General features: G+C 73.6%; 49 protein-coding genes and 1 tRNA gene. 35 read left to right on the top strand and 15 right to left on the bottom strand.

Going from position 1 to position 57113, the window contains the following annotated elements; translation table 11 throughout:
• Positions 1–241: 241 nt before the first annotated feature.
• Positions 242–2635, top strand: coding sequence for an endopeptidase La (gene lon, locus ACIOHG_RS05205; protein ID WP_400945453.1), 2394 nt, complete (start codon positions 242–244; stop codon positions 2633–2635).
• Positions 2636–2723: 88 nt separating this feature from the next.
• A complete protein-coding gene (locus ACIOHG_RS05210; RefSeq protein ID WP_400945454.1) occupies positions 2724–3260 on the top strand; it encodes a GtrA family protein in 537 nt (178 codons plus the stop codon).
• A 36-nt stretch (positions 3261–3296) separates the two neighbouring features.
• Here the strand turns inward: ACIOHG_RS05210 and ACIOHG_RS05215 are convergent, their stop codons facing one another.
• Positions 3297–4340: a DUF3533 domain-containing protein gene (locus ACIOHG_RS05215; protein WP_400945456.1), complete on the bottom strand. Its 1044-nt coding sequence runs from the start codon at positions 4338–4340 to the stop codon at positions 3297–3299.
• 135 nt (positions 4341–4475) lie between these two features.
• Here ACIOHG_RS05215 and ACIOHG_RS05220 point away from each other — a divergent pair, with 135 nt between their 5' ends.
• Together ACIOHG_RS05220 and ACIOHG_RS05225 are read left to right on the top strand one after the other, a co-directional pair.
• Positions 4476–4940 (top strand): MarR family winged helix-turn-helix transcriptional regulator, encoded by a 465-nt coding sequence (locus tag ACIOHG_RS05220; protein ID WP_400945458.1) that lies wholly within the window; start codon positions 4476–4478, stop codon positions 4938–4940.
• A 138-nt stretch (positions 4941–5078) separates the two neighbouring features.
• Positions 5079–6653, top strand: coding sequence for an MDR family MFS transporter (locus ACIOHG_RS05225; protein WP_400945460.1), 1575 nt, complete (start codon positions 5079–5081; stop codon positions 6651–6653).
• Positions 6654–6736: 83 nt separating this feature from the next.
• Here the strand turns inward: ACIOHG_RS05225 and ACIOHG_RS05230 are convergent, their stop codons facing one another.
• Positions 6737–6967: a hypothetical protein gene (locus tag ACIOHG_RS05230; protein ID WP_400945463.1), complete on the bottom strand. Its 231-nt coding sequence runs from the start codon at positions 6965–6967 to the stop codon at positions 6737–6739.
• Between the two features lie 13 nt (positions 6968–6980).
• Complete coding sequence (locus ACIOHG_RS05235; protein ID WP_400945464.1) at positions 6981–8144, bottom strand: anion permease; 1164 nt, start codon at positions 8142–8144, stop codon at positions 6981–6983.
• Positions 8145–8429: 285 nt separating this feature from the next.
• On the opposite strand from ACIOHG_RS05235, the gene ACIOHG_RS05240 reads away from it, so the two are divergent.
• Positions 8430–9917, top strand: a complete 1488-nt coding sequence (locus tag ACIOHG_RS05240; RefSeq protein ID WP_400945467.1) for an NlpC/P60 family protein — start codon at positions 8430–8432, stop codon at positions 9915–9917.
• Between the two features lie 91 nt (positions 9918–10008).
• Here the strand turns inward: ACIOHG_RS05240 and ACIOHG_RS05245 are convergent, their stop codons facing one another.
• The 3 genes from ACIOHG_RS05245 to ACIOHG_RS05255 form a co-directional block, all read right to left on the bottom strand.
• On the bottom strand, positions 10009–12291 hold the full coding sequence (locus ACIOHG_RS05245; protein WP_400945469.1) for an FdhF/YdeP family oxidoreductase: 2283 nt from the start codon (positions 12289–12291) through the stop codon (positions 10009–10011).
• Positions 12292–12417: 126 nt separating this feature from the next.
• Positions 12418–14304 carry an FAD/NAD(P)-binding protein gene (locus ACIOHG_RS05250; RefSeq protein ID WP_400945472.1) on the bottom strand — a complete coding sequence of 629 codons (1887 nt, stop codon included), beginning with the start codon at positions 14302–14304 and terminating at the stop codon, positions 12418–12420.
• A gap of 5 nt (positions 14305–14309) precedes the next feature.
• Positions 14310–15317, bottom strand: a complete 1008-nt coding sequence (locus ACIOHG_RS05255) for an amino acid ABC transporter permease (RefSeq protein ID WP_400945474.1) — start codon at positions 15315–15317, stop codon at positions 14310–14312.
• A 586-nt stretch (positions 15318–15903) separates the two neighbouring features.
• Between ACIOHG_RS05255 and ACIOHG_RS05260 the strand changes: the two genes are divergently transcribed.
• From ACIOHG_RS05260 to ACIOHG_RS05285, 6 genes are read left to right on the top strand one after another with little or no spacing between them, the layout of a single operon-like run.
• Complete coding sequence (locus ACIOHG_RS05260) at positions 15904–17064, top strand: LLM class flavin-dependent oxidoreductase (protein WP_400945477.1); 1161 nt, start codon at positions 15904–15906, stop codon at positions 17062–17064.
• Positions 17061–17579 carry a GNAT family N-acetyltransferase gene (locus tag ACIOHG_RS05265; protein WP_400945480.1) on the top strand — a complete coding sequence of 173 codons (519 nt, stop codon included), beginning with the start codon at positions 17061–17063 and terminating at the stop codon, positions 17577–17579. The genes ACIOHG_RS05260 and ACIOHG_RS05265 overlap by 4 nt, the downstream gene beginning before the upstream one ends.
• A complete protein-coding gene (locus ACIOHG_RS05270) occupies positions 17576–18499 on the top strand; it encodes an ABC transporter substrate-binding protein (protein ID WP_400945482.1) in 924 nt (307 codons plus the stop codon). Before ACIOHG_RS05265 ends, ACIOHG_RS05270 begins: the two co-directional genes overlap by 4 nt.
• 28 nt (positions 18500–18527) lie before the next feature.
• Entirely contained in the window at positions 18528–19478 is a 951-nt protein-coding gene (locus ACIOHG_RS05275) for an amino acid ABC transporter permease (RefSeq protein WP_400945484.1), read from the top strand.
• On the top strand, positions 19475–20248 hold the full coding sequence (locus tag ACIOHG_RS05280; protein WP_400945486.1) for an amino acid ABC transporter ATP-binding protein: 774 nt from the start codon (positions 19475–19477) through the stop codon (positions 20246–20248). Before ACIOHG_RS05275 ends, ACIOHG_RS05280 begins: the two co-directional genes overlap by 4 nt.
• Positions 20249–20281: 33 nt before the next feature.
• A complete protein-coding gene (locus tag ACIOHG_RS05285) occupies positions 20282–21268 on the top strand; it encodes an ABC transporter substrate-binding protein (protein ID WP_400945489.1) in 987 nt (328 codons plus the stop codon).
• Positions 21269–21299: 31 nt separating this feature from the next.
• Here ACIOHG_RS05285 and ACIOHG_RS05290 read toward each other — a convergent pair whose 3' ends face one another.
• From ACIOHG_RS05290 to ACIOHG_RS05310, 5 genes are all read right to left on the bottom strand, one after another.
• Positions 21300–22148 carry an STM4011 family radical SAM protein gene (locus tag ACIOHG_RS05290; RefSeq protein WP_400945491.1) on the bottom strand — a complete coding sequence of 283 codons (849 nt, stop codon included), beginning with the start codon at positions 22146–22148 and terminating at the stop codon, positions 21300–21302.
• On the bottom strand, positions 22145–23509 hold the full coding sequence (locus ACIOHG_RS05295) for an STM4012 family radical SAM protein (RefSeq protein ID WP_400945494.1): 1365 nt from the start codon (positions 23507–23509) through the stop codon (positions 22145–22147). Before ACIOHG_RS05295 ends, ACIOHG_RS05290 begins: the two co-directional genes overlap by 4 nt.
• Positions 23506–24345 carry an STM4013/SEN3800 family hydrolase gene (locus tag ACIOHG_RS05300; protein WP_400945765.1) on the bottom strand — a complete coding sequence of 280 codons (840 nt, stop codon included), beginning with the start codon at positions 24343–24345 and terminating at the stop codon, positions 23506–23508. Before ACIOHG_RS05300 ends, ACIOHG_RS05295 begins: the two co-directional genes overlap by 4 nt.
• Before the next feature lie 121 nt (positions 24346–24466).
• Positions 24467–25666, bottom strand: coding sequence for an STM4014 family protein (locus ACIOHG_RS05305; RefSeq protein ID WP_400945497.1), 1200 nt, complete (start codon positions 25664–25666; stop codon positions 24467–24469).
• 11 nt (positions 25667–25677) lie between these two features.
• A complete protein-coding gene (locus tag ACIOHG_RS05310; protein WP_400945499.1) occupies positions 25678–26628 on the bottom strand; it encodes an STM4015 family protein in 951 nt (316 codons plus the stop codon).
• Positions 26629–26804: 176 nt separating this feature from the next.
• Here ACIOHG_RS05310 and ACIOHG_RS05315 point away from each other — a divergent pair, with 176 nt between their 5' ends.
• The 3 genes from ACIOHG_RS05315 (at position 26805) to ACIOHG_RS05325 (ending at position 29333) form a co-directional block, all read left to right on the top strand.
• Positions 26805–27131, top strand: a complete 327-nt coding sequence (locus ACIOHG_RS05315) for a hypothetical protein (protein ID WP_400945502.1) — start codon at positions 26805–26807, stop codon at positions 27129–27131.
• Between the two features lie 71 nt (positions 27132–27202).
• Positions 27203–28312, top strand: coding sequence for a DUF6745 domain-containing protein (locus ACIOHG_RS05320; RefSeq protein WP_400945504.1), 1110 nt, complete (start codon positions 27203–27205; stop codon positions 28310–28312).
• Between the two features lie 181 nt (positions 28313–28493).
• Positions 28494–29333 carry a fumarylacetoacetate hydrolase family protein gene (locus ACIOHG_RS05325; RefSeq protein ID WP_400945508.1) on the top strand — a complete coding sequence of 280 codons (840 nt, stop codon included), beginning with the start codon at positions 28494–28496 and terminating at the stop codon, positions 29331–29333.
• Between the two features lie 233 nt (positions 29334–29566).
• On the opposite strand, the gene ACIOHG_RS05330 is transcribed toward ACIOHG_RS05325, so the two are convergent.
• Entirely contained in the window at positions 29567–30334 is a 768-nt protein-coding gene (locus ACIOHG_RS05330) for a TetR/AcrR family transcriptional regulator (RefSeq protein ID WP_400945510.1), read from the bottom strand.
• Between the two features lie 137 nt (positions 30335–30471).
• Between ACIOHG_RS05330 and ACIOHG_RS05335 the strand changes: the two genes are divergently transcribed.
• The 5 genes from ACIOHG_RS05335 to ACIOHG_RS05355 all read left to right on the top strand — a co-directional run bounded on the left by ACIOHG_RS05335 (position 30472) and on the right by ACIOHG_RS05355 (position 36727).
• A complete protein-coding gene (locus ACIOHG_RS05335) occupies positions 30472–31122 on the top strand; it encodes a rhomboid-like protein (protein WP_400945513.1) in 651 nt (216 codons plus the stop codon).
• Positions 31123–31178: 56 nt separating this feature from the next.
• Positions 31179–32891: a DUF885 domain-containing protein gene (locus tag ACIOHG_RS05340; protein WP_400945515.1), complete on the top strand. Its 1713-nt coding sequence runs from the start codon at positions 31179–31181 to the stop codon at positions 32889–32891.
• Positions 32892–33014: 123 nt separating this feature from the next.
• Complete coding sequence (locus ACIOHG_RS05345; RefSeq protein WP_400945518.1) at positions 33015–34622, top strand: MFS transporter; 1608 nt, start codon at positions 33015–33017, stop codon at positions 34620–34622.
• A gap of 241 nt (positions 34623–34863) precedes the next feature.
• Positions 34864–35889 carry a trypsin-like serine peptidase gene (locus ACIOHG_RS05350; protein WP_400945521.1) on the top strand — a complete coding sequence of 342 codons (1026 nt, stop codon included), beginning with the start codon at positions 34864–34866 and terminating at the stop codon, positions 35887–35889.
• A gap of 91 nt (positions 35890–35980) precedes the next feature.
• Entirely contained in the window at positions 35981–36727 is a 747-nt protein-coding gene (locus ACIOHG_RS05355; RefSeq protein WP_400945523.1) for a hypothetical protein, read from the top strand.
• Positions 36728–36749: 22 nt separating this feature from the next.
• Here ACIOHG_RS05355 and ACIOHG_RS05360 read toward each other — a convergent pair whose 3' ends face one another.
• From ACIOHG_RS05360 to ACIOHG_RS05370, 3 genes are all read right to left on the bottom strand, one after another.
• Entirely contained in the window at positions 36750–37130 is a 381-nt protein-coding gene (locus tag ACIOHG_RS05360) for a hypothetical protein (protein ID WP_400945526.1), read from the bottom strand.
• Positions 37127–37798: a hypothetical protein gene (locus ACIOHG_RS05365; RefSeq protein WP_400945528.1), complete on the bottom strand. Its 672-nt coding sequence runs from the start codon at positions 37796–37798 to the stop codon at positions 37127–37129. Before ACIOHG_RS05365 ends, ACIOHG_RS05360 begins: the two co-directional genes overlap by 4 nt.
• Before the next feature lie 90 nt (positions 37799–37888).
• Positions 37889–37960: transfer RNA gene (locus tag ACIOHG_RS05370), tRNA-Arg, on the bottom strand.
• A 168-nt stretch (positions 37961–38128) separates the two neighbouring features.
• Between ACIOHG_RS05370 and ACIOHG_RS05375 the strand changes: the two genes are divergently transcribed.
• The 16 genes from ACIOHG_RS05375 to ACIOHG_RS05450 all read left to right on the top strand — a co-directional run bounded on the left by ACIOHG_RS05375 (position 38129) and on the right by ACIOHG_RS05450 (position 57043).
• Positions 38129–38641, top strand: a complete 513-nt coding sequence (locus ACIOHG_RS05375; protein WP_400945530.1) for a response regulator — start codon at positions 38129–38131, stop codon at positions 38639–38641.
• A 118-nt stretch (positions 38642–38759) separates the two neighbouring features.
• Positions 38760–40415, top strand: a complete 1656-nt coding sequence (gene argS / locus ACIOHG_RS05380) for an arginine--tRNA ligase (protein WP_400945533.1) — start codon at positions 38760–38762, stop codon at positions 40413–40415.
• 91 nt (positions 40416–40506) lie between these two features.
• Complete coding sequence (gene lysA / locus ACIOHG_RS05385; RefSeq protein ID WP_400945535.1) at positions 40507–41898, top strand: diaminopimelate decarboxylase; 1392 nt, start codon at positions 40507–40509, stop codon at positions 41896–41898.
• 132 nt (positions 41899–42030) lie between these two features.
• Positions 42031–43323 (top strand): homoserine dehydrogenase, encoded by a 1293-nt coding sequence (locus ACIOHG_RS05390; protein ID WP_400945538.1) that lies wholly within the window; start codon positions 42031–42033, stop codon positions 43321–43323.
• 6 nt (positions 43324–43329) lie between these two features.
• Positions 43330–44427 (top strand): threonine synthase, encoded by a 1098-nt coding sequence (thrC, locus tag ACIOHG_RS05395; protein WP_400945540.1) that lies wholly within the window; start codon positions 43330–43332, stop codon positions 44425–44427.
• 282 nt (positions 44428–44709) lie between these two features.
• Positions 44710–45651 carry a homoserine kinase gene (thrB, locus tag ACIOHG_RS05400; RefSeq protein WP_400945542.1) on the top strand — a complete coding sequence of 314 codons (942 nt, stop codon included), beginning with the start codon at positions 44710–44712 and terminating at the stop codon, positions 45649–45651.
• 510 nt (positions 45652–46161) lie between these two features.
• A complete protein-coding gene (gene rho, locus ACIOHG_RS05405) occupies positions 46162–48276 on the top strand; it encodes a transcription termination factor Rho (RefSeq protein WP_400945544.1) in 2115 nt (704 codons plus the stop codon).
• Positions 48277–48408: 132 nt separating this feature from the next.
• The gene (locus tag ACIOHG_RS05410) at positions 48409–49509 is read left to right on the top strand and encodes an LCP family protein (RefSeq protein WP_400945547.1); all 1101 of its coding nucleotides are present in this window, start codon (positions 48409–48411) and stop codon (positions 49507–49509) included.
• 125 nt (positions 49510–49634) lie between these two features.
• Positions 49635–49859 carry a 50S ribosomal protein L31 gene (rpmE, locus tag ACIOHG_RS05415; RefSeq protein ID WP_033214688.1) on the top strand — a complete coding sequence of 75 codons (225 nt, stop codon included), beginning with the start codon at positions 49635–49637 and terminating at the stop codon, positions 49857–49859.
• 130 nt (positions 49860–49989) lie between these two features.
• Positions 49990–51066 carry a peptide chain release factor 1 gene (gene prfA / locus ACIOHG_RS05420; RefSeq protein WP_400945549.1) on the top strand — a complete coding sequence of 359 codons (1077 nt, stop codon included), beginning with the start codon at positions 49990–49992 and terminating at the stop codon, positions 51064–51066.
• Between the two features lie 18 nt (positions 51067–51084).
• On the top strand, positions 51085–51951 hold the full coding sequence (gene prmC / locus ACIOHG_RS05425; protein WP_400715805.1) for a peptide chain release factor N(5)-glutamine methyltransferase: 867 nt from the start codon (positions 51085–51087) through the stop codon (positions 51949–51951).
• 113 nt (positions 51952–52064) lie between these two features.
• A complete protein-coding gene (locus ACIOHG_RS05430; protein ID WP_400945552.1) occupies positions 52065–52712 on the top strand; it encodes an L-threonylcarbamoyladenylate synthase in 648 nt (215 codons plus the stop codon).
• A 14-nt stretch (positions 52713–52726) separates the two neighbouring features.
• The gene (locus ACIOHG_RS05435; protein ID WP_400945768.1) at positions 52727–53383 is read left to right on the top strand and encodes a protein-tyrosine-phosphatase; all 657 of its coding nucleotides are present in this window, start codon (positions 52727–52729) and stop codon (positions 53381–53383) included.
• Between the two features lie 191 nt (positions 53384–53574).
• Positions 53575–54864, top strand: coding sequence for a serine hydroxymethyltransferase (gene glyA / locus ACIOHG_RS05440; RefSeq protein WP_400945554.1), 1290 nt, complete (start codon positions 53575–53577; stop codon positions 54862–54864).
• A 151-nt stretch (positions 54865–55015) separates the two neighbouring features.
• Positions 55016–56335, top strand: coding sequence for an MraY family glycosyltransferase (locus ACIOHG_RS05445; RefSeq protein WP_400945556.1), 1320 nt, complete (start codon positions 55016–55018; stop codon positions 56333–56335).
• Between the two features lie 354 nt (positions 56336–56689).
• Positions 56690–57043, top strand: a complete 354-nt coding sequence (locus tag ACIOHG_RS05450) for a hypothetical protein (RefSeq protein ID WP_400945559.1) — start codon at positions 56690–56692, stop codon at positions 57041–57043.
• Positions 57044–57113 lie beyond the last annotated feature (70 nt).

The following is a 57113-nucleotide window of genomic DNA, read 5'->3' on the forward strand; positions in this document are numbered from 1 at the left end:
GCGGGGCGGGGGGGCCCCCCCCGGGGGGGGGGGGGGCCGCCCGGGGGGGGGCCCCCGGGGGGGCGCCCCCGCCCCCCCCCCCCCCCCGCCCCGCCCCCCCGCGCCCCCCCCGGCCCCCGCGGCTCCGGTGCGTTCCCAGCCGTTTCCCGGTGTTCTCCCAGAGTGAACGCGGGCCGGGGAACAATCCCCGCGCGCCGAACCTTAGTCAGGTCAACTCAACTTCACTGACTGGGGAGAGATCATGGCATCGACGTCCGTTCCGCTCACTCTGCCGGTGCTCCCGCTCGACGACGAGGTGGTGCTCCCCGGCATGGTGGTGCCGCTGGAGCTCTCCGACCCCGAGGTGCGGGCCGCCGTGGAGGCGGCCCGGGCGGGCAGCGGCGGCGGCAAGCCGCAGGTGCTGCTGGTGCCCCGGCTGGACGGCTCCTACGCGGCGGTCGGCGCGCTGGCGACGGTCGAGCAGGTCGGCCGGCTGGCCGACGGCGACCCGGCGGCGCTGGTCCGGGCCGTCCGACGGGTCCGGATCGGGGCCGGGACGACCGGCCCCGGCGCGGCGCTCTGGGTGGAGACCACGCCGTTCAAGGAGTCCGACCAGGGCCTGCCGGTGGCCGGCCGGGCCGCCGAGCTGGTCAAGGAGTACAAGGCGCTCTCCACCAAGTGGCTGCGCCGGCGCGGGGCCTGGCAGATCGTCGACCGGGTGGCCGCGATCGAGGACATCGGCGAGCTGGCCGACAACATCGGCTACGCGCCGTTCGCCACCGCCGAGCAGAAGCTCAAGGTGCTGCTGGAGGCCGACCGCCCGGCCCGGCTGGAGTACGCGCTCGGCCTGCTCCGCGACCACCTCGCCGAGGAGGAGGTCAACGACACCATCCGCAAGGACGTCGAGGAGGGCGTGGCCAAGCAGCAGAAGGAGTTCCTGCTGCGCCGCCAGCTGGAGGCCGTCCGCAAGGAGCTGGCCGAGCTGAACGGCGAGACGGGCACCGAGGAGGAGGACTACCGGGCGCGGGTGGAGGCCGCCGCGCTGCCGGAGAAGGTGCGCGAGGCGGCGCTCAAGGAGGTCGACAAGCTGGAGCGGTCCAGCGACCAGTCGCCCGAGGGCTCCTGGATCCGCACCTGGCTGGACACCGTCCTCGAACTGCCGTGGAACGAGCGCTCCGAGGACGCGTACGACATCGCCGCCGCCCGCGCCGTGCTGGACGCCGACCACACCGGGCTGGCGGACGTGAAGGACCGGATCGTCGAGTACCTGGCGGTGCGCAAGCGCCGGGCCGAGCAGGGGCTCGGGCAGATCGGCGGCCGGCGAGGGGGAGCGGTGCTGGCGCTGGTCGGGCCGCCCGGGGTGGGCAAGACCTCGCTGGGCGAGTCGGTGGCGAAGGCGATGGGCCGGTCCTTCGTCCGGGTCGCGCTGGGCGGCGTCCGGGACGAGGCGGAGATCCGCGGCCACCGGCGGACGTACGTCGGCTCGATCCCGGGCCGGATCGTCCGCGCGATCAAGGAGGCCGGGACGATGAACCCGGTGGTGCTGCTGGACGAGATCGACAAGGTCGGCTCGGACTACCGGGGCGACCCGGCGGCGGCGCTGCTGGAGGTGCTGGACCCGGCACAGAACCACACCTTCCGGGACCACTACCTGGAGGTCGAGCTCGACCTGTCCGACGTGGTCTTCCTGGCCACCGCCAACGTGCTGGAGTCGATTCCCGGCCCGCTGCTGGACCGGATGGACCTGGTCCGGCTGGACGGCTACACCGAGGACGAGAAGGTCGCCATCGCCCGCGACCACCTGCTGCCCCGGCAGCGCTCCCGGGCCGGGCTGACCGAGCGGGACCTCACGGTGGACGAGGCGGCACTGCGCAAGCTGGCCGCCGAGTACACCCGGGAGGCCGGGGTCCGGACGCTGGAGCGGTCGATCGAGCGCATCCTGCGCAAGGTCGCCGCGCAGACCGAGCTGGGCGAGCGCGAGCTGCCCGCCACCGTCGGCGCCGAGGACCTGCGGGCGCTGCTCGGGCGGCCGCACCACGTGCCGGAGTCCGCGCAGGAGCCGGCGGTGCGGCGCACCGCGGTCCCGGGCGTGGCGACGGCGCTGGCGGCGACCGGGGCCGGCGGCGACGTCCTCTACATCGAGGCCTCGCTGGCGGACGCCGAGACCGGCTCGACCGGGCTGACGCTGACCGGGCAGCTGGGCGACGTGATGAAGGAGTCGGCGCACATCGCGCTCTCCTACCTGCGCTCGCACGGCGCCGAGCTGGAGCTGCCGGTGACCGGCCTGCGCGAGCGGGGCATCCACCTGCACGTGCCGGCCGGCGCGGTGCCGAAGGACGGCCCGAGCGCGGGCATCACGATGACCACGGCGCTCGCCTCGCTGCTGTCCGGCCGCCAGGTGCGGGCCGAGGTGGCGATGACGGGTGAGGTTTCTCTCACCGGCCGGGTGCTGCCGATCGGCGGCGTGAAGCAGAAGCTGCTGGCCGCCGACCGGGCCGGGATCACCACCGTGATCCTGCCGAGCCGCAACGAGCCGGACCTCGACGACCTGCCCGCCGAGGTGCTGGGACGCCTGACGGTGCACCTGGTGTCGGACGTCCGCGAGGTGCTGCGGCTGGCCCTGGAACCGGCCGAGGTGCTGGTCGCGGCGGCCTGACCGGCGGATACCGAGCGAGGGGCCCCGGAGCGTTCGCGCTCCGAGGCCCCTGGTGGTTGCCGATCCGGGGACATGGGACACTTCCCGCATGCCGTCCCCTACACAGCGCGCGCTGGCCGTGGTCCCGGAGCGCTACCGCCCGTTCCTGGTCAAGCACCGCAAGCTGGTCAAGTTCCTCGTGGTCGGAGGAACGTGCTTCATCCTGACCATGCTGATCAACTTCGCTCTCAAGCTGACCGTCCTGCAGAGCAAGCCCGTGGTGGCGCTCACCATCGCCACGGTGGTCACCACGGTCGTCTCGTACGTGCTCAACCGCCAGTGGTCGTTCCGCGCGGCCGGCCGCAAGCGGGAGGCCGCGGGCTTCTTCGTGGTCAGCGCCCTGGCGATCGGCGTGAACGACCTCCCGCTGGTGGCCTCCCGGTACCTGTTCGACCTCCGCGAGCCGGATGTCACGCACTTCGCCCAGGAGGTCGCGGACTTCTTCAGCGGCATGATCATCGGCACTCTGCTGGCGATGGCCTTCCGCTTCTGGGCGATGAACCGCTTCGTGTTCACCCAGTTCTCCGACCGGGTGGCCGGTGAGCAGCGGGACCAGGAGCCGGGGCTGGAGCCCGAGCGGGTCTGACCCCCCGCCCCCGGTCCGCGCCTCACCGCTCAGCCGTCACGTCCCGGAGGGGACGGGGCGGCCGAGTCGCGTTTTCCGGGCCACCGCGGCGAAGGTGACCGCGACGCCGATCACCGACCAGACCAGCAGGACCAGGATCGGGCCCAGCAGGTGGGTGGAGCCCAGGTAGGCGATCGAGCGGGCGGCCGAGGTGCCCGCGCCGTTCGGGATCCACTCGCCGATCGCCCGCCAGAACGCGGGCAGCATCGGCGCCGGGTAGACGCCGCCCGCGCTGGGGTTGCCCAGCACCACGAAGACCAGCACCGCCAGGCCGATGCCGACCACGCCGAACAGGCACTGCATCGCCATCGTGACGGCGCCGACCGAGAACACCACCAGCGCGCCGATGCCGGTGAGGGCGGCGATCGAGCCGGGCAGCGCGTCCAGGACGGGGCCGGCGATCACCGCGCCGCCCAGGCCGGCCGCGACCGAGTACAGCGCGAGCGTGCCGAGCCGGAGCAGCGCCCGGCGGGTGTCGGCGGGCCGGGAGCCGGCGCTGATGCCGAGGATCGAGGCGACCAGGTAGCCGCCGACGCACCAGCCGACCACCAGGTAGAAGGAGGACAGGCCCTTGGCGTCCCCGGACGCCAGCGGGACCACGTCGTCCACCACGACGGTGCGCTGCTGGGAGGCGGCCAGCTTGGTGACGACGGCCTCGGCCGCGGCGGAGGCGGCCGGGCCGCGGGCCTCGGCGACCAGCAGCCGGTCCTGGGTGCCGGACGGGTCGACCACCCAGGCCGCGTAGATCTTCTGGTCCTTGATCCGGGCCTCGGCGGTGGCCGCGTCCGGCGCCGTGGAGGCGCGCACCGCGTCGTTCGGGACGGCGTCCAGCGCGCCGACCAGCTTCGGGGCGACCTCGGGCGGGGCGACCACCGCGATGGACAGGTCGTGCGGCTTGGGCTGGTGCAGGGCGCCCACGTACGAGGTGATGAAGCCCAGTTGCAGCAGCAGGACGGCGACGACCAGGAGGAAGGCGCGTGGTGTCACCGCGTCCTTCAGCTCGTCGGCGAATCCCTTCCGCGGCTCTGCCGTGGTGGCCATGGTGGGGCGTCTCCCTCGTGGGTCCGGGCACGGCCCGCGGTGGCGGGCCAATGCGGTGATAAGTGCGAAAACGGAAACTTCATATCATGAAACAGTTGCCGCGCGGGGGAGGCGCGCTGCGCGATACTGAGCGCCATGGACGACCCCGTGGGCGAGCGGAACGCCACCGAACCGGCCTTCCTCGCGGTCGAGCGCGAGGTGGCGACGCTGTTCCGGCGCAGTCGGGCCCGGGCGGCGGAGGTCTCCCGGCTGGTCCACCCCGAGCTGGAGGCCGGGGCCTACGTGCTGCTGGCGTTCATCCGGGAGGCCGGGCGGGCCCGGGTGACCGACGTCGGGCTGCACTTCGGGGTGGGCAAGGCGACGGTGAGCCGGCAGATCCGGGCGATCGAGGAGCTGGGGCTGCTGCAGCGGGAGACCGACCCGCTGGACCGGCGGGCCTCGCTGGTGTCGTTGACCGAGGAGGGCGAGCGCCGGTTCGCGGCCGCCCGGGCGGTGCGGATGGGGCGGTTCCGGGCCTCGCTGGCGGGCTGGGAGCTCGCCGAGCTGGAGCAGTTCGCCCGGCTGCTGGAGCGGTTCAACGAGCTGACCGAGGGCGTCTGAGCGGCGGGCCGGGCGGGCGCGGGCGGGTGCGGGGGAGTTCCTTTACCTGGGCTTGAAGAAGGTTGCCTTAGTCAACTATCGGCGTATAGTTGCCCGAGGCAACGAATTTTCGCTCGAAGGACCAGTCGAAGGAACCGCATGTCGACGCCCGTACCCGCACCGCCCCAGGACCGGATGTCCCACCGCCAAGTGCTCGAAGCCCTGTCGGGACTGCTGCTCGGCCTGTTCGTGGCCGTGCTCTCCTCGACGGTCGTCTCCAACGCGCTCCCGCGCATCCTCACCGACCTGCACGGCGGCGAGTCCGCCTACACCTGGATCGTCACCGCCGCGCTGCTCTCGATCACCGCCGCCACCCCGCTCTGGGGCAAGCTCTCCGACCTGGTCAGCAAGAAGCTGCTGGTGCAGATCGCCATGGTGATCTACGTGCTCTCCTCGGCGCTGGCCGGCCTGTCGCAGAGCATCGGCATGCTGATCTTCTGCCGGGTGCTGCAGGGCATCGGCGCCGGCGGTGTGATCGCGCTCGGCCAGATCTGCCTGGCCGCGATGGTCCCGCCGCGCGAACGCGGCCGGTACAGCGGCTACTTCGGCGCCGTCTTCGCGCTCGCCACCATCGGCGGCCCGCTGATCGGCGGCGTCATCGTGGACACCTCCTGGCTCGGCTGGCGCTGGTGCTTCTACGTCGGCGTCCCGTTCGCGCTGGTCGCCATCCTGGTGCTGCAGCGCACCCTCAAGCTGCCCGAGGCCCCCGTCCGCAAGCCGAAGATCGACTACCTCGGCGCCACCCTGATCACCGCCTCGGTCAGCCTGCTGATGATCTGGATCTCGCTGGCCGGCAAGAACTACGACTGGATCTCCTGGCAGACCGCCGCCATGGTGCTCGGCGGCCTCGCGCTGGCCGGCCTGTTCGTCGCCGTCGAGAAGCGCGCCGCCGAACCGCTGATCCCGCTCGACCTGTTCCGGCACCGCACCGTCACGCTCGCCGCGGTGGCCTCCGCCTTCGTCGGCGTCGGCATGTACGGCACCACCACCTTCCTCGGCCAGTACTTCCAGCTCGCCAAGGAGAAGACCCCCACCCAGGCCGGCCTGCTCACCCTGCCGATGATCCTCGGCCTGGCCGTCTCCTCCACCGTGGCCGGCAAGCTGATCACCAAGTACGGCAAGTGGAAGGGCTACCTGGTCGGCGGCACCGCGCTGCTCGCGGTCGGCCTCGGCCTGCTGGGCACCGCCCGCGCCGACAGCTCGTACGGGCTGCTCGCGCTCTACATGGCGGTGGCCGGCGTCGGCCTCGGCCTGACCAGCCAGAACCTGGTGCTGGCGGTGCAGAACACCGTCCCGCGCCACGAGCTCGGCGCGGCCAGCTCCACCGTCACCTTCTTCCGCACCATGGGCGGCGCGATGGGCGTCTCCGCGCTCGGCGCGCTGCTCGGCCACAAGGTCGCCTCCTACACCGCCGAGAACTTCGCCAAGGCCGGTCTGCCCGCCGCCGGGTCGGGCGGCGACGGCATCCCCGACCTGAAGAAGCTGCCCGCGCAGGTCGTCCCGCTGATCACCGACGCGTTCGGGCACGGCGTCGGCACCGTCTTCCTGATCGCCGCCCCGTTCGCGGCGGTGGGCTTCCTGCTGGTGCTGTTCATCCGCGAGGTGCCGCTGCGCACCGCGCAGGACGCGCCCGTCGCCCCGGCGGAGGGGAAGGCCCCGGCGGCAGTCCGATAGTCCGGGTCGGTCCGGTAACTCCCGGGACGACGAGCAGGCCCCCGCCGTATCGGCGGGGGCCTGCTGCGTGCGTGTTGGGGGTGCTACTTCGAGGCGATCAGCGAGATGCCGTACAGCACCGCCGCCGCGCAGCCCGCGAAGCAGACGCCCGCGGCGACCAGGGCGGGGACGCCCTTGCTGCCGGTGCCCGCCGCCAGGGCGGCCTCCCGGCGGGAGAGGGCGAGGTTGCCCAGGGCGAAGACGACCACCACCGCGAGGGTGACGAGCAGGCTGACGCCCGCGGTCTCGGCCAGTGCGGCCCACTTGATGTTCATGGCTGACGTCCTCTCAGGCCGCGACGGTGGTGGCGGGGGCGGTCGGGGCGGTCGTGACCGGGACCTCGACCTGGGTGGGCTGGTTGACGTTGTCCGCGTGCACCGGCTGGCGGCGGGAGATCACCCACATCGAGCCCGCGCCCAGCACCAGGGCCAGGCCGACCAGCGCCACGCCCCAGTCGCCCTTGTCGGCGACGAACGCGGCCGCGCCGGAGACCACCGCGGCGGCCGGCAGGGTCAGGCCCCAGGTGTAGACCATGCGGCGGACCATGCCCCAGCGCAGCTTGCCGGACGGGCCGCCGAGGCCCGCGCCCATGATGCCGCCGGAGCAGACCTGGGTGGTGGACAGGCCGTAGCCCATGTGCGAGGAGGTCAGGATCACGGTCGCGGCCGCGGTCTCCGAGGCGAAGCCCTGCGGCGGCCGGATGTCGGCCAGGCCCGAGCCCATCGAGCGGATGATCCGCCAGCCGCCCATGTAGGTGCCCAGTGCGATCGCCAGACCGGCGCTGATGATCACCCAGGTCGGCGGGCCGTCGCCCTTGTGCAGCTGGCCGGCCGAGATCAGGGTGAGCGTGATGATGCCCATCGTCTTCTGGGCGTCATTGGTGCCGTGCGCAAGCGAGATCAGCGAGGAGGAGAAGATCTGCCCCCGGCGGAAGCCCTTCTCGGTGCTCGCCTTCGGCGCGCCGCCGGTGATCAGGTAGGCCAGCTTGGTCGCGCCCCAGGAGGCCAGGCCCGCGATGATCGGCGAGGCCACCGCCGGGATCAGGATCTTCGAGACCACGGTGGTGAAGTTGACGCCGTGCATCCCGACGCCGACCACGGTGGCGCCGATCAGTCCGCCGTACAGCGCGTGCGAGGAGGACGAGGGCAGGCCCTTGAGCCAGGTCAGCAGGTTCCACAGGATCGCGCCGACCAGGGCGGCGAAGATGATCGAGGGCTGCAGCCCGGCCTTCTCGTTGACCAGGCCGCCCGAGATGGTGGTGGCGACCTTGACCGAGAGGAAGGCGCCGCCGAAGTTCAGCACCGCCGCGATCGCCACGGCGACCTTGGGCTTGAGCGCGCCGGTGGCGATGGAGGTGGCCATCGCGTTGGCGGTGTCGTGGAAGCCGTTCGTGAAGTCGAAGGCGAGCGCCGTGATGATCACAACGGCCACCAGGAACGTGATGTGTTCCATACCCAAACAATCGTCGAAGTGGTCGGACTGACGTTGCTGTCCTCGGCGACGGTAGGAAGCCTCGGTGAACGGGAGGTTAACTCGACACGGAGTCGCGGTTCCGTTCATGGCGCGCGCGTTGCCGGAGCGTTGATTCTGCGTGGCCGCGGGGTCCCGGATGAGAGCGGTGTCACACCCCCGACCGATGAGAATTCACCGGGCAGCCGGTCAAGCACCTGCCGCGGAGGCCCCCTGCCGTGGCAGGATCAACCGATCGCCGACGGACAATCAGGGGAGGGCCGGTCGATGGGGGCTGGGCAGCGCACGGAGTCGACCGGGCTGCGGCCGTGGGTGCGCGCCGCGCTGCGCTGCGGAGCGGTGCTCGCCGCGGCCGCGCTCACCCTGCCGTTCGCCACCGCCGCGTACGCGGCCCCCGAACCGGGCGCGCTGATCGGCGTCTCCGCCGGGGCCGACCCGCTGGCCGACGCCAAGCGCACCCTCGGGCCGCTGCTCAAGCAGGTGCACGACCTGTACCAGCAGGCCGAGGCCGCCACCGAGCAGTACAACGGCACCGTCGCCCGGCTCGCCGAGCAGCAGGCCACCGTCCAGGACCTCAACGCCCGCGCCGACCGGCAGCAGGACGCCGTCGAGACCGGCGGCAACCTGGCCGCGCAGCTCGCCGCCGCGCAGTACCGCAACAACCAGATCTCCGGCTACGCCGACCTGCTGCTGGCCGAGGACCCCTACGAGGCCGTCGTCATCGCCCAGTTGCTGGACTCCGCCGGGCGCTCGCAGAAGGCGTTCCTGGACCGGCTGAAGGCCGACCGCGACACCCTCGCCGCGCTCCGGCTGGCCGCGCAGCAGGCCGTCGACGAGTCGAAGGCGCTGGCCGCGCAGCAGGAGACCGCGAAGAACGACGTCGCGAAGAAGCTCCAGGAGGTCGAGCAGCTGGTCGGCTCGCTGACCGGCGCCCAGCGCGGCGAGCTGGAGGAGCTGGAGAAGGCCGAGGCCAACGAGGCCCAGCTCGCCCTCCTCGCCTCCGGCGCGCTCGGCAAGGGCGAGCGCACCCCCTCCGTGCAGGGCCGCAAGGCCGTCGCCTGGGCGCTCCAGCAGCTCGGCAAGGACTACGTCTGGGGCGGCGCCGGGCCGGACGTCTTCGACTGCTCCGGCCTCACCTCGCAGGCCTGGCTGCACGCCGGGCGGGCCATTCCGCGCACCAGCCAGGAGCAGTGGGCCCAGCTCAAGCACGTCCCGCTGAACCAGCTCCGGCCCGGCGACCTGATCGTCTACTACGCCGGCGCGACCCACATCGGGATGTACATCGGCGGCGGCCTCATCGTGCAGGCGCCGCGCACCGGCGACGTGGTGAAGGTGTCGCAGATCGGGGCCATGCCGATCCTGGGCGCGGTGCGCCCGGACGGGGACGACGCGGCGGACGACGCGGGCGGCGCGTGGAAGGTGCCGGACGTGCAGGTCGGCGCGGTGCGGATCGCGCCGGCGAAGCCCTCCACACTGCCGACGCCTCCGGCGCCGGCTCCGAGCACGCCGGCTCCGAGCACGCCCAGCACGCCGGGGACGCCTGCGCCGAGCACGCCCGCGCCCTCGACGCCCGGGACGACGGAGCCGAGTGCGCCCGGGCCGAGCACGCCCGCGCCCTCGACGCCGGGGACGACGGAGCCCAGTGGTTCGGGGACGCCTTCGACCACGGGGACGCCGTCCGGCTCCGGGACGCCTTCGGGGGCGGGGTCGGCGAGTGCGGTGGGCTCCAAGGTGCCGTCGCCGTCCGGGAGTTAGCGGGGGCGGGGCGGAGGGCGGCCCGAAACGGGGTCGGCCCTCCGTGCCCGGTCGGCCGCCTGCGCGGTCGGCGCCGCCGTTCCCCGGGCCCCTAGTGGGGCGTCTGCGGTTCCAGGCGGACGACGACGGCCTTGGAGGTGGGGGTGTTGCTGATGTCGGCGGTGGAGTCGAGCGGCACCAGGACGTTCGTCTCGGGGTAGTAGGCGGCGGCGCCGCCGCGGGCGACGGGGTAGTGGACGACGCGGAAGCGGGGGGCGCGGCGTTCGGTGCCGTCGGTCCATTCGCCGACCAGGTCGACGTACTGGCCGTCGGTGAGGCCGAGTTCGGTGGCGTCGGCGGGGTTGACCAGGACGACGCGGCGGCCGCCGGTGATGCCGCGGTAGCGGTCGTCCAGGCCGTAGACGGTGGTGTTGTACTGGTCGTGCGAGCGGAGGGTCTGCAGCAGCAGGCGGCCGGGCGGGACCTCGGGGGCGGTCAGCGGGTTGACGGTGAAGTTGGCCTTGCCGGTGGCGGTGGGGAAGGTCCGGCTGTCGCGCGGGGCGTGCGGGAGGGCGAAGCCGCCGGGGCGGCGGACCCGGGTGTTGTAGTCCTCGAAGCCCGGGACGACGCGGGCGATGCGGTCGCGGATACGGTCGTAGTCGAGGGCGAAGTCCTCCCAGGGGGTGGGGTCCTGGGGGCCGAGGGTGGCGCGGGCCAGCCGGGCCACGACGGCGACCTCGGAGAGCAGGTCGGGGGCGGGCGGGCGGAGGCCGCCGCGGGAGGAGTGGACCATGCCCATCGAGTCCTCGACGCTGACGAACTGCGCCCCGGCGGCCGTCACGTCGCGGTCGGTGCGGCCGAGGGTGGGCAGGATCAGGGCGCGGGCGCCGGTGACCAGGTGCGAGCGGTTGAGCTTGGTGGAGACGTGCACGGTGAGGCGGCAGTTGCGCATCGCGGCCTCGGTGGCGGCGGTGTCGGGGCTCGCGGAGACGAAGTTGCCGCCCATCGCGAAGAACACCTCGACCCGGCCGTCGCGCATGGCCCGGATGGTGTCCACGGTGTCGTGGCCGTGCGCGCGCGGGGGTTCGAAGGCGAACTCCTCGCCGAGGGCGTCCAGGAAGGCGGCGGTGGGGCGTTCGAAGATGCCCATGGTGCGGTCGCCCTGGACGTTGCTGTGGCCGCGGACGGGGCAGACGCCGGCGCCCGGGCGGCCCACGTTGCCGCGCAGCAGCAGGAAGTTGACCACCTCGCGGATGGTGGGGACGGAGTGCTTGTGCTGGGTGAGGCCCATCGCCCAGCAGACGATGATCTTCGGTGCGGCGAGCACCAGGCGGTGCAGCTCCTCGATCTGCTCCCAGGGCAGGCCGGTGGCGCGCAGCACCGCGTCCCGGTCGAGTTCGGCGGCCTGGGCGGCGAACTCGTCGTAGCCGGCGCAGTGTTCGGCGACGAACGCCTCGTCGACGGCGTCCGGGGTGCTGAGCAGCAGGTGGTTGAGGGCGCGGAACAGGGCGAGGTCGCCGCCGAGCCGGATCTGCAGGAAGAGGTCGGTGAGCTTGGTGCCGCCGCCGACCAGGCCGCGCGCGGTCTGCGGGTTCTTGAAGCGCTCCAGCCCGGCCTCGGGCAGCGGGTTGACGCTGACGATCTTCGCGCCGGCCCGCTTGGCGCGCTCCAGGGCGGAGAGCATCCTGGGGTGGTTGGTGCCCGGGTTCTGGCCCGCCACGATGATCAGGTCGGCCTGGTACAGGTCCTTGAGCGAGACGCTGCCCTTGCCGACGCCCAGGGTCTCGGTGAGCGCCGACCCCGAGGACTCGTGGCACATGTTGGAGCAGTCCGGCAGGTTGTTGGTGCCGAGCTTGCGGGCGAACAGCTGGTAGGCGAAGGCGGCCTCGTTGGAGGTGCGGCCCGAGGTGTAGAAGGCGGCCCCGTCCGGGGAGTCGAGCGCGGTCAGCTCCTCGGCGATCAGCGCGAAGGCGTCGTCCCAGCCGATCGGGGTGTAGTGGGTGGCGCCCGCGTCGAGCAGCATCGGGGTGGTGAGGCGGCCCTGCTGGCCGAGCCAGTAGCCGGAGCGCTCGGCGAGTTCGGCGACCGGGTGCGCGGCGAAGAAGGCCGGGGTGATCCGGCGCTCGGTGGCCTCCTCGGCGACCGCCTTGGCGCCGTTCTCGCAGAACTCGGCGAGGTGCGGCTTGTCCGGCTCGGGCCAGGCGCAGCCGGGGCAGTCGAAGCCGCCGGGCTGGTTGACCTTGCGCAGGGTGGACAGCACCCGGCCCGGCGACATCTGCTCGGCGGCCATCCGCAGGGTGTGCCCGATCGCGGGCAGGCCGGCGGCGGCGTGGGCCGGCGGGGCGACGTGCGGCGCGTCCTGGGCGGGGTCGCGGTGCGGGGGCTGCTTGGCCATGGCGGGCTCTCCGGAGGGCTCGGGGTGCTTGGAGCGTATCCGGTGCGGGCGGGGGCGTCGTACGGCGGCGTCCCGGCCGGTCCGGGGCGGGACCGGCCGGTGGCGGCGGGGCGGCGGGGGTGCGGGTCAGACCTCCTTCTGAAGCTCCGTCAGGAGCCGCCGGGCGACGGCGTCGTTCTGCCGGAAGGCCGGGGCGTCGGTGCGCGGCCGGGCGAAGGCGGCGGGGGCGCGGGTGGTGGTGGGTGCGCCGAGGGCGGTGCGCCGGGGGTGCGGGAGGTCGCCGAGGGCGGGGTCGAGGACGCGGGCGTCGGGGTCGGTGCGGAGCAGGCCGGAGTGGTAGCGGTGGCCGTCGGGGTCGGTGAGGCGCTCCTCGGCGATCCGGCCGTCGCGCAGCAGTTGGCGCAGCAGCGGGTCGGCGGTGCGGTCGAGGACGTGCCGGGGGAGGAAGGCGTCGACCAGGGCGGTGCCGTGCACCTGGTGGCCGGGCAGGGCGGGGGAGGAGGCGCGGAAGGTGCCGTGCTCCTCGTCGAGTTCGACCCGGGTGTCGGGGCCGAGGAAGTGCAGCAGCCCGGCCTCGGAGAGGGCGAGCAGCTGTTCGAGCCGGAAGCCGGGCGGGCCGGAGGCGTAGAACGAGAAGAAGCCGGTCCACCAGCCGTCGAGTTCGGCGGCGGTGGAGCGGGCGGTGAGCGGGCGTCCGGGGAGCAGCCGGGCCAGCTGGCCGTAGAGCGAGAGCAGGGCGAAGAAGGCGCCGAGGTCGGCGCTGTGCCGCAGGTCGGAGCGGCGGGCCAGGTCGGCGCGCAGGTGGGCGTGCAGGTGCCGGCGCAGTTCCTCGGGGCTGCCGACCCGGAGACCGGCCAGCGGGCGGTCGAGGCGTTCCAGGTCGAGCCGGTCCACCGGGTCGGGGACGGCGGCGGCGACCAGCTCCGCGCGTTCGGGGCTGTACCAGTCGTGCCGGTCGTAGTCGGCCAGGAACTCGGCCCAGGGCAGCGCGGTGCGTTCGGGGTGGCCGTGGAAGAGCTCGTGGTAGTAGCCGTAGCCGATCTCCTTGGCCATCGCGGGCCACAGGTCGCGGCGGAACTCCAGCGGCCCGTCCGGGAGTTCGAGCTCGGGCCCGAAGTAGCGGGGGAGTGCCGGGGGCGGGCCCTGGAGCCGGTAGCCGGTCTTGGCGTGGTACGGGACGCCGCGTCGGGAGCCGGCGTGCAGCACGGGTTCGCGGCCGGAGGGGTGGTAGCGCAGGCCGCCGCCGGGCAGCGGGGTGAAGCGGCCGCCGCGGCCCTCGGTGAGCATGGCGACCAGGTCGACGAAGGCCAGGCCGAGGCCGCGGACCAGCACGTGCTCGCCGGGGGCGAGGCCGGACAGGTCGGAGTCGGCGGTGAAGGCGGGCGGCAGGTAGCTGCGGCCGTGCCGGGCGGCGAAGGCCCGGGCCTCGGCGGTCTCGGGGCCGGGGGCGGAGTCGAGGTGGCCGAGGGCGAGCACCACCCGGTCGGCGAGCAGCACGGTGTCGGCGAGGTGGACGCGCTGCGGCCCGTCCGGGTCGCCGGTGATCCGGACGGCGATGTCCTGGTGGACGAACAGCCTTATGTTGTCCGGGAGTTCGCCGGTCGAGCGGTGGAACACCCAGTCCAGGTAGGCGCTCTGGGCGCGCCGGGTGGGGAAGTCGGTGGGTGCCAGGGTGCGCAGCTCGCGGTCGACCTCGGGGTCGTCCACCGGCAGCAGCGGCGGGAAGGCGGCCGGGTCGGCGGCCCACTCGGCGAGCGAGGGGCCGGGGCGGACCGGGCCGTCCATGGTGGTGCGCTCGTCGGTGAACATAGTGACGTCCTCGGCCATCGAGTTCATCCGCAGCAGCGGGGACTGCTCGTGCCGCCAGATCCGCCCGCCGCCGGGCGGGTGCGGGTCGACCAGGTGGACGTCCAACTCGACGCCGGGGGCGAGCAGTTCGGGGGCGTTGGCGGCGATCCGCTCCAGCAGGCCGGTGCCGCGCGGCCCGGCCCCGACCACGACCAGGACGGGCATCGCCGTCACCGCCCGGTCGCGGTGCGGACGGCGGCCCGGGCGCGCTGCCAGGGGGTGGGCGGCAGGCCGTCCCGGCCGGCGCCGCGGGCGAAGCGCCGCTCCAGGTAGTACTGGCCGACCGAGAGCAGGCTGGTCACCGCCACGTACCAGAGGGTGGCGACGGTCAGCAGCGGGATCACCTGATACGTCTGGTTGTAGATCAACTGGGCCGAGAACAGCAGGTCGTGGACGGCCAGCACGCTGATCACCGAGGTGCCCTTGAGGGTGCCGATCAGCATGTTCCCGGCGGGCGGCAGGATGGTCCGCATGGCCTGCGGCAGCACGATCCGGCGCAGCACCCGGCCGCGGCCGAGGCCGAGCGAGGCGGCGGCCTCCAACTGGCCCTGGTCGACCGAGAGGACGCCGGAGCGGACCACCTCGGCGGCGAACGCGGCCTCGTGCAGGGTCAGGCCGATGACGGCGGTGAGCGCCGGGCCGAGCAGGTTGACGGTCTTCAGCTCGAACAGCTCGCCGCCGAACGGCAGGCTCAGCGAGAGGGTCGGCCAGAGCGCCCCGATGTTGAACCAGAACAGCAGCTGGACCAGCAGCGGGGTGGCCCGGAAGATCCAGACGAATCCCCAACTCAGGCTCTGCAGCACCGGGTTGCCGGAGAGCCTGGCCACCGCGAGGGCGGTGCCGAGCAGGAAGCCGAGGGCCGTCACCGCGCCGGTCATCCAGAGCGTCAGCAGCAGGCCGCGCAGGATCGAGGCGGAGGTCAGGTACTGGCCGACCACCGTCCACTCGAAGGCCGGGTTCCCGGCCAGCGCGCGCAGCAGCAGCACGGCGGCGAGCAGCGCCAGGCCGCCGCTGACGTACCGCCCGGGGCGGCGGCGCGGCACGATCGGCAGCGCGGCCAGGGCGCGGGCGGTCGGCGGGGCGGCCGGTGCGGTGGGCGGTGCGCCGGTCGCGGGTGGGGCGTCGGCGGTCTTCGGCGCGGGCAGGACGCCGGAGGACGGGACGGCGGGCGAGGCCATTGAGGGCTCCATGGGGCGGCGGGGCAGGCGGTGGCCGCATGCCGTCACTCACGCGCGCCGCGTCCCTCAACGCGGCTGGGTCCGAAGGCTGTTGGGGCCCGGACCCGGGCAGTACTCGCTCCGCTCCGATCGTACGCGGGCGCGAGCGGCGGGTGTCAAGGACGCCGGTGTGACGTCGGTGTTTCGTCCTGCGGGCAGAGGTTGACGGAGCCTCGGCGGCACTGTTCAACTGTTCGACATGACAGCCGAGCAGCCCGCCCTTGTGACGCGCGGCCACATCGACTTCGGTCGGGTGTGGTCCGCAGCGTGTTGCGGCTGACCCGGCAGCGGGCCGCCTGACCGGCCCTTTCCTCCCCCGGGAGCCCTCCCTCGGCCGTCCCGTCGGGGGCCGGAAGCCGCCTGTCCGGGCGGCCGAACAGGCCCACGCTGCCGCCTCTTCCACCGTTCCAGCTCCGCTCCCGCCGGCGCCCCGTCACGCGCCGCCCGCCGGTCCGCCACCGGCCGTTCCGCCGTACCCGTCACCGCGCCGAGGGCCGCCTCCGCCTGCCCCGGCGCGGCCCCCACCCCGACCCGAAGAGGCCCCGTCATGCCCGTCGAGTTCCTCGGCATCGCCGCCACCGCGGACGGCTCCGAGACCACCGCCCGCACCACCCACGCCTTCGACCGCGAGCACACGCTCCGGCTGGCCCGCGCCCACGAGGACCACGGCTGGGACCGGGTGCTGTTCGCCTACGGCGCCGGCTCGCCCGAACCCGCCTCCGCCGCCGCCTACTTGGCCGCCAAGCTGGACACGCTGCAGATCCTGCTGGCGCACCGTCCGAACGTCTCGCACCCGACCTTCGCCGCCCAGACCTTCGCCACCCTGGACCGGATCAGCGACGGCCGGCTCACCGTGCACTTCATCACCGGCGGCAACGACCACGAGCAGCGCCGCGAGGGCGACTACCTCCCCAAGGACCGCCGCTACGACCGCACCCGGGAGTACATCGGCATCGTCAAGCGGGCCTGGACCAGCCGCGAACCCTTCGACCACCAGGGCGAGTTCTACCGCTTCGAGGACTACATCGCGGACGTCTTCCCGGTCCAGCAGCCCCGCCCGGACGTCTCCTTCGGCGGCTCCTCGCCCGCCGCCTTCGCGGCCGGCGGCGCCGAGGCCGACATCTACGCGCTCTGGGGCGAACCGCTGGCCCGCACCGCCGAGCAGATCGAACTGGTCAAGGCCGCCGCGAAGGCCGCCGGACGCACCGACACCCCGCGCATCCAGGTCGCCTTCCGCCCGATCATCGCGCCCACCGAGGAACTGGCCTGGGAGAAGGCGCACCGCACGGTCGCCGCGATCAGGGCCCGCCGGGAGTCCGGCGACTCGGCGCGCCGCCGGCCGGCCGGCACCGGGCCGGAGAACGCGGGCTCGCAGCGGCTGCTGGAGATCGCCGAGGCCGGGGAGCGCTACGACCGCGCGCTGTGGACCCCGACCGCCGCCGCCACCGGCGGGGCCGGCAACTCGAACGCGCTGGTCGGCACCCCCGAGACGGTCGCCCAGGCCCTGCTCGACTACTACGACCTGGGCGTGGAGATCCTCTCCGCCCGCGGCTACGACCACGTCGGCGACGCCATCGACTTCGGCCGGCACGTCATCCCGATCGTCCGGGAGGAGGTCGCCAAGCGCGACGCCGCCAAGGCCGCCGAGGCCGCCGAGGCCGCCGAGGCCGCCGAGGCCGCCGAGGCCGCCGGGGCAGCGGCGGCATGAGTGCCCTGACCGTCGAGCGGGCCGTCCTCGGCGACCCCCTCACCCAGCCGCTGATCCGCGAGCTGACCCACGAGTACGTCACCCGCTACGGCCCCGGCGGCCACGAGGAGATGGCCCGCTACGGCGCCGAGGAGTTCGCGCCGCCGGAGGGCGTGCTGCTCCTGCTGCTGCGCGACGGCGAACCCGTCGCGGGCGGCGCCTACCGCCGCCACGAGGATCCGGCCACCGCCGAGGTCAAGCGGATGTGGACCGCCGCCGGCCACCGCCGGCAGGGCCTGGGCCGCCGGGTGCTGGCCGAACTGGAGGCCGCCGCCCGGGAGGCCGGCTACCGGCGGATCTTCCTCACCACCGGCCCGCGCCAGCCCGAGGCCAAGGGCCTCTACCTGGCGGCTGGCTACACCCCCCTGTTCGACCTCGACGCGGCCCCGGAGGAGTTCCGGCCGCTGCCGTTCGAGAAGCACCTGCTCACCACTGGCACGGCCGCCCCACCGGCCGGAAAGGCACCGACCCGATGAAGCGTCACCTCCCCGTCGCCCTGGCCGCCGCCGCCGTCCTGGCGCTGGCCGGCTGCGGCTCCGACCCGGCCGCCGGGGCCAAGGCCGCGCCGGTCGGCGTCCAGCCGGACCAGGACGTGCTGTCGGGGGTGCAGAAGAACGAGGCGGCGGCCGCGCTGCTGCCCGCCGAGGTCCGCGCGGCGGGCAGCGTCAAGCTCGGCGGCGCGGTCGGCACCCCGCCCGGCGCGTACTACCCCGAGGGCAAGCACGAACTCAGCGGGCTGGACGTCGACCTGGTCAACGCCGTGGCCAAGGTGCTCGGCATCACCGTGCAGCGCGAGGACGCCGCGTTCGAGACCATCCTGCCCGCGCTCGGCAGCGGCAAGTACGACGTCGGCACCGGCAACTTCGGCGTCACCACCGCCCGGCTGAAGACCATCGACTTCGTCACCTACATCGACGACGGCCAGGGCTTCGCGGTCCGCGCGGACGACAAGACGCTGAACACCGTCACCGACCTCACCCAGCTCTGCGGCCTGACCGTCGGCACCGGCGCCGGCACCACCTTCGAGGCCACCCTGAACGCCAAGAAGGACGTCTGCGCGCAGGCCGGCAAGAAGCCGTACGAGGTGAAGGTGTTCGCCGACAACGGCGCCGTGATCACCGGCCTCCAGCAGGGCCGGCTGGACGTGGTGATGTCCACCATCAACGGCCTGCGCTACCAGGCCGCCCAGCCGAGCGCGAAGACCCGGTTCGTCGGCGAGTTCCACCGGCTCGACGTGGGTTTCGCGTTCAAGAAGGGCTCCGCGCTCACCCCCGCCTTCCAGGCCGCCGTCAACCAGCTGATCAAGGACGGCAGTTACCGCAAGATCCTGGCCAAGTGGGGCACCGCCGACTCGGCGATCGCCGAGTCCCTGATCAGCCCGCCCGAGCACCCCTGAGCCGCCCGCGACCACCCCGGAGCCCCCGATGACCGCCGTCACCCCCGAGACCGCCGCCCTGCCCCTGCGACCACCCGCCCGCGAAGAGGAGCGGCTGACCATCGTCCCGCACCGCCGCCCGTGGCGGCTGCTGGCCGGCCTGGCCGCGCTGGTGCTGGTCGCCCAGTTCACCCACGGCCTGGCCGTCAACCCCGGCTGGGACTGGCCGACCTTCCGCGCCTTCGTGTTCTCCGACAGCATCCTGCGCGCCGTCGGCGTCACCCTCCAACTCACCGCCTACGGAACGGTGCTGGGCTTCGCGCTGGGCGCGGTGATCGCCGCCCTGCGGCTCTCCGGCAGCGCCGTCCTGCGCACCATCGCCTGGACGTACGTGTGGGCGTTCCGCTCGATCCCGCTGATCGTCCAACTGGTCTTCTGGTTCAACCTGGCCTACCTGTACAAGCGGATCGGGATCGGCATCCCGTTCGGCCCGAGCTTCGTCTCCTTCGGCACCATGGACCTGCTCGGCGCACTCGGCGCGGCCGTGCTCGGCCTGGCCCTGCACCAGGCCGCGTACGCCGCCGAGATCATCCGCGGCGGGGTGCTGGCGGTGGACGCCGGACAGCTCGAAGCGGCCGCCGCGCTCGGCATCCCCCGGTTCCGGCAAGCCTGGCGGATCGTGCTGCCGCAGGCGATGCGGGGCATCCTGCCGAACGCCGCCAACGAGGTGATCTCGCTGTTCAAGGGCACCTCGATCGTCTACGTGATGGCGATCGGAGAACTCTTCTACCAGGTCCAGGTGATCTACGGCCGGACCGGCCGGGTGGTGCCGCTGCTGCTGGTCGCCACCGTCTGGTACGTGCTGCTGACCACCGCGCTCTCCGCCGTCCAGTACTGGGTCGAGCGCTACTTCGCCCGGGGCAGCGCCCGGCACCTCCCGCCCACCCCCTGGCAGCGCCTGCGCGCCGCCGTCACCGAGATCCAGGAGAGGCGAGCATGAGCGCCACCGGCACCGCGATGGTCGAAGTACGCGGCGTGCACAAGAGGTTCGGCCGGCTGGAGGTGCTGCGCGGCATCGACCTGGACGTCCGGGAGGGCACCGTCACGGTGGTGCTGGGGCCGTCCGGCTCCGGCAAGTCCACCCTGCTGCGGGCGGTCAACCACCTGGAGAAGCTCGACCAGGGGTACGTCCGGGTGGACGGCGAGCTGATCGGCTACCGGCGGACCGGCGACAAGCTGCGCGAGCTGCCCGAACGCGAGGTGCTCAAGCAGCGCACCCGGCTCGGCTTCGTGTTCCAGAACTTCAACCTGTTCCCGCACCTGACCGTGCTGGAGAACCTGGTGGAGGCCCCGGTCGGCGCGCTCGGCGTGCCGAAGGCCGAGGCCCGGGCCCGCGCCCTCGACCTGCTGGCGCGGGTCGGCCTCGCCGACAAGGCCGAGGAGTACCCGCGCCGGCTCTCCGGCGGCCAGCAGCAGCGGGTCGCCATCGCCCGGGCGCTCGCCCTGGAGCCCAAGGTGCTGCTGTTCGACGAGCCGACCTCCGCGCTCGACCCCGAGCTGGTCGGCGAGGTGCTCGACGTGATCAAGGACCTGGCCCGCACCGGCACCACCATGATCGTCGTCACCCACGAGATCGGCTTCGCCCGCGAGGTCGCCGACACCGTGGTCTTCATGGACGGCGGCGTGGTGGTCGAACAGGGCCCGCCCGCCCAGGTGCTGGACGCCCCGCAGCACGAACGGACCCGCGCCTTCCTCGCCAAGGTCCTCTGAACTCCTCTTACTGAGCAAAGGAACCCCGTCACCATGGCCCTGACCCGCCGCGCCCTGCTCCCGGCCGCCGCCGCCCTGACCGCCACCCTGCTGCTCGCCGCCTGCGGCTCCGGCGGGAACGCCGCCGCCGAGCTCGGCGGCAGCAAGGGCAGCACCGCCCCGAACGGCGCCACGATCAACCTGACGCCCCAGCAGAACCGGGTGAGCACGCCCAAAGTCGACGCGCTCGCGGCACTCCTCCCGGACGAGATCCGCCGAAGAGGCACCCTCCGGGTGGCCGCCAGCGTCGGCTCCGTCCCGCCGCTCGGCTTCTACGCCACCGACGACAAGACCGTGATCGGCACCGAGCCCGACCTCGCCCACCTGATCGGCGACGCGCTCGGGCTGAAGGTCGAGATCGACCCGGTCTCCTGGGAGAACGTCTTCGTCGGCCTGGACAGCGGCAAGTACGACGCGGGCATCACCAACGTCACCGTCACCGAGGCCCGCAAGGAGAAGTACGACTTCGCCACCTACCGGCTCGACATCCTCGGCTTCGAGGCCAAGAAGGGCGGCAGCTGGAAGGTCAAGGCGCCCGCCGACGTGGCCGGGCACACCATCGGCGTCTCCTCCGGGACCAACCAGGAGAAGCTGCTGCTCGCCTGGAACGATGCCAACGTCAAGGCCGGGCTCAAGCCGGTGGACGTGAAGTACTACCAGAACTCCTCCGACTACTACCTCGCCCTCGGCTCCGGCCGGATCGACGCCTGGCTCGGCCCCAACCCGTCCGGCGCCTTCCATGCCGCGCAGACCGGCGAGACCGAGATCATCGGCACCTACTCCGGGGCCGGCGACACCGTGCTCGGCAAGATCGCCGCCACCACCAAGAAGGACAGCGGCCTGGTCAAGGCGCTGAACGGGGCCATCAACGAGGTGATCAAGAACGGCACGTACGGCCAGGTGCTCAAGCGCTGGGGCCTGGACAACGAGGCCGTGCCGACCTCCGAGATCAACCCGCCCGGCCTGCCCAAGATCAACTGACAACATCTGTAAGGCAGTTGGGGCGCATCCCTCACCAGCCGTGCGGGATGCGCTCCAGCACGCCGCCCGCGAACACGTCGTACAGCGGCAGCGGCTCCAGGTGCACGTAGCCGATGTGGCAGTCGCACTCGCCCAACGGGCAGACCCGGGGCCGCAGTTGCGCCCGGTACGAGTCGTCGTACAGGTTGCCCAGCGGCGGCCGGACGAAGTGGCAGCGGCGCACCGTGCCGTCCCCGTCCACCGAGACCACGCTCTCCCCGGTCCGGCACGGCAGGCCCGCGCTGCGGTGCGGGTGCCGGCTGTAGCCGAACAGCGGGTCCAACTCCGTCCACTCGGCGGCCTGTTCGTCCGAGTAGCTCAGCCCGTCCGCCGCGTTCACCCACAGGTAGACCTCGGACGGCAGCGCCGCCCGCAGCCGCCGGGCCGCCGCCAGGTGCTCCGGCTGCCCGACCACGCCCACGCTGAACCGGACGCCCAGCGCGGTAAGTTCGGCGCACTTGGCGAGGAAGCGCTGCTCCGTCACCTGCCCCGGGTGGTACGTCACCCAGAGCGCCAGCTTCGCCAGGTCCGCCTCCGCCAGCCAGCCCGTCCGGCAGCTGGCGTTGGTCTGGATCGCCACCCGGTCCAGCTGCGGCAGCCGGCTCAGCTCCACCATCGCCCGCCGGTACCAGCTGCGCACCAGCCCCTCGCCCCAGGGCGTGAACAGCACCGACAGCCGCCCGTGCCGGTACTCCGCCGCCCAGGCGGTGAACCGCTCCAGCGCGGCCCAGTCGGCGCGCAGCAGCTCCGGGGTGTCCCGCCGCTTGGCGAACGGGCAGTACGGGCAGTCGTAGTCGCAGGAGGACAGCGGCCCCCGGTACAGGATCGTCAGCTCGCTCATCGCGGCGCGTACTCCGCCATCCGCTCCCGCACGCCCGCCGAGAACAGCCGCGGCCCGATCGCGTCCGACCAGGCCAGGCCCTCCGGGCTGAGCAGCAGCCGGCCGTCCGCGCCGTCCCCGCCCGCTCCGTCCTCGGCCAGCCAGCCGCGCTCGGCGAAGCCGTCCAGCTCGACCGGGAAGTCCTGCTGCGGGGAGGAGCCGAAGCGGGCCCGGTAGGCGGCCAGGTCCACGCCCTCGCCCTGCAGCAGGGACTGCACCAGGTGCCGGCGGCGGGTCTCCTCGTCCGTCATCTCCCAGCCCAGCTCGGCCCGGGAGAAGTCCGGCGCCGCCACGTAGTCGTCGATGATCCGGCGCACCTCGCGGGCGTCCACCGCGTAGTCGAAGGAGTAGTGCAGCTTCGAGGTGTACGAGCGGGCCCCGCAGCCCAGCCCCACCATGCCGTCGGTCTGGCAGGCGTACTCGCCCGCGCTCGCCCGCGCCGCCCCCGCCCTGCGGAACATCCGCATCGACACCTGCTCGTACCCCTCGGCCAGCAGGTGGTCGCGGCCCGCCCGGTACAGCGCGAGGCGCTGCGCGTCCCACTCCGGGGACGGGCCGTCCGCCGAGTGCCGGCCCAGCCCGGTCAGCGGGCGGACGTACAGCGGGTACAGGTACAGTTCCTCGGGCTGCCAACCCAGCGCCGCGTCCAGCGACTTGACCCAGCTGGCGGCGGTCTGGCCCTCGATGCCGTAGATCAGGTCGATGTTCAGCACCGGGAACCCGGCGTCCCGGACCCGGCCCAGCGCGGCCTCCACCGCCGCCCGCTTCTGCGGCCGCACCGCGGCCCGCGCCTCCTCGTCCAGGAAGGACTGCACGCCCAGGCTCAGCCGGGTCGTCCCGCGCTCCGCCAGCACCCGCAGCCGGTCGGCCGTCGCGGTGTCCGGCGAGGCCTCGACCGAGAGCGGGATCGCCCGCAGGTCCGCCCCCATCGTCAACTCCGCGATGTCGCACAGCCGTTCCAGCTCGGCCGCGGTCAGGTATGTCGGCGTCCCGCCGCCGAACGCCGCCAGCGCGAACCGGGCGTCCGCCGCCAGCGCCGCCCGGACCTGCCCCGCCTGCCGCTCCAGCGCGTCCAGGTACGCCGTGGTCAGCCCCTCCGGACTCCCGATCCGGGTGAACAGGTTGCAGAACCCGCAGCGCACCTCGCAGAACGGCACGTGCAGGTACAGCGAGAGCGCGTCCTGCTTCTCCCCGCTCCACAGCCCGGCCAGCGCCGGCCGCTCCGGCAGCGGTCGGTACGCCGTCTTGTGCGGGTACGCGTAGACGTAACTCTGGTACGGCGACTCGGTGTTCACGGTCTCCACGGTATCCGCGGTGTTCATCGGCTCTCCGGCCTGCTCGTCGGGAGGGGGCTGGTCCTCGGGAGGACGAAGTGCGCGTACGGCACGGTCCACACCACCTCGTGCCCGATCCGGTGCCCCGTGTACCCGTCCTCGCCGTACGCCGTCCCGTGGTCCGAGCAGACGATCGCGAAGCACGGGCGGCGGGCGCTCATCACCGCGAACAGCCGGCCCAGGTGGGCGTCCACGTACTCCAGCGCCGCCGCGTGCGAGGCCCGGCTGTCACCGTCCTCGCGGGTCGCGCCCGGCAGGTGGAACCAGTTCGGCTGGTGCAGCGCCGAGACGTTGACGAACAGGAACAGCGGTTGGTCAGGACGCTGCTCGGCGGCGACCCGCTCGGCCACCGCCACCTGCGACTCGAACGAGATCGGCGACGGCACCCCCAACTCCGGCGCCCAGTGGCTCTCCTGGAACAGCCCCGGCAGCACCGACCCCAGCGGCCCCTGCTTGTTGAAGAACCCCACCCCGCCGATGCACACCGTCCGGTACCCCTCCGCCGCGAGCGCCGTCGGCAGGTCCGGGGCGTCGAACACCCAGGTCCGCGACTCGGTGCTCTCCGAGCCGGCGAAGCGCGCTGCGAACAGCCGCGGATGCGGACCGTCCGGCGAGGCCGGCGTGGGCAGGAACCCCGCCAGGATCGCCTGGTGCGCGGCGTACGTGAAACTCCCCGGCGAGTGCCGCCGCTCCCACCCGCCTTCGGGCAGCACCTTCGCCAGATTCGGCAGCCGGCCGGCCCTGAACAGCTCGTCGGCGACGTCGAAGCGGAGCGTGTCGAGGGTGACCAGGAGGAGGTCGTGCGAGCCGACGATCTCGTTCATGTCGGGTATCTGGTGCTGCATCAACTTGCTTTCTGAGCGCTCGGGAACAATCGGGGGAGCCCCGTCAGGGGCCCGGGGAACGGCGGTGCCGAGGGGCTGATCGCCGGAACCCAATGGGGCGCTACGGGGCGTCGGCCGAAAGACCTTCGGCCCGAAACGGGGTCGCGCCTCGCGGCCCGTCGGACACCAGCCACTCGGCCCCGCCGTTCCCCGGGCCCCTGATTTCGCCCGCTCCGACCGCCGATCGGCTCAGGAGGTGGGCGACCTGGGCGCCGTAGGTGTCGAGGCCCGGGGCCGGGCCCTCGGGGAGGCCCGGGAGGTGGGGGAGGAGGTCGCCGAAGGCGTTGACCTCGCCGACCAGGGCGCGTTGCCAGCGGGAGACCGGGAGCAGGTCGACGCCGACCATGGGGGAGCGGGGGAAGCAGCGGGCCGCGGCCTCCGCGGTGGCGAGCAGGTCGGGCCAGGCGGAGCCCGCCGCGGCCCGGGCGGTGGCGAGTTCGCCGCGGGCGCCGCCCAGGTGGAGGTTGGTCATCGGGTGGGGGCTGGTGCGGACCACCGCGTGGGTGGCCCGGCCGCCGACCACCACCACGCGGAGGTCCGCCGCCCGGCCGTCCTGCCCGGACTTCGGTATCCACTGCTCGACGTGCAGGCCCTCGGGGGCGAGCCGGTCGACCAGTTCGGCGACCTCCGCCCCGGAACGGTAGCGGCGCACCGCCAGCGAGTTGTGCAGCCCCTCGGGGGTGAGCTCGACCGAGGTGGTGGCCTGGACCCGGCCGCGCGGGCCGAACTCCAGCGCCACCACGCCGGACGCGGAGGAGCCGTGCACCGGCTTCAGGAACACCCGGCGCAGCCCGGCGGCCCGCAGCCGCTCCTGCAACTCCTCGAAGGAGGCCGGGAGTTCGCCGGGCAGCGCGCCCGGCACCGGTACTCCGGCGGCGGCCAGCGCCGCGTGGGTGCGCCGCTTGTCGAACATCACCGCGATCTCCCCGGGGTCGCCGAGCAGCCGGACGCCGGGCCGGGCGGCCAGCCCGCGCAGCGCGGCGAGCAGCCCGGCGTACCAGGCGGGGCCGCCCTCGACCCGGGTCGGCGCGTAGCCGGGGCCGAGGACGGGGCCGCGCAGCAGCCGGTCGGCCTCCGGGTCCTCGCCGGGCGAGTCGATCCGGACCACCGCCCCGGGCGGCAGCTCGTACCGTCCGCGCAGCAGGGCGGTCCAGGGCAGCACGGCGGGCTCCGGCAGGCCGGCGGCGCGGGCCGCGGCGGCGAACAGGGTGGCCCTGCGGTGCCCCGGGCAGCCCAGGACGACCAGCGGAGGCGGCGTCAACTCGGCTCCCCCTACTCGGAGATGGCGACGTAGCGCCAGTTGTCGCCCGGGTCCTCGGCGCCGGACAGGTCGACCGCCACACCGGGCAGGGCGTCCTTGAGGCGCTGCTGCATCCCGGCGGTGAGGTAGTGGTGGTGCAGGTCCAGTGTCTTCAGGTGGGTGAGCGGCTGGCCCTCAAGCAGCGCCGCCGCACCCTCGTCGGTGAGCGCGCCCATCGAGAGCGAGAGGCCGGTGAGCCGGGGGACCACGGGGGCGTGCGCGATCTCGGCGGCGATCCGGTCCTGCTCGACGGAGTTCTGCAGGCCGAGGTGGGTGAGCGCGGGCAGCGCGGTGCCGGAGAAGAACGGGGCGAGGTCCTGGAGCGTCCAGTCGCCGCCGTAGTTGTCGACGCCGAGCCAGAGCTCCAGCTTCTCCAACGCCGGGAAGGTGCTGGCGCCGACCGCGCGGACGATCACCGCGGGCAGGCCGCCGGCCTCCAGGCGCAGCGACTTCAGGTGCGCGTGCTCCACCGGGTCCAGGTGGTAGCGCTCCTGGTCCTCGTAGTCCTCGCTGGAGCCGCGCACCACCAGCTCCTCCAGCAGCGGGAAGGTCCGGAAGACCGGGGTGATGTCGGACATCTGGATCCAGGAGATCTCGCACTCCTCGAAGGTGATGTCGCAGAGGAACAGGGCGCGCAGCGCGGGGAGCCGGTCGGCCGCGCCGAGGATCAGCGGCAGCGCCTGCGACAGCGGCTGCGGCTCGTCCTCGAACCAGCGGCCCAGCACCAGGGCGGTGACCTGCGACAGGTCCACGGCGGTCAGGAACTTCTCCCACACCGTGGCGAAGCCCTCCTCGTCGTCGAAGTCCAGGCCGACCCGCCAGGCGGTGGCGGCCGCGGCCGGGAGCTCGCCCTTCTCCAGGGCGGTCCGGAAGTCGGTGACCGGGAGGCCGTGGAACTCCTCGACGTGCTGGTTGATCGTCATGCGCCGCTCCTCACGCTCGTGGTGGGGCCCCCGCGGGGCCGGAACCTGTCTACCAGTCGGAGCGGACGTTCACCCGCACAGCCACCGGCCGTGGCGCGGTTGTCGGTGGGGCGGCCTAGCTTTCCGGTCGGGAACCGCACCGGCCGCCGGGCCGGGCCGAGGACGGGAGGACACCCGTGTACCGCCAGGGTGACGTACTGATCGTGCCGATCGCACCGGGCGACGTCCCGGCCCCCGTGGCCCGGCTGCCCCGGCAGCCGAGGGACGCCCGGGGCCGGCTGGTGCTGGCCCTCGGCGAGGTGACGGGGCACGCGCACGCGGTGCTCGGCCCGGGCGAACTCGTCCGGGAGAGCGGGCCGTTCGCGCTCTCCTGGCTGCACCTGCCGGAGGGCGGCAAGGTCGTGCACGAGGAGCACGCCGAGATCGCGCTGCCCGGCGGCTGGTTCCGGGTCACCCGGCAGCGCGAGTACGTGCCGGGCGCGGTCCGCATGATCGCCGACTAGCCCCGACTGCCCGGTAGCGCCCGGTGGCACCCGGTAGCGACCCCACCCGTACGAGACGAGGACAGAGACAGATGAGCACCCAGCTGACGGGCCGTCCGGCCGACCTCTCGGTGGCGCACTGGCGGTCGGTCGCCGCCGCCACCGGCCCGGCCGACCGGGCCACCGCCGAACAGGCCGTCCGGGCCGCCTACCGGGCCGCCGGGCTGGCCGAGCCGGCCGAGTTCCGCTGGTACCCGTCGCCGCTCGCCGCCGTCACCGAACTGCTCGACGGCACGCGGGACTTCGGGGCGAGCGTACGCGAGCGGGTGCGCACCGCCGCCTGGGAGCGGGCCCGCACCCGGGCGCTCGCCGCGCTCGGCCCCGGCGGCTGGGCCGAGCTCTGGGCCGCCACCGGCGCCACCCTCGCCCCCGTCACCGCGCTGCCCGCCGAACGGGTCCGCACCGCGCTGCTCGACCGGATCGCCCCCGAGCCCGAGCCGATCGAGAGCTGGAGCGAGGCCCGCAAGCCCGCCAACCAGCAGCTCCGCCGACAGGCCGGCGAGGCCCGCGCCGACGTCCGGCTCGCCCTGCTGGACGCGGTGGCCGGCCAGCACGACGCCGCCTGGTTCGCCGCCTTTGACACCGCCGGCACCGGCGACGAGGCCCTGGCCGCGCTGGCCGGCGTCGCCCGCCAGACCGGCTGGTGGTGGCCCTACGAGCGCACCGTGCTGCTCAGCGAACGCCCCGTCGCCCTGCACCGCGACGAGGCCGGCCGGCTCGACCGCGCCGACGGCCCCGCGCTCGCCTACGCCGACGGCTTCGCGCTGCACGCCTGGCGCGGCATGCCCGTCCCCGCCGACTTCCCCGAGCGGCTGACCGGCCTCACCCCCGAGCGCATCCGCACCGAGGAGAACGCCGAGCTGCGCCGGGTGATGCTGGAGCACTTCGGCTACGACCGCTACCTCGCCGAGTCCGGCGCCGAGCCCCTGCACCGGGACGAGACCGGCGTGCTGTGGCGCATCCAGCTCCCCGACGACGAGCCCGTCGTCATGGTCGAGGTGGTCAACTCCACGCCCGAGCCGGACGGCACCTCCCGCACCTACTACCTGCGCGTCCCGCCCGCCACCCGCACCGCCCGGGCCGGCGTCGCCTGGACGTTCGGCGTCGAGGAGAAGGACTACCGCCCGCTGCGGCAGACCTGACGGCCCGCCGGAACCGCCCTGTCAAGGGTGCGGCACGCCGAGAAGCCCACCGGGCCGGCTGCTTCGAACGGGAGGAATTCGCCGAGCCGACACCACTGTTCCGCAGGCGAGACCCGCTGATATACCTCTGTTCCGGGGTGGGAACCCGCCCGCTCCCGAGACGAACAGGTGGTGACGGGCAGTGAAGCTCCTCCGCGTGGGCCCGGCGGGCGCAGAACGACCGGTCGTCCTGGCACCCGACGGCACCGCCCGCGACCTCACCCCCCTCACCCCCGACCTCGACGGCGACTTCCTCGCCGCCCTCGACCCGGCCGCGCTCGACCTCGCCGCCCTCCCGCGGGTCGACCTCGCCGGGCAGCGGATCGGCCCGCCGGTCGCCCGCCCCGGCAAGATCGTCGGCATCGGCCTCAACTACCGCGACCACGCGGCCGAGGCCGGCGCCGCGATCCCGACCGAGCCGGTGGTCTTCCTCAAGCCCACCAACACCCTGGTCGGCCCGCACGACCAGGTGCTCGTGCCGCGCGGCAGCGAGAAGACCGACTACGAGGTCGAACTCGCCGTCGTCATCGGGCGCACCGGCCGCTACCTCGACTCCGCGACGGACGCCGCCGCGATCATCGCCGGCTACGCCGCCGTCAACGACGTCACCGAACGCGCCTTCCAGTTCGAGCGCGGCGGCCAGTGGGACAAGGGCAAGTCCGCCGAGACCTTCACCCCCCTCGGCCCCTGGCTGGTCACCCCCGACGAACTCGGCGACCCCCAGTCCCTCGACCTGCGCCTGTGGGTCAACGGCGAACTCCGCCAGGACGGCAGCACCGCGGACATGATCTTCCCGGTCCACGAGACCGTCCGCTACCTCACCCACTTCATGCGCCTCGACCCCGGCGACATCATCATCACCGGCACCCCCGCCGGCGTCACCCTCGGCCGCCCGGGCACCCCCTTCCTCCGCGCCGGCGACAAGGTGGCCCTCGAAGTCACGGGCCTCGGCCGCCAGGAGATCACCATGGCGAGCAGCTAGGGAGCCCCGTCAGGGCCCCGCCGGGCTTCGCGGGAGCGAAGCTCCAGGGGCCCGGGGAACGGCGGCGCCGAGTGGCGGGTGACCGACGGGCCGCGGAGCGCCGACCCCGTTTCGGGCCGAAGGTCTTTCGGCCGACGCCCCGTAGCGCCCCACTGTGCTCCGGCGTTCAGCCTCTCGGCCCCGCCGTTCCCCGGGCCCCTGATTTCTCCCGTCCCGCCTGCCGAAAAGTTTCCTCAGAAGCCGATGTCGCGCAGGCGCGTCAGCAGCACTCCCGCCGGGCTGTCCGTGGTCTCCAGCTGGAGCCAGCCGTGCAGGACCTCCGCGGTCTGGCCGTCGCGGACGGCCGTCGCCGCTGCCATCACCACGAACTGGTCGACCAGCCACGCGCAGAGCGAGTCGACCGGGATCTGGCGGCCCTCGTCGAGCCAGCTGATCGCGGAGGCCTCGACCACCGAGATCCAGGAGCGCACCAGCAGGGTGAGCCGGGGCCCGGCCTCGCGGACGCCGAGGTGGCGCAGGGTGCGCCGGAGCGCCGCGCGGCGGACGTCGTCGACGATCGCGCTGGTGCGCCCGGTCTCGACGACGGAGCCGCCGCGCAGCAGCGCGCCGTAGCCCGCCGCGTGCTCGCCGACGAAGTCGAAGTAGCGGTGCAGGACGGCGCCGAGCTGCTGGGTGGGGGTGCCGGTGGTGGGCTCGACCGTGAAGCGGGTGGTGAGTTCGGAGGCGGCGCTGCGCAGTGCGGCTTCGTAGAGCTGCTGCTTGCCGCCGGCGAAGTAGCGGTAGACGAGCGGGCGGGAGGCCCCGGCGGCCTCCGCGACGTCGTCGAGCGAGACCTCCTCGGGCGGGCGGGAGGCGAACAGTTCGAGGGCGACGGCGATGAGTTGCTCGCGCCGCTGCTGGACGGGCAGTCGGCGGTAGGCGGCCCGCCGGGGGCGCTCCACGGCGGTCTGGTCGACGGTGCTCCCGGCGGGGCCCTCGACGGAGGGGGAGGTCGCTGCCATGGGTGCCAGGGTAATCGCCGGGCGGGGCGCCGCACCACTTCGGCGTTGCCCCGACCGGCGGGTTCTCCCGGCCGCGGACCCGGGGCGGTCGCAGAATGTGACGAGGTGTCAGCGGGGAGTGCGGCGAGGAGCGGCCGGTGCGGTGGGTGCGGGCGGTCGAGCGGTGGGTCGGGAAGTCCCCGGGGACGTACGTGTGGCTGGCACTGCTCGCGCTGACCAGCTTCGTGGTGGCCCGGGAGGACCCGGGGACGCTGGACTTCTTCCTGCAGCAGCGGTCCACCAACCTCGACCACCTGACCTCGGACCCGGTCCGGGTGCTGCTGGCCAGCCTGATCTGGACGGAGCAGGCGAACTTCCCGTTCTACTTCGTGCTGTTCCACGTCTTCCACGTCCCCGCCGAACGCTGGCTGGGCACCCGGCGCTGGCTGACGGTGGCGCTGACCGCGCACGTGGTGGCGACGTTCGTCAGCGAGGGCGTGGTGGCCTGGGGCGTGCACCGGCACCTGCTGCCGGAGAACCTGTCGACCACCGTGGACGTCGGGGTGTCGTACGCGCTGGCCGGCGTCGAGGGGGTGCTGACGTACGCGCTGGCCGGCGCCTGGGGGCTGGTGTACGGGTACGGGCTGATCGGGTTCTACCTGGTGCCGCTGCTGCTCTCGCACACCTTCACCGACCTGGGGCACTTCTGCTCGGTGCTGATCGGCCTGGCGTTCCGGCCGTTCACCCGGGGGCGGCCGCGCTGGGACCCGTGGCGGACCGTCAGCGCGCTGCGGGGGCGGAAGGGGTGACGACGGCGATACCGAAGAGGGGTTGAATTCGCCTGCGGCTACGACAGGATGGCCGGATGGCTCATGAACTCAACGACGCGCTTCCGAGCGGCCCCACCCCGCGCCGCCTCGCCGACGACTACGTCCACGCCCTCGCCGCGGCCGACCCGCTGACCGCGGTCTACCTCGGCCTCAACCCGGAGGACGACGGCCTGCCCGACCTCTCCCCGGCGGGCATCGAAGCACTCGCGGAACTCGGCCGCCGCACCCTCGCCGCCCTGGACGCACTGGAGGCGGCCGGCCCGGTGGAGGACGAGGCGGAGCGCCGCTGCGCCCGGCTGCTGCGCGAGCGGCTGACCGCCGAACTGGCCGTGCACGACGCGGGCGAGGGCTACCGCACGGTCCGCAACCTGGGCTCGCCGGTGCACAACACCCGTGAGATGTTCACCCTGCTGCCCACCGACACCGACGAGGACTGGCTGCGGCTGGGCCGCCGGCTGGCCCGCTTCCCGCTGGCGATGGCCCAGTACCGGGAGAGCCTGGAGGAGGGCGTCCGGCGCGGCCTGCTGTCGGCGCCCCGTCAGGTCGACACCGTGGTCGGGCAGTTCGCCGAGTGGCTGGAGGGCGAGCGGCCCGGCGGCTGGTTCGGCGAGCTGGTCTCCGCCGCGCCCGAGCACCTGCGCGAGCAGCTGACCGCCACCGCGGTCGAGGCCACCACCGCCCTCGCCGAGCTGCGGGACTGGCTGCGCGACGGCTACGGCCCGGCCGCCCAGGGCACCCCCGACGCGGTCGGCCGGGAGCGCTACACCCGCTGGGTGCGCTACTGGACGGGCTCCGAGCTGGACCTGGACGAGGCGTACCGCTGGGCCTGGGAGCAGTTCCACGAGCTGGACGCGCAGATGCGGGTCGAGGCGGAGAAGGTCCGGCCGGGCGCGACCCCGATGCAGGCGATGAAGTGGCTGGAGACCGACGGCCCGGCGATCCGCGGCGAGCAGGCGGTGCAGGAGTACCTGCAGGGCCTGATGGACCGGGCGATCAGCGACCTGCAGGGCGTGCACTTCGACCTGGCCGAGCCGCTGCTGAAGGTGGAGTCCCGGATCGCCCCGGCGGGCAGCGCCGCGGCCCCGTACTACACCCAGCCCTCGCTGGACTTCTCCCGCCCCGGCCGGACCTGGCTGCCGACCCTGGGCCGGGAGTCCTTCCCGGAGTGGGACCTGGTCTCCACCTGGTACCACGAGGGCGTCCCCGGCCACCACCTGCAGCTCGCGCAGTGGACGCTGGTCGCGGACCGGCTCTCCACCTACCAGGTCACCCTGGGCGGCGTCAGCGCCAACCTGGAGGGCTGGGCGCTGTACGCGGAGCGCCTGATGGACGAGCTGGGCTACCTCACCGACCCCGGCCACCGGCTCGGCTACCTGAACGCGCAGATGATGCGCGCCCTGCGGGTGATCGTCGACATCGGCATGCACGCCGAGCTGGACTTCCCGGCCGACTCCCCGTTCGCCCCCGGCGAGCCGATGCTGCCGGAGCGCGCCCGCGAGTTCTTCGGCGCGTACTGCGGCCTGTCGAAGGGCTTCCTGGACAGCGAGCTGGTCCGCTACCTGGGCCTGCCCGGCCAGGCGATCGGCTACAAGCTCGGCGAGCGGGCCTGGCTGCGCGGCCGGGCCGCGGCCCGGGCGGCGGCCGAGGCGGACGGCGGCGAGTTCGACCTCAAGGCCTGGCACATGGCGGCGCTCTCGCAGGGCTCGCTGGGCCTGGACGACCTGGTGGCCGAGCTCGGCGCGCTGTAGCCGGAGGAGCGTCCCGGGTGGCCGTTGCGGCCGGGCACCCGGGGCCGCCTCCCGGAGAGGGGCCCCACCCCTCGGGGCCCCCGGGAGTCCACCCCTCGGGACGATTCGCCCCGAACGTCCCGCATGCTGACATCGGCGGGCATTGCCGGACGAATCGCCTTGCCGCTGCTCCGATCGGGGGTTTCCCTGGAGAGAGCGCCCTGCGCGCGCTGCCCCACTCCCGATCGCGGAAGGCGGCCCCCGGTGACCACCCCCGACACCCAGGCGGCGGACCCGCGCCGCTGGTGGGCCCTGGCGGTCATCGCCATCGCCCAGCTGATGATCGTCCTGGACGCGACGATCGTGAACATCGCACTCCCGTCCGCGCAGAAGGCCCTCGACATCTCCGACGCCAACCGGCAGTGGGTGATCACCGCCTACCTGCTGGCCTTCGGCGGCCTGCTGCTGCTCGGCGGCCGGATCGGCGACCTGTTCGGCCGCAAGCGGACCTTCCTGGTCGGCCTGATCGGCTTCGCCCTCGCCTCCGGCCTCGGCGGCTTCGCCACCAACGGCGGCATGCTGTTCGCCGCCCGCGCCCTGCAGGGCGCCTTCGGGGCGCTGCTCGCCCCGTCCGCGCTCGCGCTGCTCTCCGTCACCTTCCGCGACCCGCGCGAGCGGGCCACCGCGTTCGGCGTCTTCGGCGCGCTGGCCGGCGGCGGCGCGGCGATCGGCCTGCTCACCGGCGGCCTGCTCACCGAGTTCCTGTCCTGGCGCTGGTGCCTGTACGTCAACGTGCCGATCGCGGTGGTCACCGCCGTCGGCGCCTCCTACCTGCTGGTCCGCGACCACGTCGACCGCTCCCGCCGGGTCCGGCTCGACCTGCCCGGCGCGGTGCTCGGCTGCGGCGGCCTGCTGCTGATCGTCTACGGCACCTCGGAGGCGGTCACCCGCGGCTGGAGCGACTGGCTGGTGCTGACCGCGCTCTGCACCGGCGTCGCCCTGCTGGCGGTGTTCGCCCTGGTCGAGCGGCGCACCGAGCACGCGCTGCTGCCGATCCACCTGATCTCCGACCGCAACCGGGCCGGCGGCGCGCTCGCCGTCGGCCTCGCGGTGATCGGCATGTACGGCCTGTTCCTGTTCCTCACCTACTACCTGCAGGGCATCCAGGGCTACTCGCCGATCAAGGCGGGCGTCTCCTTCCTGCCGATGACCGCCGCGATCGTGCTCAGCGCGGCCGGGATCGCCTCCCGCCTGATGACCCGCCTCCCGACCCGCAACCTGGTCGTCCCCGGCCTGCTGCTCGGCGCCGCCGGGATGGCCTGGCTCACCCAGCTCAAGGTGGACAGCTCCTACCTGACCATGGTGCTGCCCGCCGAACTGCTGCTCGGCCTCGGCATGGGCCTGGTCTTCATGCCGACCATGAACCTGGCCACCCTGGGGGTCGCCCCCGAGGAGACCGGCGCCGCCTCCGCCATCATCAACAGCGCCCAGCAGGTGGGCGGTTCGATCGGCACCGCGCTGCTCAACACGATCGCCGCCAGCGTCACCGCCACCTACCTGACCACCCGCAACCCCGCCGACCCGCTGGTCCAGGCCCGGGGCGCGGTGCACGGCTACGCGGTCGCCACCACCGTCGCCATGGGCATCCTGCTGGCCGCCGCGGTGATCGCCTTCCTGCTGATCGACCACCGCCCCGCCCCCGGCGAGGCCGAGGGCCGGGACGCCGCCGCCGAGGCCCGCGCCGCCGTCTGACCCGCGCCGCCGTCCGACCCGCTCCGTCCGCACCGGCACCCGGCCCGACCGGGTGTCGGTGCCCGCTGTCGGCCGCCGCCGTGAGACCCTGCTGTCCGCCGTCGGAACATTCACCACTCTCCCAGGTCGGGATCACCGCATTCCCAGGTCGGGAGCGGAGACTCGGAACGCATCGAGAGGTGTCCGCGTCGGCAACGCGGGTACGCGCACGGCCTACCGGACAGGGAGCGGGGGAAGCAGGATGGGACGGCACACCAGACCGCGCGAGCGCCGCCTGCCGCGGCCGCGCTCGCTCGCCCTGACCTCGGTCCTCGCCGTCGGCGTGGTCGCCGCGACCACCGCCGTCGGGCTGTACTCCGCCGGGCTGCCGGGCAGCGCCCCCCACCACCCCAGCACCGACAGCGTGGCGATGGCCGGCGACCTCCGCCCGGCGAGCCCGAGCCCGAGCCCGAGTGCCGACGCCAGCCCGAGTGCCGACGCCAGCCCGAGTGCCGACGCCGGCGCGAGCGCGAGCCCCGCCGCGACGCCGACCCCGGGCGACCCGGCGGCCCCCGACGTCCGGCAGGCCGTCGACCCCACCGCCGACACCGCCCGCCCCGCCCCCAGCAGCGCGCCGCCCAGCGACCCGCTCGGCGTCACCGCGGTCGCCGCCGACACCGCCGAGTCCCGCCGGGTCGGCGCCCTGTTCTCCGGCACCGTCGGCCCCGGGAACCACTTCTGCACCGCCAGCGTGATCGACAGCCCCGGCCGGAACCTGATCCTCACCGCCGCACACTGCCTGTCCGGCGCGAGCGGCGTCACCTTCGTCCCCGGCTACCGCGACGGCCAGGCCCCGTACGGCAGTTGGAAGGTCACCAAGGTCTACACCTCGGACGGCTGGCAGAACGGGAGCGACCCCGACGAGGACTTCGCGATCCTCGCCGTCGCCCCCGGCCCCGACGGCCGGCGGATCGAGGACGTGCTCGGCGGCAACCCGATCGGCACCGACGCGAGCCCGACGGCGCGCAGCCGGATCTACGGCTACCCCGCCGGCAGCGAGCAGCCGATCAGCTGCACCAACGACACCGGCCGGCAGGACACCTACCAGCGCCGGATCGACTGCCCGTCCTTCCCCGGCGGCACCAGCGGCGGCCCGTTCCTGGAGGTCTCCACCGGCGAGGTGATCGGCGTCATCGGCGGCTACCAGCAGGGCGGCGACACCGACGACACCTCCTACAGCGCCGTCTTCGACCACACCGTCGGCGACCTGCTCGCCCAGGCGGGCTGACGCCCCGTCAGGAACCCGCCCCGCCCTCCCGCCCGTCGGTGCCGACACCCACAATGGGGCGTCGCCGCACACGAACAGGAGGCCGGCCCAGGTGTTCCGCCGCTGGTGGTTCCTCGACGCCCTACGCCCCGCCGGTCCGACGGGCGCCGCCCCGCGCCCCGGCCGCCGCGAGATCAAGGCGCACAACGCCCTGGTGCTCGGCGAGTGGGAGGCCCTGCGCGCCCGGCTGCGGGAACTCGCCGCCGAACGCGTCGCCACCGCCGGCACCGTCTTCCGGGCCGCCGAACTCCAGCTGCTCACCGAGGAGTCGGCCGCCCGCCGGGCCTACCAGTGGGCCCTGGAGGCGTACGAGGCGGCCGGCCGGCTGCTCGACACCGCCGACCGCCCCGACACCGACCTGCCGGACCTGGCCGCCGCCGTGGTGCTCGCCGAGCAGGCCGTCGAACGGCTCGCCGCCGCCCACCTGCTGCACGCCGGGCAGCGCCCCGACCCGCTCGCCGTCCGCTGCTACTACAACCCGCTGCACGGCCCCGCCGCCCCCGCGCCCGCCCGCACCGGCAAGAAGGCGCACCGGACCGCCGCCCGGGAGGCCGCCGCCGACCGCCGCCCCGCCTGCCCGTCCTGCCGCCGGGCGATCCTGGCCGGCCAGCAGCCGGACGTGCTGCCCGCACTGCTCCCCGCCAAGGCCGTCCCGGGCCGCACCGGGCCCGCGCTGGTCCCGTACTACAGCGTCCCGCGCCAGTGGTCCCCGTGGTCCACCACCGCCTGCGGCGCCTACGACCCGGGCACCCCGGCCCTGGTCCTGCGCGGCGAGCACCGGCGGCACCCGCCGCGCTGACGCACCGTCGGGCGACGGTCCGTCAGGACGCGGCGGGGGCGAAGCCGCCGTGCGAGCCGCCGTCCAGCAGGGCGGCCCAGTCCAGCGGGCCCGCCAGGTCGGAGCGCCGGGGGAGCGAGACCACCAGCGCGCCGCCGGTCCGCTCGACCTGCGCACACCAGGCGGCGACGGCGTCCAGCTCGGCCTCGCTGCCCAGGGTCGGCAGCACGCAGCCCGCCTCGCCGGGCCCGTCCAGCAGGCAGAGCGTCAGCCGGGCCATCAGCTGCCAGCCCGCCAGCGCGGGCACCGCGCCGTCGACGGTGCGCAGCACCGGGAGCGCCTCGTGCACCGGTGCCCCGGCCAGCAGCAGGATCGGCGCGGACGCCCCCGACACGTAGCGCACCTGTTCGTGCGAGATCATCATGCGGGCATCCTGCCGGAGCCCTCCGACGCCGCCGCCAGCAGCCCCGCCGGGGCGGCCCAGGCCCGGTCGGTGGGCAGCGGGCTGTCGCCCAGCTCGACCCAGGTGGTGTCCAGGTGCCGGACCGCCCGGCCGTCGGTCCACCAGCGCGAGGTCGGGCCGGACGCCTCCGGGATCGGGCGGGCCGCCGCCCCGTCGACCTCCGCCGGGTCCAGCTCCGGCGCGCCGCGCAGCGCGTGCAGCAGCGCGTCGGTCTCGATCAGGTGGTCCAGCGAGGGGAAGGCCGACACCTCGGGCTCGCCGTCCCGGCCGATCACCACGGTGCCGTCCAGCAGCAGGCGCGCGCCCGGCACGCCGTCGGTGGCCGGGTGCACCGCGGACCGGAACTCGACCCGCGGGTCGCCCGGCTCCGGGTCCAGCACCGGGTCGAGGAAGACCTGCTCGCCGAAGAACGGGCTCGGCCAGCTCAGCCCCGCGTACCGCTCCCGCAGCTCGTGCAGCCGGGCCACCGGGTCGCCCGGCACCGTACCGAACACCTCCAGCAGCCGCCGGCGCAGCTCCATGTCGTCGTGCTCGTACGCGACCGGCACCACGCCCGCGCGCCCGTGCGCGCGGAGGAAGGCGGCGGCCCGCGCGGTCAGCCCCGACGGCGGTTCCCAGACAAGCGGCACGGTCGGCCCCCCACGGACGAACGATCCCGGACAGACGAAGAAGGCCCAGATCCAAGGGACCTGAGCCTCGTTCACACACTTCCTGCGAAGTGCCCCCGGTAGGATTCGAACCTACGCACCCGCCTCCGGAGGGCGGTGCTCTATCCCCTGAGCTACGGGGGCCTGGGCGAACCTCGCGGTGCTGCCCGGCCTTGCGGGGAAAACACTACCAGGGAAACAACGTGGTCCGTGCACGGGTTTCCGACGGCGGCCGGACGCGCCGTCAGGAGGTGACCGGCAAGTGCTCGAAAGCCCGGACGGGGCGGGCCGGCCGCCACTACCCTCGGTGAGGTGGCGGTGGCGTCGGGGCGGGTCCTCGTGGTGGACGACAGCGAGGTGATCCGCCGGCTGATCAGGGTCAACCTGGAGCTGGAGGGCTTCGAGGTGGTGACCGCCGCCGACGGTGCCGAGTGCCTGGAGGTGGTCCGCCGGGTCGCCCCGGACGTGATCACCCTGGACGTGGTGATGCCCCGGCTGGACGGGCTGCGGACGGCGGCCCGGCTGCGCGCCGCGTACGACACCGCGCACCTGCCGATAGCGATCGTCAGCGCCTGCACGCCGGCCGACCTGGAGCGCGGCGAGTCGGTGGGGGTGGACGGCTACCTGGCGAAGCCCTTCGACCCGGCGGACCTGGTCGCGCTGGTCGGGCGGCTGTGCGGGCAGGCCCGGACGGCGGCGCCGGGCCGGCGCCGGTTCGCCTACGACTTCGGGGCGATGCCCCAGGTGCCCGCCCAAACCAGCCGCGATTCAGCCCTGAGCGAACAGGCGCAGGAACTCGTCCGGCCGGAGGAGCCCCGCCCGTGAGATGTGCCCGTCAGCGGCGACGTCCGCCGGGACGAAGCACGCCCGGGGGGCGCGACGCGCCCGCCCGACGGCAAACCGAGTGGCGGCCGGGTACCCCGTCTCGCCTAGGCTTGGCACCGTGACACCCGCAGAACTCTCCCAGGCAGTCCAGGCCGCCGTCAGCACCGCCATCACGGCGGGCGAGCTGACCGTCGACGTGCCCGCGCACGTGACGGTCGAGCGGCCCAAGAACAGGGACCACGGCGACTACGCCACCAACGTGGCCCTCCAGCTCGCGAAGCCGGCCGGCAAGCCGCCGCGAGCCGTCGCGGAGATCCTGGCCGGACGGCTGCGAGAGATCACCGGCGTCGCGAAGGTCGACATCGCCGGTCCGGGCTTCCTCAACATCACGCTGGACGCCGCCACCCAGGGCGAGCTGGCGCGCACCATCGTCGAGGCGGGCGAGGCGTACGGCCGCAACGAGGCGCTCAAGGGCCTGAAGATCAACCTGGAGTTCGTCTCGGCGAACCCGACCGGCCCGATCCACATCGGCGGCGTCCGCTGGGCCGCCGTCGGCGACTCGCTGGCCCGGGTGCTCAAGGCCACCGGCGCCGAGGTGTCCACCGAGTACTACCTCAACGACGCCGGCGTGCAGATCACCAAGTTCGCCAAGTCGCTGAAGGCCGCCGCCAACGGGCAGCCGGTGCCGGAGGACGGCTACGTCGGCGAGTACATCACCGACATCGCCAAGGCCGTCACCGACGGCGTCCCCGGCATCCTCGACCTGCCCGCGGACGAGCAGCTGCAGACCTTCCGCACCGAGGGCCTGAAGCTGATGGTCGCCGAGATCCAGCGCTCGATGGCCGAGTTCGGCGTGCACTTCGACACCTGGTTCTCCGAGCGGACGCTGCACGACTCCGGCGCCGTCGAGAAGGCCATCGAGCGGCTCCGCGAGCAGGGCCACGTCTTCGACCGGGAAGGCGCGATCTGGCTGCGCACCACCGACTTCGGCGACGACAAGGACCGCGTCCTGATCAAGGCCGACGGCGAGACCACCTACTTCGCCGCCGACGCCGCCTACTACCTGAGCAAGCGGGACCGCGGCGCGGAGGTCTCGGTCTACATGCTCGGCGCCGACCACCACGGCTACGTCAACCGCCTCAAGGCCATCGCGGCCTGCGCCGGCGACGACATGGACCGCAACATCGAGGTGATGATCGGCCAGTTCGTGAAGATGCTGCGCGACGGCAAGGAGGTCCGGCTCTCCAAGCGCGCGGGCAACATCATCACGATCGACGACGTGATCGACTGGATCGGCGTGGACGCGGCCCGCTACATGCTGGTCCGGCAGTCCACCGACTCCACCATCACCATCGACATCGACCTGGTGACCAGCACGTCCCGGGAGAACCCGGTCTACTACGTGCAGTACGCGCACGCCCGGATGAGCGCGGTGCAGCGCAACGCGGTGGAGAAGGGCATCACCCGCAGCGCGGACTTCAAACCGGAGCTGCTGAACAGCGAGTGGGAGAACGCCCTGCTCGGCCAGCTCGGCGAGTTCCCGCGGGTGCTGGCCAAGGCCGGCGAGCTGCGCGAGCCGCACCACGTGGCCACCTACCTGGAAGAACTGGCCCGGGCCTACCACCGGTTCTACGACAACTGCCAGATCCTGCCGAAGGGCGACGAGGAGGTCACCGACCTCACGCACGCCCGCCTCTGGCTGGCCGACGCCACGCGAACGACGCTGGCCAACGGCCTCGGCCTGCTGGGCGTCTCGGCGCCCGAGCGGATGTAAAGCACCACACCCCCGAAGCACAGCAGGGGGCGGCGACCGGTCGACGGAGACCGGTGGCCGCCCCTCGCCATAGGTCGAGGAAGTACCGCAGATGTCTCGCTCCGCCCACCCCGCCGGCCCCCGCCACGGCGACGTGCTGCCCGAGGGCCACTACCAGGCCCCGCCCGCCGACCTGAACGCCCTGGACCCGAAGGTCTGGTCGCGCACCGTGGCCCGGAACGCCGAGGGCGCCGCCACCGTCGGCGGCGTCGACGTGCGCACCCTGGCCGCCGAGTACGGCACCCCCGCGTACGTCCTGGACGAGGCCGACTTCCGGGCCCGCGCCCGGGCCTGGCGGGACGCCTTCGGCGACAGCGCCGACGTGTACTACGCGGGCAAGGCGTTCCTCTCCAAGGCCGTGGTGCGCTGGCTGCACGAGGAGGGCCTGAACGTCGACGTCTGCTCCTCCGGCGAGCTGCACGTGGCGCTGGCGGCCGGCATGCCGGCCGGGCGGATCGCGCTGCACGGCAACAACAAGTCGGTGCAGGAGCTGGAGCAGGCCGTGAAGGCCGGGGTCGGCCACATCGTGGTCGACTCCTACCAGGAGATCGAGCGGCTGGCGGAGATCGCCGAGGCGCAGGGCGTCCGGCAGCCGGTGCTGATCCGGATCACCGTCGGCGTCGAGGCGCACACCCACGAGTTCATCGCCACCGCGCACGAGGACCAGAAGTTCGGCCTCTCGCTCACCGGGGGAGCGGCCGCCGAGGCGGTCCGCCGGGTGCTGGCCGAGCCGGCGCTGGAACTGCGCGGCATCCACTCGCACATCGGCTCGCAGATCTTCGACTTCGCCGGCTTCGAGGTGGCCGCCCGCCGGGTGGTCGGCCTGCTCGCCGAGGTCCGCGACGAGCACGGCGTCGAGCTGCCGGAGATCGACCTCGGCGGCGGCCTCGGCATCGCCTACACCCCCGAGGACGACCCGCGCGAGCCCGCCGAGATCGCCGCCTCGCTCCGCGAGATCGTCCGACGGGAGTGCGCCGCCGCCGAGTTGACGGCCCCGCGGATCTCGGTCGAGCCCGGCCGGGCGATCGTCGGCCCGACCGCGTTCACGCTGTACGAGGTCGGCACCGTCAAGGCGCTGGAGGGACTGCGCACCTACGTCAGCGTGGACGGCGGGATGTCCGACAACATCCGCACCGCGCTGTACGACGCCGAGTACTCGGTGGCGCTGGTCTCCCGCACCAGCGAGGCCGAGCCGATGCTGGTCCGGGTGGTCGGCAAGCACTGCGAGTCCGGCGACATCGTGGTCAAGGACGCCTTCCTGCCCGCCGACCTGGCCCCCGGCGACCTGATCGCGGTGCCCGCCACCGGCGCCTACTGCCGCTCGATGGCGAGCAACTACAACCACGCCCTCAAGCCCCCCGTGCTGGCCGTCGCGGACGGCGCGGCCCGGGTGATCGTGCGCCGCGAGACGGAGGAGGATCTCCTGCGGCTCGATATCGGCTGACGAAATTTTCGTCTCAGAACGTGGACCGGCCGTAGATCCGTGCGGAAAGTCCCGGAGACTGGTACGGACAGGAAGACCCCCGGGGACGACGGAACGCCCCGACGGGGACCGAAGAATGCAGAGCGGAGTCGGATGATGCGTACGCGCCCGCTGAAGGTGGCGTTGCTGGGCTGTGGTGTGGTGGGCTCCGAGGTGGCGCGCATCATGACGACGACGGCCGACGACCTCGCCGCGCGCATCGGCGCCCCGGTCGAGCTGGCCGGCATCGCGGTCCGCCGCGCCGGGCGGGCCCGCCCCGGGGTGCCCGAGCACCTGCTCACCACCGACGCCGAGGCCCTGGTCGGCCGCGGCGACATCGACGTGGTGATCGAGGTGGTGGGCGGCATCGAGCCGTCCAGGTCGCTGCTCCTGAAAGCCTTCGAGAACGGCGCCTCGGTGGTCTCCGCCAACAAGGCGCTGCTCGCCCGGGACGGCGCCGAGCTGCACGCCGCGGCCGCCGCGGCCGGCGTCGACCTCTACTACGAGGCCGCCGTGGCCGGCGCCATCCCGCTGCTCCGCCCGCTGCGCGAATCGCTGGCCGGCGACAAGGTGAACCGGGTGCTCGGCATCGTCAACGGCACCACCAACTTCATCCTCGACAAGATGGACTCCACCGGCGCCGGGTACTCCGAGGCGCTGGAGGAGGCCACCGCGCTCGGCTACGCCGAGGCCGACCCGACCGCCGACGTGGAGGGCTTCGACGCCGCCGCCAAGGCCGCCATCCTGGCCGGGATCGCCTTCCACACCAAGGTCACCGCCGCGGACGTCTACCGCGAGGGCATCACCGAGGTCACCGCGGCCGACATCGCCTCCGCCAAGCAGATGGGCTGCGTGGTCAAGCTGCTGGCGATCTGCGAGCGGGCCGCCGACGGCGCCTCGGTCACCGCCCGGGTGCACCCGGCGATGATCCCGCTCAGCCACCCGCTGGCCTCGGTCCGCGAGGCGTACAACGCGGTCTTCGTCGAGGCCGAGGCGGCCGGCCGGCTGATGTTCTACGGCCCCGGCGCGGGCGGCGCGCCCACCGCCTCCGCCGTCCTCGGCGACCTGGTCGCGGTCTGCCGCAACAAGGTCAACGGCACCACCGGCCCCGGCGACTCGGTCTACGCCGCGCTGCCCGCCAAGCCGATGGACGAGGTGGTCACCCGCTACCACGTCAGCCTGGACGTGGACGACCGCGCGGGCGTGCTCGCCCAGGTCGCCTCGGTCTTCGCCGAGCACGGCGTCTCCATCGACACCGTGCGCCAGCAGGGCCGCGACGGCGACGCCGCGCTCGTCGTGGTCACCCACCGCGCCGCCGACGCCGCCCTGTCGGCGACGGTCGACAAGCTCCGCGCACTGGACAGCGTGCGCGACGTGGCCAGCATCATGCGGGTCGAAGGGGAGTAAGCCGGTATGAACGCCTTTGCCGAAAGCACCGTCCGAGGCAGCCACACCCACCAGTGGCGCGGCCTCATCGAGGAGTACCGCGACCGCCTCCCGGTCAGCGCCTCCACCCCGGTGGTCACCCTGCTGGAGGGCGGCACGCCGCTGGTCCCCGCCCAGGTGCTCTCCGAGCGCACCGGCTGCGAGGTCTACCTCAAGGTCGAGGGCGCCAACCCGACCGGCTCCTTCAAGGACCGCGGGATGACCATGGCCATCTCCAAGGCCAAGGAGGACGGCGCGCAGGCCGTCATCTGCGCGTCCACCGGCAACACCTCCGCCTCCGCCGCCGCCTACGCGGTGCGGGCCGGCATGGTCTCCGCCGTGCTCGTCCCGCAGGGCAAGATCGCCCTCGGCAAGATGGGCCAGGCGCTGGTGCACGGCGCCAAGATCCTCCAGGTCGACGGCAACTTCGACGACTGCCTGACGCTGGCCCGCGAACTCTCCGAGAAGTACCCGGTCGCCCTGGTCAACTCGGTCAACCCGGTGCGCATCGAGGGCCAGAAGACCGCCGCCTTCGAGATCGTCGACATGCTCGGCGACGCCCCCGACCTGCACGTCCTCCCGGTCGGCAACGCGGGCAACATCACCGCCTACTGGAAGGGCTACCGCGAGTACGCGGCGGACGGCCTGGCCACGAAGACCCCCCGGATGTGGGGCTTCCAGGCATCCGGCTCGGCCCCTATTGTGGACGGCGCCCCGGTGCTCAAGCCGCAGACCATCGCCACCGCGATCCGGATCGGCAACCCGGCCTCCTGGGACTACGCGCTCGCCGCCCGGGACGACTCCGGCGGCCTCATCGACAAGGTGACGGACCGCCAGATCCTGTCCGCCTACCGGCTGTTGGCCGCGCAGGAGGGCGTCTTCGTCGAGCCCGCCTCGGCCGCCTCGGTGGCCGGCCTGCTCGCCAAGGCCGAGGCCGGACTGGTCGACCCCGGCCAGCGGATCGTCTGCACCGTCACCGGCAACGGCCTCAAGGACCCGGACTGGGCGGTGGCCGGCGCCCCGCAGCCGCAGATCGTCCCGATCGACCCCGAGACGGCCGCCCGCCGCCTGGGCCTGCTGGACTGACCCCGGCCCCGACTGACCCGGCGTCAACACGGTGAGCGGCGGGCCCACTCCGGGCCCGCCGCTCACGGCGCTTTCAGGTCATCCCACCGGCGGTTTCACGCTGCTCGGGGCAACACGCAAGATCGGAGCCGGGCAGGGTGTACCGCTCTGGAACCTCTCTTCGATACGCTTGACCCCGGCGGGCCGCGCCATGCTGCGCGCTCCTTCGCCCACCCCCGCCGCCGAACCACCGCAGGCCCCGTCGTCCGGGCCGCCTCCCCCACTTTCAGGAGTGTCCACCGCATGGCCGGTCCCGCGTTCCGCGCCGCCGCCGTCCGCGTCCGCGTTCCCGCGACCAGCGCCAACCTCGGCCCCGGCTTCGACGCCTTCGGCCTCGCCCTCGGCCTCTACGACGACGTGGTGGTCCGGGTCGCCGACTCCGGCCTGAGCGTGGACATCGCCGGCGAGGGCGCCGAGAACCTGGCCCGCGACGAGCGCCACCTGGTGGTCCGCTCGATGCGCGCCGCCTTCGACCGACTCGGCGGCCAGCCCCGCGGCCTCGAAGTGGTCTGCGCCAACCGGATACCGCACGGCCGCGGCCTGGGCTCCTCGTCCGCCGCGATCTGCGCCGGCATCGTCGCCGCCCGCGCCGTCACCATCGGCGGCGCCTCCGCCCTCGACGACGACGCGCTGCTGGCCCTCGCCTCCGAGCTGGAGGGCCACCCCGACAACGTCGCGGCCTGCCTGCGCGGCAACTTCACCGTCGCCTGGACGGAGGACGGCGGCGCCCGCACCATCACGCTCGACCCGTCCGACCGGGTGGTTCCGATCGTGTTCGTGCCGTCCACCGAGGTGCTCACCGAGACCGCCCGCGGCCTGCTCCCCAGGACGGTGCCGCTGTCCGACGCCGCGGTCAACGCCGGCCGCGCCGCGCTGCTGGTCGAGGCGCTCACCCGCCGCCCGGAGCTGCTGCTCACCGCCACCGAGGACCGCCTGCACCAGGACTACCGGGCCTCCGCCATGCCGGACAGCGCCGCCCTGGTCGCCGCGCTCCGCTCCGAGGGCGTCCCCGCCGTCATCTCGGGTGCCGGACCGACCGTGCTCGCGCTCACCGACGAGTCCGCCGCCGGCAAGGTGCTGGAGTTCGCCTCCGGCGACCATGAGCACAGTGCGGGGGGGCAGTTCGCGGCCCACCGGCTGGAGTTGGACCGCACCGGCGCCACCGTGCTGCCGCTCGACATGTGAGACGGACACGATTGACAAGCAAAGGGCTGGGGAATGTGTCAGGGGGTAGGTAGTGTTAACCTCATTGCTGCACCAGATGCCCACCGGGCCCGGTGCGACGCTTCCCGATCCCGTTCCCCCGTCCGCACGGGGGCCGGAAGCTCGGGAGCACGATTCTCCGGGAGCCCGCCACACCGCGTACGCAGCCTGCCTGCGCGACTGCGGCCCAACCCGAAGCCGTGACGGCACCTGACTCCCACCCCCGGCCTCCGCACTGAGGCCATGCCGGGCGGGTCCGCAGTGCCGCCGCGCGACGGGGGCCCGGGCATCGAACAGGCGCAGCGAGGTCGGCACGGAAACCGGCCGTCCGCGCCGCTTCGCACCACAGTGCACCGCACTCCGCAGCTCCTCGGAAGGACCAGCCTTCCGCAGGAATCCAGCCCCTGACCAGCGCAAAGAGACGCCGGTCAGGACAGCACAACCGGTCGCCGTGCCAGACAGGCCGACGTCCGCTCCAGGGAAGGACCCTTAGTGAGCGACACCACCGATCTGATGGGCGCGCGCCCGGACGCCGAGGCGTCGGACGCAGCCGCCGCCCCCGCGGCTCCGGCGCGACGCCGTCGTACCGCCGCCGCCGGCCTGGACGGCCTGGTCCTGGCCGAGCTGCAGAAGCTCGCCTCGACGCTCGGCATCAGCGGTACCGGGCGGCTGCGCAAGAGCCAGCTGATCGAGGCCATCAAGGAGAAGAGCGGCGGGGACCCGCTGCTCGCGGGCGCTTCCGCCCCCGCCGCTCCGGCCGCCAAGAAGACCGCCAAGGCCGCTGCCCCCGCCGCCGAGGCCGCCCCGGCCACCGCGGCTGCCCCGGTGGCCACGGACGAGAAGCCGGCCCGCCGGACCCGCGCCGCCGCGGCCGCCGAGCCGCAGGCGCAGATCGAGATCCCGGTGCAGGCCGCCGCCGAGACCGCGGCCGCCACCGCCCGGGCCGAGCGCCCGCGCCGCCGCGCCACCGCGGCCGCCGGCGCCCCGACCGCCGAGGCCCAGGCCGCCACCGCCGTCGAGACGGCGGCCCCCGCCGCCGAGGCCAAGGCCGAGACCCAGCGCCCGGCCGCCGCCGAGGGCGACTCCCGCCCCGAGCGCCGCGACCGCCGGGACCGGCGCGACCGCCGCGAGGGCGGCGAGCGCCCCGAGGCCGCCGCCGGCGACAGCGACAGCGAGATCCGCGAGTCCCGCCGGGACCGCCGCAACCGCCGCGAGCGCGACCGCGCCGACCGGCAGGGCGGCGGCCAGCAGCAGGACGGCGGCCAGTCCCGCCAGCAGAACCAGCAGAACAACAACCAGCAGCAGGGCGGCGCTCAGCAGCAGCAGGGCGGCGGCCAGCAGCAGGGCGGTTACGACGACGACGAGTTCGGCGACGGCCGCCGCGGCCGCCGCGGCCGGTACCGGGACCGCCGGGGCCGCCGCCGCGACGGCTTCGAGGGCACCACCGGCCCCGAGGTCCCGCTGAGCGACGACGACGTCCTGATCCCCGTCGCGGGCATCCTGGACATCCTCGACAACTACGCCTTCGTCCGGACCTCCGGCTACCTGCCCGGCCAGAACGACGTCTACGTCTCGCTGGCCCAGGTCCGCAAGCACGGCCTGCGCAAGGGCGACGCCATCACCGGCGCGGTCCGCCAGCCGAAGGACGGCGAGCGCCGCGAGAAGTTCAACGCCATGGTGCGGCTGGACTCCGTCAACGGCATGGACCCGGACAGCGGCCGCGGCCGCCCCGAGTTCGGCAAGCTGACCCCGCTGTACCCGCAGGAGCGCCTGCGCCTGGAGACCGACCCGGGCGTGCTGACCACCCGGATCATCGACCTGGTGTCGCCGATCGGCAAGGGCCAGCGCGGTCTGATCGTGGCCCCGCCGAAGACCGGCAAGACCATGATCATGCAGGCGATCGCCAACGCGATCACCCACAACAACCCCGAGTGCCACCTGATGGTCGTCCTGGTCGACGAGCGTCCGGAAGAGGTCACCGACATGCAGCGGTCGGTGAAGGGCGAGGTCATCTCCTCGACCTTCGACCGCCCCGCCGAGGACCACACCACGGTCGCCGAGCTCGCCATCGAGCGCGCCAAGCGCCTGGTGGAGCTGGGCCACGACGTGGTGATCCTGCTGGACTCGATCACCCGCCTGGGCCGCGCCTACAACCTGGCGGCGCCCGCCTCCGGCCGCATCCTGTCCGGTGGTGTCGACTCGACCGCGCTCTACCCGCCGAAGAAGTTCTTCGGCGCCGCGCGCAACATCGAGAACGGCGGCTCGCTGACCATCCTCGCCACCGCGCTGGTCGACACCGGCTCCCGGATGGACGAGGTGATCTTCGAGGAGTTCAAGGGCACCGGCAACATGGAGCTCAAGCTCGACCGGAAGCTCTCGGACAAGCGCATCTTCCCCTCCGTCGACGTGGACGCCTCCGGCACCCGCAAGGAGGAGATCCTGCTCGGCCACGAGGAGCTGGCGATCACCTGGAAGCTCCGCCGCGTCCTGCACGCGCTGGACTCCCAGCAGGCGATCGAGCTGCTGCTGGACAAGATGAAGCAGACCAAGTCGAACGCCGAGTTCCTGATGCAGATCGCCAAGAACACCCCGGGCTCGGGCGACTGACGCCCGCACCGCCCCACCGGAACCCCGCACCGCCCCCGGGCCGTGCGGGGTTCCGCGTTCTCCGGCACCCGGCCGCCGGACCGGCCGGTCACTTATGCTCGAAAGGTCGCGTTCAGGGCGAAATGAGGCGAAATGTCCGAGGAACGGAAGAACCGCACCCCGCGCCGCCGCGCCGTGCGGATCGCGTTGTTCGCGCTGGCCGGCCTCGTCCTGGTCGGCGCCGCACTGGGCGGGATCGCCTACTGGAAGCTGAACCGGAACATCCGCAGCGTCGACATCGCCGGGCAGCTCGGCACCGCCCGGCCGCCTGCCTCCACCGGGGGTGCCTTCAACCTGCTGGTGCTGGGCTCCGACTCGCGGGCCGGCTCCAACGGGAACCTGGCCGGCGGCGACACCGGCGGCACCGCCCGCTCCGACACCGCGATGGTGGTGCACGTCAACCAGGCGCACACCGCCGCCGCCGTGGTCTCGATACCGCGCGACACCCTGGTGCCCCGCCCGGTCTGCACCTCCGCCGACGGCAAGCAGGTCGCCGCCGCCCGCAGCGCGATGTTCAACTCCGCCTACGAGGTCGGTGGCCCGGCCTGCGCCGTGAAGACCGCCGAGCAGCTCACCGGGATGCGGATGGACCACTTCGTCGAGGTGGACTTCGCCGGCTTCGCCGCGCTGATCGACGCCATCGGCGGGGTGGACGTCACCACCACGGTCGCCATCGACGACAAGGACAGCGGCCTGCACCTGGACGCCGGCACCCACCACCTGGGCGGGCAGCAGGCGCTGGCCTTCGTCCGCACCCGGCACGGCGTCGGCGACGGCAGCGACCTGGGCCGGATCGAGCTGCAGAAGGAGATGGTCCGGGCGATGCTCGGGCAGGTCGGCTCGCTCGGCCTGGGCACGAACCCGGTGGCGATGTGGGGCCTCGGCGACAAGCTGACCAAGGCCCTGACCACCGACTCCGACCTGGCCTCGGTCAGCTCGCTGGTGGGCCTCGCGCAGACCGTGAAGAAGATCGGCCCGGACCAGCTCACCATGGTCACCCTGCCGGTGGTGTACGCCCCCGGCGACCCCAACCGGGTCGTCCCCAAGGCCCCCGAGGCGGCCCAGCTCTGGACGGCGCTGCGGGCCGACCAGGAGGTGCCGCGCGCGGTGGTCGAGCAGCAGCCGACCAACCCGGCGGCCGCCGCCCCGTCCGCCGCCCCGGCCGCTGCGGCGAGTGCCCGGAGCACGGAATAGGACGAACCGCCACCCGGTTTGGGAAGAAGCGGGCAGTGCTGGCACACTGGTCCGTCGGTCCCGGTTCACGTGCGGCTGTCCAAGGCCGCCGACCCGGTGCCCTCCCGATCAGCTAGGAGAATCCCTTGAAGTCCAACGTTCACCCGGAGTACGTGCTCACCAAGGTGACCTGCACCTGTGGCAACGAGTTCACCACCCGCTCCACCGAGACCAGTGGCGAGATCCGCGCCGAGGTCTGCTCGAACTGCCACCCGTTCTACACCGGCAAGCAGAAGATCCTCGACACCGGTGGCCGCGTCGCCCGCTTCGAGGCGCGCTTCGGCAAGAAGCTCTCCGGCGGCAAGGCCTAGCGCTTCCACGGCGCCGGTCTCGGACGTTCCCGTGCTCTGCACGGGGCGTCCGGGCCGGCGCCGTTCGCGTCCCTCCCCGACATCCCCCTCCGCCGCCGCGGCGCACCCCCAACGGAAGTAGGCCGATCCGATGTTCGAGGCAGTCGAAGAGCTCCTCGTCGAGCACGCCGACCTCGAGAAGAGGCTGGCCGACCCGTCCGTGCACGCCGACCAGGCGAACGCCCGCAAGCTGGCCAAGCGGTACGCCGAGCTGACCCCGATCACCCGGACGTACCTGGCCTGGAAGCAGGCCGGCGAGGACATCGCCACGGCGCGCGAACTCGCCGCCGAGGACCCCGACTTCATCGCCGAGGCGAAGGCGTCCGAGGCCCGGCAGGAGGAGCTGACCGAGGAGCTGCGGCTGCTGCTGGTGCCGCGCGACCCCAACGACGACAAGGACGTCATCCTGGAGGTCAAGGCCGGCGAGGGCGGCGAGGAGTCCGCGCTGTTCGCCGGCGACCTGCTGCGGATGTACCTGCGCTACGCGGAGCGGCTCGGCTGGAAGACCGAGATCATCGACGCCAACGAGTCCGACCTCGGCGGCTACAAGGACGTCTCGGTGGCGGTCAAGACGCGCGGCACGACCGAGCCCGGCCAGGGCGTCTGGGCCCGGCTGAAGTACGAGGGCGGCGTGCACCGGGTCCAGCGGGTCCCCGCGACCGAGTCGCAGGGCCGCATCCACACCTCCGCCGCGGGCGTGCTGGTCACCCCGGAGGCCGAGGAGGTCGAGGTCGAGATCCACGCCAACGACCTGCGGATCGACGTCTACCGCTCCTCCGGCCCCGGCGGGCAGTCGGTGAACACCACCGACTCCGCGGTCCGGATCACCCACCTGCCGACCGGTATCGTGGCGTCCTGCCAGAACGAGAAGAGCCAGCTGCAGAACAAGGAGCAGGCGATGCGCATCCTGCGCTCGCGGCTGCTGGCCGCCGCCCAGGAGGAGGCCGAGCGGGAGGCGTCCGACGCCCGCCGCAGCCAGGTGCGCACCGTGGACCGCTCCGAGCGCATCCGGACGTACAACTTCCCGGAGAACCGCATCTCCGACCACCGCACCGGGTTCAAGTCCTACAACCTCGACCAGGTGCTGGACGGTGAACTCAACGCGGTGATCCAGTCCTGCGTGGACGCCGACGCCGCGGCCAAGCTGGCCGCCGCCCAGGAGAACTGAGCCTAAGGGGCCCGAGGGATGAACCTGCTGCTCGCCGAGGTGGCCCAGGCCACCCAGCGCCTGGCCGCGGCCGGCGTGCCCTCGCCGCGCTTCGACGCCGAGGAGCTGGCGGCGCACACCCACGGGGTGAAGCGCAGCCAGCTGCACACCGTGCCGGACGGCGACTTCGACGTCCGGTACTGGGAGGCGGTCTCCCGGCGCGAGCAGCGCGAACCGCTCCAGCACATCACCGGGCGGGCGTTCTTCCGCTACCTCGAACTCGAGGTCGGCCCCGGGGTGTTCGTCCCCCGGCCGGAGACCGAGTCGGTGGTGGAGTGGGCAATAGACGCGGTCCGCGCGATGGACGTGGCCGAGCCGCTGGTGGTCGACCTGTGCACCGGCTCCGGGGCGATCGCGCTGGCCCTCGCGCAGGAGCTGCCGCGCTCCACCGTGCACGCCTTCGAGCTGGACGAGGGCGCGATCGCCTACACCCGCCGCAACGTCGAGGCCAGCCCCGACCGGGCCCGGGTGCACCTGCACCAGGGCGACGCCACCAAGGCGTTCGCCGACGACCGGGGCTGGGACGGCCGGTTCGACCTGGTGATCAGCAACCCGCCGTACATCCCGCTCACCGAGTGGGAGTACGTGGCCCCCGAGGCCCGCGACCACGACCCGCAGATGTCGCTGTTCTCCGGCGAGGACGGCCTGGACACCATCCGCGGCATCGAGCGGGTCGCCGCCCGGCTGCTGCGGCCCGGCGGCGCGGTGGTGATCGAGCACGCGGACACCCAGGGCGGCCAGGTCCCGTGGATCTTCCGCGAGGAGAGCGGCTGGACGGACGCCGCCGACCACCGGGACCTGAACAACCGGCCCCGCTTCACGACAGCCCGAAGGGCGTCGTTGTGAACAGCAAGCACAGCACGACAGCCCGAAGGGCTTCGTTGTGAACAGCGGGCACAGCACCACAGCCCGTCGCGCTTCGCACTGAGTACCACCACCACCGGAAGGGGATTGCTCCGATGAGCCGCCGATACGACTGCTCCGATGCCCAGGACCGTGCGAGCGGTCTGCGCGAGGCCGCCACGGCGATCCGCCGGGGCGAGCTGGTGGTGCTGCCGACCGACACGCTGTACGGCCTCGGGGCGGACGCCTTCTCGCCGGAGGCGGTCGGTGCGCTGCTGGACGCCAAGGGCCGGGGCCGCAACATGCCCTCGCCGGTGCTGGTCGGCTCGCCGACCACGCTGCACGGGCTGGTCACCGACTTCTCCGAGCAGGCATGGGAGCTGGTGGACGCGTTCTGGCCGGGCGGGCTGACCCTGGTGGCCCGGCACCAGCCCTCGCTGCGCTGGGACCTGGGCGAGACCCGGGGCACCGTCGCGGTCCGGATGCCGCTGCACCCGGTCGCGCTGGAGCTGCTGAACGCCACCGGCCCGCTCGCGGTCTCCTCCGCGAACAAGACCGGCGGCCCGTCCCCGGCCACCTGTGACGAGGCCGAGGTGCAGCTCGGCGACGCGGTGTCGATCTACCTCGACGGGGGGAGGGCCGACCACGCCACGGCCTCCACCATCGTCGACGTCACCGGCAAGGTGCCGGTGGTGCTGCGGGCGGGCGCGATCAGCGTCGAGCAGCTGAGGGAGGTCGCTCCGGACGTGGAGGCCGGCAGTTGACCCCCTCCGCACCGTTGTACGGGGCGGGCGGCGTCCTGGCGCCGCCCGCCCAGCCGGGGCCGCTCCCGCTGGACACCTTCCGCATCCTGTTCGTCTGCACCGGCAACATCTGCCGCTCGCCGATCGCCGAGCGGCTGGCCCGGCTGGAGCTGGACTCCCGGCTCGGCGTCCGGGTCGGCGGCCGGATCATGGTGGAGAGCGCCGGCACCTGGGGCCACGAGGGTGCCCCGATGGAGGCGCACGCGGCGACGGTGCTCGGCGAGTACGGCGCGGACAGTGCCGGCTTCGCCGGGCGGGAGCTGCTGGACGAGCACGTGATCGACGCCGACCTGGTGCTGACCGCGACCCTGGACCACCGGGCGCAGGTCATCTCGATGGGGCACGCGGCGGGGCTGCGCACCTTCACGCTCAAGGAGTTCACCCGGCTGGTGCAGAGGGTCGACCCGCGGGTGCTGCCGGACGCCCGGGAGGGCGCGCGGCTGACCGAACGCGCCCGCGCACTGGTCCGCGCGGCCGCCGCCCTGCGGGGCTGGCTGCTGGCCGCGTCCCCCGAGTCGGACGAGCTGCGGGACCCGTACGGCGCCCCGATCGGGATGTTCCGCAACTGCGGCGAGGAGATATTCGACGCGCTGGACCCGGTGGTGACCGCGCTGACGGGCGTGGACCGCTGAGTTGAGCGCCCCCCACTAAAGTTTCGGTGGGGGATTTGTGAAGACTGCGTGCGCGGCCGGTGCAGGTGGCCGGAACGGCGCAAGCGGCCGCGCGCGGGCGGGCCGGGTGGGGGGGACCGACCTAGGCTGGAAGGATCTGCCCGCACCGGCCCCGCGCCCTCGGCCGGGGACCCCCACCCGGGAGCCGCACCATGACGGTCGCCGACGCCCCACACGTCCACCGGGAGGCCGCTGAGGCGGCCGGAGCCACCGAGGCCGCCGCGGCCCTGCGCGCGGCCGATCCGCTGGTCGCCGACCTGCTCACCGCCGAGGCCGAGCGCCGGGCCGACTCGCTGCAGCTGCTGGCCGGCGAGAACCTGGCCACCCCCGCCGTGCTGGCCGCGCTGGCCGGCCCGCTGGCCGACAAGTACGCCGAGGGCTACCCGGGCCGGCGGCACCACACCGGCTGCGGGCCCGCCGACACCGTCGAGCTGCTGGCCGTCGACCGGGCCCGCGCCCTGTTCGCCGCCCCGCACGCCAACGTCCAGCCCCGGTCCGGGACTTCGGCCATGCTGGCGGCCTACGCGGCGCTGCTGCGGCCGGGCGACGCGGTGCTCGCGATGTCGCTGGAGCACGGCGGCCACCTGAGCGCCGGGTCGACCGCCAACTTCTCCGGCCGCTGGTTCCGCTTCCACGGCTACGGGGTGCGCGCGGAGGACGGCCTGATCGACCTGGAGCAGGTCCGCCGGCTGGCCCGCGAGCACCGGCCGAAGGCGATCGTGGCGGGCGGCATCTCCTACCCCCGGCAGATCGACTGGGCCGCGTTCCGGGAGATCGCCGACGAGGTGGACGCCTACCTGATCGCCGCCGCCGGGCAGCTGACCGGCCTGGTGGCGGCCGGGGCGGTGCCCTCCCCGGTGCCGTACGCGGACGTCACCGTGGCGGCCACCCACAAGCTGCTGCGCGGCCCGCGCGGCGGCCTGCTGCTGTGCGGCGCGGCGCTGGCCGACCGGGTCGACCGGGCGGTGTTCCCGTTCACCCAGGGCGGGGCGGCGATGAACGAGGTGGCGGCGAAGGCGGTGGCGCTCGCCCAGGCCGCGACGCCCGCCTTCGCCGACTACGTCCGGCGGGCGGTGTCCGGCGCCCGGGCGCTGGCCGCCGCGCTGGCCGCGGCGGGGGCCGCACCGCTCACCGGCGGCACCGACACCCACCTGGTGACGGCCGCGGTCGGCGCCCTCGGGCTGACTGGCGTGGAGGCCGAACGGCGCTGCGCCGCCGCGGGGTTGATGCTCGGCCGGTGCGCCGTCCCGGACGACCCCGCGCCGCCCGCCGAGACCTCCGGCATCCGGCTGGGCACCGGGACGTGCGCCGCCCAGGGGATGGGGGAGACGGAGCTGGCCGAGGTCGGCGAACTGCTCGGGCGGGTGCTCGCGGGCGGCGACCCGGGGCCGGTCCGGGCCCGGGCGCGGGAGCTGGCGCGGGCCTTCGCCGGGCGCGGCTGAGGAAGCCGGGGGCGGTCCGGGCGAACCGCGGTGCACGGGCACGGCGTCGGAGTCAATAAGGTGTGCTCCGTGGCGACGCACCTCGAACCCCGAAGCAGCGCGGGAGTACCCTGCGTACTCGTCCGTCGGAGCGCGACCCTGGAGGCCGGTGGTGCGTGAGTATCTGCTGGTCCTGTTCGTCTCGGCGGCGGTGACCTACCTGTTGGTCGGACCGGTCCGGAAGTTCGCCATCGCGGCCGGCGCGATGCCCGCCGTCCGGGCGCGCGACGTGCACCGCGAGCCGACGCCCCGGCTGGGCGGCATCGCGATGTTCGGCGGCCTGCTGGCCGGCCTGCTGGCGGCGTCCCAACTGACCAACCTGGGGCGGATGTTCGTGCAGAGCGCGGACATCAAGGCGCTGCTCTGCGGGGCCGGGATCATGTTCGTGCTGGGCGTCCTGGACGACAAGTGGGGCGTGGACGCGCTGGTGAAGCTCGGCGGCCAGATGATCGCCGCCGGCGTGATGGTCTGGCAGGGCGTCACCGTCATCTCGATCCCGGTGCCCGGCTACGGCCCGGTCGCGGTCACCCCGACCCAGGGCATGATCATCTCGGTCACCCTGGTGGTGGTGATGGTCAACGCGGTGAACTTCATCGACGGCCTGGACGGCCTGGCGGCCGGCATGGTCTGCATCGCCGCGATGGCCTTCTTCCTGTACTCGTACCGGCTCTGGCTCGGCTACGGGATCAACGACGCGGCCCCGGCCGCGCTGTTCAGCGCGGTGCTGATCGGGATGTGCCTGGGCTTCCTGCCGCACAACCTGCACCCGGCGCGGATCTTCATGGGCGACTCCGGCTCGATGATGCTGGGCCTGATGCTGGCGGTCGCCGCGATCTCGATCACCGGCCGGGTCGACCCCGACCTGATCACCGACCGGACCGGGTCGAAGACCCTCACCGTGCACGCCCTGGTGCCGATCTACATCCCGCTGATCCTGCCGCTGACGGTGATCGCGCTGCCGCTGGCCGACCTGCTGCTGGCCGTGGTGCGCCGCACCTGGGCGGGCCGCTCGCCGTTCGCCGCGGACAAGCAGCACCTGCACCACCGGCTGCTGGAGGTCGGGCACTCGCACAGCCGGGCCGTGCTGATCATGTACTTCTGGGCCGCGCTGATCGCCTTCGGCACCGTCGCGGTCTCGGTCACCAACACCGGCCGGACGGTGATCCTGGCGATGGCGGGCCTGTGCCTGCTGGGCCTGGGCGTGCTGCTGATGCCGCGCTTCAAGCCGCGGGCGCCCAAGGCCGTCCAGCCCTTCGTGCCGCCGCGCTACCGGGACGCGGGGGAGGCCGGGGAGCCGGAGGCGGCGGCCGCGGCGGCCGGGGAGCCCACGACGCCGGCGATGGCCGAGCTGTCGGCGGAGGACAAGGCGATGCTGGGGCGGCTGGGGACCGGCGCGACGGCCGTCGGGCCGCGCGGCGAGCGGCGCTCCTGACGGGGCGTCAACTGCCGCTGGGCCGTTCGGCGGCGCCCGTTCGGCGGCACTTGTCGGCTCTTGGTGTGACAGGTGCCACACGTTCATGGTAAAGCTCTCATCAAATAGTTTGTGATACCGTTCACGAGTACCGAGAACACGCCGAAAGACCTGACAGGTGGAGGACTTCCGTCCCTGGTCGGTCTCCTTCGACGGGCTCCCCGTCGCAACGGCTGCCCGCGGTGCGGTTCTCGTCCCCCTGATTTCCCCGCCCCCTGTCACCGACATGCCGCCGGAGCTGCCGACATGCCGTCCCACGACGCCCGGATCCTCCGTGGCGCCGCAATTCCCACTGCGGCCGCCGGAGTGATCGCCATGGCGATCTCCTTCGCCGTCGCCCAGGGGAAGGGCCTGCTCGGCGCGCTGCTGGCGACCGTGGTGGTGATCGGTTTCTTCGGCTCCGGCCAGCTCGCGCTCGACCGGCTCACCCGGAACAACCCGCAGATGCTGATGCCGGCCGCACTGATGGTCTACACCACTCAGATCCTCGCGATCGGCATCCTGCTCGCGGTGGCCAAGCACCTCTCGTTCTTCGACCACAAGGTCTTCGGGTTCACCCTGCTCGGCCTCGCCATCGTCTGGACCGCCTTCCAGGTCCGGGGCTGGCTGAAGGCCAAGACCTTCTACGTCGAACCCGACAGCAAGTCGAAATCAGGGCGTCAATCGTGAGCGGGGCATACCGTCCCCCTCGCGAGGGGGGCGGTGTTTATGCCCTCCTGACGGACTGCTATCGTCCGTC

It is taken from the genome of Kitasatospora sp. NPDC088134 (genome assembly GCF_044741705.1).
In the GTDB taxonomy this organism is placed as follows: Bacteria; Actinomycetota; Actinomycetes; order Streptomycetales; family Streptomycetaceae; genus Kitasatospora.

Excerpts from the sequence above, each read along its gene's own strand:
- ACIOHG_RS05340 (WP_400945515.1), top strand. The coding sequence starts at position 31,179 with ATGGCTCATGAACTCAACGACGCGCTTCCGAGCGGCCCCACCCCGCGC.
- ACIOHG_RS05235 (WP_400945464.1), bottom strand. The coding sequence starts at position 8,144 with ATGGAACACATCACGTTCCTGGTGGCCGTTGTGATCATCACGGCGCTC.
- ACIOHG_RS05310 (WP_400945499.1), bottom strand. The coding sequence starts at position 26,628 with ATGACGATCAACCAGCACGTCGAGGAGTTCCACGGCCTCCCGGTCACC.
- ACIOHG_RS05450 (WP_400945559.1), top strand. The coding sequence starts at position 56,690 with ATGGCGATCTCCTTCGCCGTCGCCCAGGGGAAGGGCCTGCTCGGCGCG.
- ACIOHG_RS05360 (WP_400945526.1), bottom strand. The coding sequence starts at position 37,130 with ATGATGATCTCGCACGAACAGGTGCGCTACGTGTCGGGGGCGTCCGCG.
- glyA (WP_400945554.1), top strand. The coding sequence starts at position 53,575 with ATGACGGTCGCCGACGCCCCACACGTCCACCGGGAGGCCGCTGAGGCG.
- ACIOHG_RS05330 (WP_400945510.1), bottom strand. The coding sequence starts at position 30,334 with ATGGCAGCGACCTCCCCCTCCGTCGAGGGCCCCGCCGGGAGCACCGTC.
- ACIOHG_RS05275 (WP_400945484.1), top strand. The coding sequence starts at position 18,528 with ATGACCGCCGTCACCCCCGAGACCGCCGCCCTGCCCCTGCGACCACCC.
- ACIOHG_RS05350 (WP_400945521.1), top strand. The coding sequence starts at position 34,864 with ATGGGACGGCACACCAGACCGCGCGAGCGCCGCCTGCCGCGGCCGCGC.
- thrB (WP_400945542.1), top strand. The coding sequence starts at position 44,710 with ATGGCCGGTCCCGCGTTCCGCGCCGCCGCCGTCCGCGTCCGCGTTCCC.
- ACIOHG_RS05410 (WP_400945547.1), top strand. The coding sequence starts at position 48,409 with ATGTCCGAGGAACGGAAGAACCGCACCCCGCGCCGCCGCGCCGTGCGG.
- ACIOHG_RS05230 (WP_400945463.1), bottom strand. The coding sequence starts at position 6,967 with ATGAACATCAAGTGGGCCGCACTGGCCGAGACCGCGGGCGTCAGCCTG.
- ACIOHG_RS05290 (WP_400945491.1), bottom strand. The coding sequence starts at position 22,148 with ATGAGCGAGCTGACGATCCTGTACCGGGGGCCGCTGTCCTCCTGCGAC.
- ACIOHG_RS05430 (WP_400945552.1), top strand. The coding sequence starts at position 52,065 with ATGAGCCGCCGATACGACTGCTCCGATGCCCAGGACCGTGCGAGCGGT.
- lysA (WP_400945535.1), top strand. The coding sequence starts at position 40,507 with ATGTCTCGCTCCGCCCACCCCGCCGGCCCCCGCCACGGCGACGTGCTG.
- ACIOHG_RS05255 (WP_400945474.1), bottom strand. The coding sequence starts at position 15,317 with ATGGCCTCGCCCGCCGTCCCGTCCTCCGGCGTCCTGCCCGCGCCGAAG.
- ACIOHG_RS05285 (WP_400945489.1), top strand. The coding sequence starts at position 20,282 with ATGGCCCTGACCCGCCGCGCCCTGCTCCCGGCCGCCGCCGCCCTGACC.
- prfA (WP_400945549.1), top strand. The coding sequence starts at position 49,990 with ATGTTCGAGGCAGTCGAAGAGCTCCTCGTCGAGCACGCCGACCTCGAG.
- lon (WP_400945453.1), top strand. The coding sequence starts at position 242 with ATGGCATCGACGTCCGTTCCGCTCACTCTGCCGGTGCTCCCGCTCGAC.
- ACIOHG_RS05260 (WP_400945477.1), top strand. The coding sequence starts at position 15,904 with ATGCCCGTCGAGTTCCTCGGCATCGCCGCCACCGCGGACGGCTCCGAG.
- ACIOHG_RS05245 (WP_400945469.1), bottom strand. The coding sequence starts at position 12,291 with ATGGCCAAGCAGCCCCCGCACCGCGACCCCGCCCAGGACGCGCCGCAC.
- ACIOHG_RS05390 (WP_400945538.1), top strand. The coding sequence starts at position 42,031 with ATGATGCGTACGCGCCCGCTGAAGGTGGCGTTGCTGGGCTGTGGTGTG.
- ACIOHG_RS05220 (WP_400945458.1), top strand. The coding sequence starts at position 4,476 with ATGGACGACCCCGTGGGCGAGCGGAACGCCACCGAACCGGCCTTCCTC.
- ACIOHG_RS05280 (WP_400945486.1), top strand. The coding sequence starts at position 19,475 with ATGAGCGCCACCGGCACCGCGATGGTCGAAGTACGCGGCGTGCACAAG.
- ACIOHG_RS05265 (WP_400945480.1), top strand. The coding sequence starts at position 17,061 with ATGAGTGCCCTGACCGTCGAGCGGGCCGTCCTCGGCGACCCCCTCACC.
- ACIOHG_RS05250 (WP_400945472.1), bottom strand. The coding sequence starts at position 14,304 with ATGCCCGTCCTGGTCGTGGTCGGGGCCGGGCCGCGCGGCACCGGCCTG.
- ACIOHG_RS05225 (WP_400945460.1), top strand. The coding sequence starts at position 5,079 with ATGTCGACGCCCGTACCCGCACCGCCCCAGGACCGGATGTCCCACCGC.
- ACIOHG_RS05300 (WP_400945765.1), bottom strand. The coding sequence starts at position 24,345 with ATGAACGAGATCGTCGGCTCGCACGACCTCCTCCTGGTCACCCTCGAC.
- ACIOHG_RS05240 (WP_400945467.1), top strand. The coding sequence starts at position 8,430 with ATGGGGGCTGGGCAGCGCACGGAGTCGACCGGGCTGCGGCCGTGGGTG.
- ACIOHG_RS05320 (WP_400945504.1), top strand. The coding sequence starts at position 27,203 with ATGAGCACCCAGCTGACGGGCCGTCCGGCCGACCTCTCGGTGGCGCAC.
- ACIOHG_RS05215 (WP_400945456.1), bottom strand. The coding sequence starts at position 4,340 with ATGGCCACCACGGCAGAGCCGCGGAAGGGATTCGCCGACGAGCTGAAG.
- ACIOHG_RS05345 (WP_400945518.1), top strand. The coding sequence starts at position 33,015 with ATGCTGACATCGGCGGGCATTGCCGGACGAATCGCCTTGCCGCTGCTC.
- ACIOHG_RS05295 (WP_400945494.1), bottom strand. The coding sequence starts at position 23,509 with ATGAACACCGCGGATACCGTGGAGACCGTGAACACCGAGTCGCCGTAC.
- prmC (WP_400715805.1), top strand. The coding sequence starts at position 51,085 with ATGAACCTGCTGCTCGCCGAGGTGGCCCAGGCCACCCAGCGCCTGGCC.
- ACIOHG_RS05270 (WP_400945482.1), top strand. The coding sequence starts at position 17,576 with ATGAAGCGTCACCTCCCCGTCGCCCTGGCCGCCGCCGCCGTCCTGGCG.
- thrC (WP_400945540.1), top strand. The coding sequence starts at position 43,330 with ATGAACGCCTTTGCCGAAAGCACCGTCCGAGGCAGCCACACCCACCAG.
- ACIOHG_RS05210 (WP_400945454.1), top strand. The coding sequence starts at position 2,724 with ATGCCGTCCCCTACACAGCGCGCGCTGGCCGTGGTCCCGGAGCGCTAC.